Origin of the sequence: Kosakonia sp. N21 (assembly GCF_050587465.1) — a bacterium.
GTDB lineage: Bacteria > Pseudomonadota > Gammaproteobacteria > Enterobacterales > Enterobacteriaceae.
In genome coordinates, this window is the sequence record NZ_JBOBHR010000007.1 from 110,375 (window position 1) to 168,045 (window position 57,671).

Sequence of the window (57,671 nt, forward strand, 5' to 3'; positions counted from 1 at the left end):
AGCCGATACGTGCGTGAATAATGCCAATTTCACGCTGTTTTTCTAATAGCTGCGGCAGATCTTGCCGGGCACTGCCCAGCACGCTGCGTAACCAATGGAACATGCTATGACTGAGGCGTGTACTGACCTGTTCAGTGCTCAGAAACAGCTCGCTTTCATGATGTGAAAGCATGTAGTCATAAAAAACATTAACCAGATGGCGGATCTCTTCATCGCCCAGGCCGGTAAGAATATCGTGAACGGTGGGGGGCGTCTGGTGCAATAAAGCCTGCCATTCGCTAAGCAGTAATGAATGATTACTGTGTCCGGACTGTTCCATGTTTCCGCCAATCATTAATTTTGATGATGTTTGCTGCTGATAGTACGGCGGGAGGCGGGGGGATGGTCAAGAAAAAGAATCTTTCCGGCATGACATCTTCCCGCTTTACACGGTTTTATCATTGCCTGACGTGACCGCTTTTGTTGGAGGGCCACGCCAGGTGCGTCCATTTACAATCAGAAAGCGTAATTCAGGCTAACCGAATAATTTCGCGGTTCGTTGAATGCCACTCCGCCGGAGGGATTGGTGTTGTACTCACGGTCAAACAAGTTTTTGATGTTTCCCTGTACCGCGAGATTTTTGTTGATCTGGTAACGGGCAAAAAGATTGGCCAGCGGATAGCTCCCCTGGTAAACGCGCTCTGTTTGCCCGGATGGATTCGTGGCCTCTTTATAGGTGCGGTTCTGCCAGTTCACGCCACCACCGACGGTCAACTCCGGCAGCATTGGCAGGGTATAGCTGGTAAACAGTTTCAGGCTGGTTTGCGGCATGTACGGGTTTGTGCGATCGCCGGATGCATCCTTCGCCACGTAGCGGGTGGCGCCAAACGTGACCTTCAGGTTATCCGTGACCGCACCGTTGATTTCAAAATCAACACCGCGACTCACCACGCCTTTTGCCGCTTTGTAGGCGTTTTCACTGCTGTTGTTGACATAGGTATTGCTCAGGATCTGACCAAGATTGTCCTGCTCAATGCGGAACACCGACAGGCTCGCGGTGATCCGACTGTCGTCCCAGTCGCCTTTGATACCGGCTTCGTAATCTTTCCCGGTCACCGGTTTCAGATAATTGCCTTGCTGGTCGCGATACGTTTGCGGCTTGAAGATAGAGGTGTAGCTGGTAAACGCGGAGAAGTTCTCGTTGATGTCATAGACCAGCCCACCGTAAGGCGTCAGGTTATTTTTCTTCATATCTGCAGTCGTACCCTGCGCGCTGTACTGGGTATAACGCGCGCCAATGATCATCGACAACGGATCGGTCAGTGAAAAGCGTGCAGCCATATAGCTGGCTTTCTGACGGATGGTATCTTCAGAAGAGAGCGCCCAGGCGGGCCAGTCAGGCTCTGCCACATCGCCATTCCAGTCGTTCCAGTTGCCTATTTCAGCAGGTGAAAGGATGGTGCTTGAGTAGAGGTAGCGGTTACGCTGGCGGCTGTAATCAACTCCCGCCACTAACTGATGCTGACGCCCCAGCAGTTCAAACGGGCCACTGGCATAGGCATCAATGGCGGTCTGAGTGCGTAAACCTTTATACCAGCCTGCGTAGCCATAGCCGCTGCTGTCCAAAATGCCGGTGGTCTGATCTGGATAGCCGGTGACATAAAGTAGCTTACTGTCGAAATCCGACTCAGCATGGGTTCCGTTGACGCGTACCTGCCAGCCGTTGTCGAAGTTGGTGGTCAGGTTGGCGAAGACTTTGCGTGACAGAATGTTGTAATGTGTCCAGTCTGCTGACGGGTTAGCGCTGCGATCATACTGAATACGGCTACCGTTGCTGTACCAGGTTGGCAGACCTCCCCACGTGGGGCCATCGGTGTCGCGCGTCTGGTAGTCATAACCCAGATCCAGCGTCGTATTGTCCGTGATGTCTGCCGCGACAGTAGCATAGAGGAATTTTTTCCTTTTATGATAGCGATCCACCCAACTGTCCTGATCCTGATAACCGGTCACGACGCGGCCACGCACGGTTCCTGACTCATTCAGTGGCCCGGATAAGTCGGCAACATAACGCTGGTTATCCCAGCTTCCATAGCTTGCCGAGAGATTACCTGTAAAGGTTTTGCTGTCGGCTTTCTTACGGATCATGTTAACGGTAGCGCCAGGGTTACCGGTGCCGGTCATTAAACCTGTCGCGCCCCGAACAATATCAATACGCTCGTAAATCGCAGAGTCGCCGTCTGTTTCACCAAAGTTCCATGCGCCGGTCTGCGCGGAGGGAATATCATCGTAGGTATAATTGTCGAGATAGAAACCGCGGGAATAGAAGTCAACGCGCTCTGAGTCATTCTGCGAAGCCGAGATACCGGTGACGTTAGCCAGTGCATCTCCCACATTCTGCAAATTCTGATCTTTGATCCGCTGCTGGGTCAATACGCTGACCGACTGTGGAATATCGCGTTGTGTCAGGTTCATTTTCGTGCCTGCACGCGTGGCCGGTACGGTATAGGATTTCGTCGCCTCGGTTTTTGCCTCATTGTTGCCATCAGCCGTAACGACCAGCGTCTGCTCCGAACGGGTTTTGTCGGAGGTTGTTGCACTGTCAGCCGCATTTGCTGCTGAAATAGCGAATGCATGAGTGATGCAAAGCGTCAGTAATGAGAACGCAAATTTCTTTTTAAATCCCGTTGTGTTGAGTTCGGCGCATAGCTGCTTGCCATATACCCGATTGAAAGACATGCCAATACCTCATCAGATTGTTATGTTTAGACGCGCACTCTTTTGTTTTTACAGCCCTTTTCTTTAAACGATCCGAAAGGGCATTATGTGAACAAAATGAAGTGAGCGTTCGCATGTTAAATGCAAATGAGATTGATTTCCATTGACGTTTGTTCGCGGGTTTTATCGTACGGTGGTCTGATTTACCAGGCGGGCATCAAAAGAAAAGGGGAGCGCTTTGACCGTTTTCAGCTGCTTACTGAAAACCGGATGTTGTGGGTTCAACATGGCGTTGTTCTCGAGTGGAACCACGCAGGAAGGAAGCACCAGTGCAACGCCACTGTTGGCTTCGAGCCAGGCGGTACCGAGATCCATGGTTGAGAGCGGGGCCGGGTTTTCCTGCCAGTCGGGCGGTAACCATTGTTTATCAAGGTATTCAATATCGTTATCGGGTATCTCGATACTGAACAGCCCGTACTGAGTGAGGATGCTGTCGCTGTGCACGTGCACCAACATTTCTAACGCAGCCAGCGAAATGGACGACGCGACGTAAACTGCCGGGTGACCTTTATGATTCCATCTGCCGCCATAGAGATTTGCACCGCTGCCGGTCCAGGCTTCGCTGGCGTAGCGGTGCGTCACAAGGCGATAGAAAATCAAGCAAACACCCCATGTTCCAGGCGACCAATCAGGTCGGTCACTTCCAGTGCGCCGCTTTCTGTGGCGATTAACGAGATCGGCGCAACGTTGCCCAGACCGCGAACCGGCGCTTGCAGCCAGTCATATGCCATCTTTTTGTTGCCGAAAAACTGCACCGCCGCATCCACCACCCTCACCAGACGCGCAATGCGTTCGCTCTCTTCCGGCGTTAGCGTCCGACCGGTACTTTTACGGCGGGCGACATTGCGTTCGTTAATCCCGGTCACGCGCAAAATGTCGGAACGGGACATTTCCGTCCATTCATGAATATTATCGAGGATACTGACCGGCAAACCTTCATTCAGCATCTGAACGAGTTTAAGGCCTCTGTTTGCGGGGAAACCGGCAAAGCGCCAGAGCGCATTTTCAGCCGGTTTTTGATCCGGACTCCAGGTTCGCATTTTTCCTCCTGCATGCGGACATTTGTCATAGCTAAGTATAGACAATTGTCTTGGGTGGTTAAAGTTTAATCTGAGGGGAGAGAGCGGGAAGAGAAAAACAAAAGGCCGGGATTACCCGGCCTTTAGAATATGTGCACTTAACCGTGCTGGCGAAAGATCTTAGCGGCTACGGAAGACAATGCGGCCTTTGCTCAGGTCGTACGGGGTCAGTTCCACAGTCACTTTATCACCCGTCAGAATACGGATATAGTTCTTACGCATTTTACCAGAGATATGCGCAGTGACCACGTGACCGTTTTCCAGTTCTACGCGGAACATCGTATTAGGCAACGTTTCAAGAACGGTGCCCTGCATCTCAATATTGTCTTCTTTGGCCATCTAATCCTCGGGGGTATCACTACCATAATTTTTGAACCGGCAAGATAATGCCGAAGTTCGTCTGTTAAGTAAAGATTTGTGCTGATAAAACGCAGCAAAACGACTTTTGCATATTGCCCTCACGCCACAAGTCACGACGCGCGAAACGCGCATCCGTAAAGGGGAGCGATGAGATAAACGAAGGGCATCCCTGATACGAACCATTCCCGGATGAGGCGGGGCAACAGGCAAAAGCGGCTCTGAGCGTCCATTATAACACCCTGATAAAAAATGTGCCGAAAACATTCGTCAGAGGGATAAAAACAGCGTCCGTGGCACCCAAAAATGGGACGGTAATGGTTGTTTACGCATGTCGGCAAGATGCAGCAGATAATCCCGACGTGGGATCTCCACCGCGCCAAGTGAGGCTGTGTGATTATTCAGTACCTGGCAATCAATTAATTTTCCGCCGCGACGCATAAATTCAGCGCTAAAGACCAGCAGCGCGGTTTTTGATGCATTCTCACGGCGGCTAAACATCGATTCACCGCAGAATAGCGCACCTTGCGAAACGCCATACATACCGCCGACCAGTTCGTCGTCTTCCCAGACTTCAATCGAGTGCGCATGTCCCAGCTCATGAAGTCGGTGGTAAGCCATAACCACGTCTGGCGTGATCCAGGTACCTTCATCGCGATCCTGCGAACATCCGTCAATCACTTGACCGAAGGCGTGATTCAGCGTGACGCGATAAGGGGAGGTTTTGTGAAAACGTTTCATACTACGGCTCACATGAAAAGACTCGGGCCATAGCACGGCGCGTGGGTCCGGTGACCACCAAAGGATGGGATCGCCTGGAGAAAACCACGGAAAAATACCGCGTTGGTAGGCCATCAACAGGCGCGCCGGACTCAGATCGCCGCCCAGCGCCAGAAGCCCATTGGGTTCACGCAACGCCGCTTCGGGCGAAGGAAATGCGATAGAATGACGAGAAAGCTGCACCAGGCGCATGACTTCAGTGCTCCACAACGCGACAAGGGACACAGGTTAATATCGTCATTTTGGCCGTTATACTTTAGCGGTGCCGTAGCAGGAACGGCAAAATGACGAATATCCACTTACAGACGCTGCTTAAACTGGTAGTACCGCCCCTGTTTCGCCATTAACGCTGCGTGATTACCTTGCTCAATTATTTGCCCGTTGTCCATCACAATTATCCGATCGCAACGCGACAAGCCACGCAAGCGATGGGTGACCATCAGCAGGGTTTTCCCTTTCATTACTTCAGCCAGTAATTCAAGGATTTGGCTCTCGGTTGATGCATCCAGGCCCTCTGTGGGTTCATCCAGCAAGACCAGCGGCGCATCATGCAATAACGCACGGGCAATCGCCAGACGACGCAACTCTCCGCCCGACAATTGACGCCCGCCTTCACCCAGCCACGCATTCAGGCCGCTATCGTCGAGCAGTTTTTCCAGCCCGACGCGCGTCAACATTGCCGTTAACTGCTCATCGCTGGCGTGGGGCGCAGCCAGCAACAGGTTGTCACGCAGAGTGGCGCTAAACAGATGCACGCGCTGCGGCACCATACTGATAAGGCTACGTAATACCGGCTCAGAAAAACCCGTTATTGGCTGGTCATTTAAGCGAATCTCACCGTGCTGCGGATCCCATGCGCGGGTGAGCAACTGCAACAGTGTGGATTTGCCGCAGCCGGTGCGCCCGAGGATTGCCACATGTTCCCCGGCAGAAATCGACAGCGTCATGTTGTCCAGTGCCTGTTGTGGTTGGCCGGGGTAGCTAAACGACAGCGCATCAAGCTGGACAGCGACCTGTTCTGGCGCGGCGGTCGTGTTGTGTGGGAACGTCACTTCCGGCTCGCATTCGGTGAGTTGGGTGATGCGTGTTGCCGAGGCGATGACCTGACCGAGATGCTGAAAAGCCCCCGTTACCGGGGCCAGCGCTTCAAAAGCTGCCAGCGCGCAGAAGACGAAGAGTGCGATCAGTGCGCCTGGCTGCGTGTTTTCGCCTACACCACCGGAAGCAAACCACAGCATGGCGATCACCGCCGCACCGCTGATCAGCAGCATCACTGCCTGTGAGACCGCGGTAAGATCGGACTGACGGCGCTGGGCGTCATGCCAGCTCAGCTCGGTATTTTCCAGTTCCTGGCGGTAACGCTGGCTGGCGCCGAACAGCGTCAGCTCCGCTTGTCCCTGCAACCAACTGGTGAGTTGCTGGCGATACTGACCACGCAAGGCGGTGAGATTCTCGCCAGTGGGTTTGCCTGCGCGATAAAACAGCGGCGGCAGCACAAACAACGTCGCCAGCATGATCCCGCCCAGAATCAGCGCCAGCGACACATCCAACACGCTCAGGCCAACCATCACCACGATAATCACCACCAGCGCACCCACCAGCGGTGAAATTACGCGTAAGTACAGGTGATCGAGGGTGTCAACGTCGGCGACCACGCGGTTCAGCAATTCGCCCTGGCGAAAGCGGGCTAAACCGGCAGGGGAGAGCGGTAACAGCTTGCTGAAGGTCGATACGCGCAGATGTTCCAGCACACGGAATGTGGCATCATGGCTGACCAGACGCTCAAAGTAGCGACCGGCGGTACGGGTAATCGCCGCGCCGCGAACGCCAGCGGCGGGGAGCATATAGTTGAAGCTGTAGATCCCGGCGACGCCGACCACCGCAGATGCAGACAGGAACCAGCCAGAGAGCGTCAACAGGCCAATACTGGCGAGCAGCGTAACAATTGCGAGGATCACGCCCAATGTCAGCATCCATTTGTGGCGTTTATACAATGCAAGGTAAGGTAGCAACGCGCGCATTTAAATCTCCTCCTGACGATGAGCAAGAAGGTCGGCAAATGCCCCCTGCGCAGTGGAAAGCGCGGCATACGTGCCTTGCTCGATAATCTGACCATCCTGCATCACCCAAATCGCATCCCAGTCAGCGAGGTTTTCCAGCTGATGTGTCACCATCAGCGTGGATTGCTGGCGAGAGGCGTCATTCAGCGCCTGCATGACGCGCTGCTCGCTGTGGGCATCCAGACTGGCTGAAGGCTCGTCCAGCAATAATAGTTTGCAGGGCGAGAGCAGGGCGCGGGCCACCGCCACACGCTGCGCCTGGCCGACGGAAAGACGGACGGCCTGATCGCCGGGTTGTGTTTCCAGACCGTCCGGCAACATCGGCAGAAACTCGTTAACCCAGGCTTTTTCCAGCACCGTCTGTAACGCCTCTTCACTGGCATCCGGGCGTGAAAGCAGAATATTGTCTCGCAGGGTCGCCGCCGGAAGCTGCGGGTTTTGCCCTACCCAACTTATGACAGCGCGCCAGGCGTCCGGATCCAGATCGCTCAGTTCAATGCCATTGACACGCAGCGAGCCTTCATAGGGCAGAAAGCCCGACAGCACATTAATCAGCGAACTTTTCCCTGAGCCACTGCGCCCAACCAGAACAACGCGCTGCCCGGCGGGTAACGTGAAATTGAGCGGTCCGGCAAGCACTGCGCCTTCCGGTGATTTGAGGATCAGGTTGCTGGCTGTGAGCGTCACCGGCTCATCGGCTTTCAGCGTGATTTCGCCGCGTTGCGGATGGGCTAAAGGCGCTTCCATAAAGGTTTTCAGGCTGTCGGCCGCGCCTATCGCCTGGGCTTTCGCGTGGTAAAACGTACCGAGGTCGCGTAACGGCTGGAAAAATTCCGGCGCCAGCACCAGCGCCAGAAAACCGGCAAACAGCGTGACGCTCGTTCCGTAGTGACCAAAATCGAGTTCGCCGAGATAAGAGAAGCCAAAATAGACGGCGACCACGGCGATCGACAGTGAGGTAAAAAACTCCAGGACGCCAGACGAGAGAAATGCGAGGCGCAACACTTCCATGGTCCGGCTGCGGAAGTCTTGCGACGCATGGCGAATGTTGTCGGTTTCTGCTGCTCCGCGGCCAAAGATACGTAATGTTTCCATTCCGCGCAGACGATCAAGGAAATGACCGCTCAACCGCGCCAGCGCTTTAAAATTGCGACGGTTGGCATCTGCAGCGCCCATGCCGACCATTGCCATAAAGAGCGGAATCAGGGGGGCGGTGCCAAGCAAGATCAGCGCAGCGGCCCAGTTGATGGGGAATAAGGTGATCACAATCAGCAATGGCACGCTGGCCGCCAACGCCATCTGCGGTAAATAGCGGGCATAGAAGTCGTGCATGTCGTCGATTTGCTCAAGGATCAGCGTCGCCCAGCTTCCTGCAGGTTTGCCCTGAATCCAGGCCGGACCTGCCTGTTGCAAGCGATCGAGTACGCGGCGGCGGATCTCAAAGCGAATATGCGTACCGGCATGAAAACCCACGCGTTCGCGCATCCACACCACCCAGCTGCGAAGAATAAAGATCAGCACCAGCAACGTGAAGGGCAGCAGCAAGGCTTCGCGCGGGATATTTTCCATAATCATATGATTAAGGATGCGAGCGAGGATCCATGCCTGCGCCACAATCAGCACGCCGCTAACGACGCCGAGAAGGCGGGACGCCGTCAGCCAGCGACGGGAAATAATACTTTGCTGTTTTAACCAGTGGGTAAGCTCTTGTTGACGGGTTTTATTCATTGCGCGCTTTGCAGGTGAAGTTATCGGATTTTTAGTCTGCGCAATGTTACATCGGGGCAAAAATAAAGGCGACTTATAGTCGCCTTTTTTACCTTTGTTACTGACTTGTAAAGATTATTTACGTTCAGCCAGACCGTCGAGATAACGCTCTGCGTCCAGCGCCGCCATACAGCCTGTACCGGCGGAAGTGATCGCCTGACGATAGATATGGTCCATCACGTCGCCTGCCGCAAAGACGCCAGGAATGCTGGTTTGCGTGGCATTACCGTGAATACCGGACTGCACTTTAATGTAGCCGTTTTCCAGCGCCAGTTGGCCTTCGAAAATCGCCGTGTTCGGGCTGTGGCCGATAGCCACAAACAGACCCGCAACCTCCAGTGATTCGACGTTGTCGGCGTTCTGTGTATCACGCAGACGCAGGCCGCTGACACCCATCTGATCGCCTGTTACTTCTTCCAGCGTGCGGTGGGTATGCAGCACGATGTTGCCGCTTTCCACTTTGTCCATCAGACGTTTAATCAGGATCTTCTCCGCACGGAACGTATCGCGACGGTGGATCAGGTGCACTTCAGAGGCGATATTCGCCAGATACAGCGCTTCTTCAACAGCCGTATTGCCGCCGCCGATCACCGCGACTTTCTGGTTACGGTAGAAGAAACCGTCACAGGTGGCGCAAGCGGAGACGCCGCGGCCTTTGAATGCTTCTTCAGAGGCGAGGCCGAGGTAACGTGCGGACGCGCCGGTAGCAATGATCAATGCATCGCAGGTGTATTCGCCGCTGTCGCCGGTCAGGCGGAATGGTCGATTCTGCAAATCAACGCTGTTGATGTGGTCGAAAATGATTTCAGTGTCGAATTTAGTAGCATGCTCATGCATGCGTTCCATCAGCGATGGCCCGGTCAGATCGTGCGGGTCGCCCGGCCAGTTTTCCACTTCGGTGGTGGTGGTGAGCTGACCGCCTTTTTCCATACCGGTAATTAACACCGGCTGCAGGTTTGCGCGCGCAGCATAGACCGCAGCGGTATAACCGGCAGGGCCTGAACCAAGGATAAGCAGCTTACTGTGTTTGGCCGTACCCATGAGATCCTCATTATTGTTTGGCAGACATTGGGCTGGATTGTAGGGAATTTGCCAGCGTAAAAAAAGAGTGCAGCGATTTTGTTAACGATATGTGTAATAGAAATGACCGATGACAGCACGCCATTTTGCGGCCAAACATAACAATTTCTACTGAGAAAAAGTCAGTTATAAGGTGATTAAATGAGGATTACGGGGCGGTGCTGATGAATATCTGGCATGTTGTACTAAAAAAAGATGTTTTGCTTTGACAATCCCCTGCGCATTTGCGAAAACATCAAAGGAAGAAAAAAAGCAGTGTTTCGCGCGTGACCCAAATTCATGCATGTAAATGCCATTTTTACCGGGCTAGTGAAATCTACGCATGGCGTGGACAGACGCCATCCGTGATATCGATAGCTGCCGTCAGGCAACGGTCTTCTTAATATAGCCCCTGGATTACGCGCCGTGCCAGTTTTAACACACGCGGACGTACCGCGACGGGCAAAGATCCTGAACAGTGAAGTGCACAGGGTCAAGACAGGAGTAGGGAAGGAATACAGAGAGACAATAATAATGGTAGATAGTAAAAAGCGCCCTGGTAAAGATCTCGACCGCATCGACCGTAATATTCTTAACGAATTACAAAAAGATGGGCGTATTTCCAACGTCGAGCTTTCTAAACGAGTGGGACTTTCCCCTACGCCGTGCCTTGAGCGTGTGCGCAGGCTGGAAAGACAAGGGTTTATTCAGGGCTATACAGCGCTGCTGAACCCGCATTATCTGGATGCATCACTTCTGGTTTTTGTTGAGATTACTCTGAATCGTGGCGCGCCGGATGTGTTTGAACAATTTAACTCCGCTGTGCAAAAACTTGAAGAAATTCAAGAGTGTCATCTGGTTTCCGGCGATTTTGACTACCTGTTGAAAACGCGCGTGCCGGATATGTCGGCTTACCGCAAACTGTTAGGGGAAACCCTGCTGCGTCTGCCGGGCGTTAACGACACCCGCACATATGTGGTGATGGAAGAAGTCAAACAGAGCAATCGTCTGGTAATTAAGACGCGCTAACACGGAACAGGTGCAAAATCGCTGTTTTTTGATTACACTCCTGTTAATCCATACAGCAACAGTGCCGGGGAAACCCGGCGCTGTTGTCCGTTTTAGCATCAAGGACCTGGAGAGCCTGTCTTGAGCCAGGAATACACAGAAGACAAAGAAGTCACACTGACCAAGTTAAGCAGCGGGCGTCGACTCCTGGAGGCGTTGCTGATCCTCGTTTCACTTTTTGCCGTTTGGCTAATGGCGGCGCTCCTCAGCTTTAACCCGTCCGACCCGAGCTGGTCGCAAACGGCGTGGCATGAACCTATCCATAATCTGGGCGGTGCGCCAGGCGCATGGCTGGCAGATACGCTGTTTTTCATCTTTGGTGTGATGGCGTACACCATCCCGGTGATCATTACCGGCGGTTGTTGGTTTGCGTATCGCCACCGGGCCAGTGAAGACTACATTGACTATTTCGCCGTCTCGTTGCGCATGATTGGTGCGTTGGCACTGATCCTGACCTCGTGTGGTCTGGCGGCCATCAACGCAGACGATATCTGGTATTTTGCCTCCGGCGGAGTGATTGGCAGTCTGCTGAGCACCACGCTGCAGCCGCTGTTACGCAGCAGTGGCGGTACGCTTGCGCTGCTGTGCATTTGGGCCGCGGGTCTGACCTTGTTCACCGGTTGGTCTTGGGTCACCATCGCCGAGAAGATTGGCAGTGTCATTCTTAACATCCTTACTTTTGCCAGCAATCGCACCCGCCGTGATGACACCTGGGTTGATGACGATGAGTATGAAGATGAGGATGAGGACCACGATGCTCCGCAGCGCGCATCGCATGAATCCCGCCGGACCCGTATTCTGCGTGGCGCGTTGGCGCGCCGTAAACGCATCGCCGAAAAATTCGCCAACCCTATGGGGCGTAAAACTGACGAAGCGTTGTTCTCCGGCAAACGGATGGACGACGATGAGGACGAGATTGCTTACAGTGCGCGCGGTGTTCCCGCAGACGCTGATGATGTGCTGTTTTCCGGGCATCGCGCGACGGAAGCGGAGCAAGAGTTCGATCCGCTGATGAATGGCCGCAGCATCACCGCACCAGTGGCTGCTGCTGCCGCAGCCACCACTGCAGCGCAGGCATATGCCGCCCCTGCTGACCCTTACGTTCATGCGCCGCAGCCGGAAGTGCAATGGCCCTATGCCCAGACCCCGCCGGTGACTGCGGACGCGCCTCAGCAGCCTGCACAGTATGCGCAGGAATATGCGCAGGAATCTCATGATGCGCCGTACCAGCCTGTACAGTACGCGTCGCCGGAATCGGAATGGCAGCAACCCGTCGAGCAAGACACCTGGATCCCGGATGCGCCGGTAACGCCGCAACCGCAGGAAGAGGCGCTCTACGCACAATCTCCACAGCACGATCCATTGCCGTGGCAGAACGAACCACAGATTTCCCCTGCGCCAGAACCGATATTGGAACCTGAACCGGAGCCGATTGTTGAAGAGGTGAAACAGGCGCGTCCGCCGCTTTATTACTTTGAAGAGGTGGAAGAGAAGCGCGCTCGTGAACGCGAGCAGCTTGCCGCCTGGTATCAGCCGATCCCTGAGCCCGCCAGCGCAATGCCCATACCAAAACCGGCCGAACCGATTATACCGGCTGCGCCTGCAACCGATCCGAACCTTGTTGCACCCGTTGCGGCAAGTGTGCAGCAGGCAACCGGCGGTGTTGCCGCGACCGTTGCCGCCGCCGCTCCGGTGTTCAGCCTTGCTGCCGGTGGCGTGCCGCGTCCGCAGGTGAAAGAGGGGATTGGCCCGCAGCTCCCGCGACCAAATCGCGTACGGGTGCCCACGCGCCGCGAACTGGCGTCCTATGGCATCAAGCTGCCTTCGCAGCGTATGGCTGAAGAGCGCGCGCGCGAGGAAGAGGTTCGTCATCATGATGACGACGATGCGGATCTGCAGCAACAGAATGAGCTGGCACGCCAGTTTGCCGCGACGCAGCACGATCGCTACGGTGAAGAGTACCATCATGATACACCGCACTATCATGCACAGCCGCAGCTGAGCGAGGACGAAGCAGAAGAAGCCGAACTCGCTCGTCAGTTTGCCGCTTCTCAGCAGCAGCGTTATTCCGGGGAACAACCTGCGGGTATGCAGGCGTTTATGCCGGAAGACTTTGAATTCTCGCCGATGAAAGCGCTGGTGGATGACGGCCCGAGTGAACCGCTGTTTACACCAGGTGCGATGCCGGATCCGGAACCGCCGGTCCAGCATCATCAGCAACCGGTGCAACAGCCGCATCATCATCAACAACCTGCACAGCATCAGTATCAGCACGCTGCGGCACAGCAGGCGCAGCAACCTGCGCCACAGCCGCAGGAGAGTCTGATCCACCCGCTGTTAATGCGTAATGGCGACAGCCGTCCGGTACAAAAACCGACAACGCCGCTGCCTTCGCTGGATCTTTTGACCCAGCCGCCGACTGAAGTCGAGCCGGTGGACACCTTTGCGCTTGAGCAGATGGCGCGTCTGGTTGAAGCGCGTCTGGCGGATTTCCGCATTAAAGCGGATGTGGTGAACTACTCGCCGGGTCCGGTTATTACCCGTTTTGAACTGAATCTGGCACCGGGCGTGAAAGCGGCGCGTATCTCCAATCTCTCCCGTGACCTGGCGCGTTCACTGTCGACCGTTGCTGTGCGTGTGGTGGAAGTGATCCCCGGCAGGCCCTACGTGGGCCTGGAATTACCGAACAAAAAACGTCAGACCGTGTACCTGCGTGAAGTGCTGGACTGCGTGAAGTTCCGCGAAAGCCCGTCGCCACTGACCGTGGTGCTGGGGAAAGATATTGCGGGCGATCCGGTGATTGCCGATTTGGCGAAGATGCCGCACCTGCTGGTGGCAGGGACTACCGGTTCCGGTAAGTCAGTGGGCGTCAACGCAATGATCCTCAGCATGCTGTATAAAGCGACGCCGGAAGAGGTGCGCTTTATCATGATCGACCCGAAAATGCTGGAGCTTTCCGTTTACGAAGGCATTCCTCATCTGTTGACCGAAGTGGTTACTGATATGAAAGACGCCGCCAACGCCCTGCGCTGGAGTGTCAACGAGATGGAACGTCGCTATAAGCTGATGTCTGCGCTCGGTGTCCGTAACCTGGCGGGTTATAACGAAAAGATTGCCGAAGCTGCGCGGATGGGCCGTCCGATCCCGGATCCGTACTGGAAACCTGGCGATAGCATGGATGTGCAACATCCGGTGCTGGAAAAACTGCCGTATATCGTGGTGCTGGTGGACGAATTTGCTGACCTGATGATGACCGTCGGCAAAAAAGTGGAAGAACTGATTGCGCGTCTGGCGCAGAAAGCCCGTGCCGCCGGTATCCACCTGGTGCTGGCGACCCAGCGTCCTTCCGTTGACGTTATCACCGGTCTGATTAAAGCGAATATCCCTACGCGTATTGCCTTTACCGTGTCGAGCAAAATTGACTCGCGCACCATTCTTGACCAGGGCGGAGCGGAATCCCTGCTCGGTATGGGCGATATGCTCTATTCCGGGCCGAACTCCACCTCTGCGCCCGTGCGCGTGCACGGTGCGTTTGTTCGCGACCAGGAAGTGCATGCGGTGGTTCAGGACTGGAAAGCGCGTGGTCGTCCGCAGTATGTCGATGGCATCACGTCAGACAGCGAAAGCGAGGGTGGCGCAGGCGGTGGTTTTGACGGTGGTGAAGAGCTGGATCCGTTATTCGACCAGGCTGTTAACTTCGTCACCGAAAAACGTAAAGCCTCCATCTCCGGCGTACAGCGTCAGTTCCGCATCGGTTATAACCGTGCAGCGCGCATAATCGAGCAGATGGAAGCGCAGGGGATTGTTAGCGAGCAGGGGCATAACGGTAACCGTGAGGTACTGGCGCCGCCGCCGTTTGATTGATTGCAAAGATGGGTAAATAAGTAGAAATTCAACCTTTTCTTCTGTCACTCCACCCGCACGGCGCTTAGAGTGACAGAAGTATTCTCCCACATCGGGAGTGACGTATTTGAGGAATGACAATGAAAAAAATCGCCATGGTGTGTGCATTGATGAGCAGTCTGTTAGTCAGCAATGCATGGGCGGATGCTTCCAGCGATCTGAAAAGCCGTCTCGATAAAGTCAGCAGTTTCCACGCCAGCTTTACCCAGAAAGTGACGGATGGCAGCGGAGCGGCAGTGCAGGAAGGACAGGGCGATCTGTGGGTAAAACGCCCGAATCTGTTTAACTGGCATATGACACAACCGGATGAAAGTGTACTGGTTTCCGACGGCAAAACCCTGTGGTTCTATAACCCGTTTGTTGAGCAAGCGACAGCGACCTGGCTGAAAGACGCAACCGGCAACACCCCGTTTATGCTGATTGCCCGCAACCAGGCCAGCGACTGGCAGCAGTACAACATTGTGCAAAATGGCGACGACTTTGTGCTGACGCCGAAAGGCAGCAACGGCAATCTGAAACAGTTTACCATCAACGTTGGCCGTGACGGCACCATCCACCAGTTCAGCGCGATTGAACAGGATGACCAGCGCAGCAGCTATCAATTGAAATCACAACAAAACGGCACCGTTGATGCTTCGAAATTCACCTTTACCCCGCCGCAGGGCGTAACGGTTGACGATCAACGTAAGTAAGAGGCGCGCATGAGCAACATGTCGCTCGATTTCTCCGATAATGCGTTTCAACCTCTGGCCGCCCGTATGCGGCCAGAAAATTTAGCGCAGTATATTGGCCAGCAGCACCTTCTGGCGAAAGGCAAACCATTGCCGCGCGCCATTGAAGCCGGGCATCTGCACTCGATGATCCTCTGGGGGCCGCCAGGCACCGGGAAAACGACGCTCGCAGAAGTGATTGCCCGCTACGCCAGTGCGGATGTCGAGCGCATCTCTGCGGTCACCTCCGGGGTGAAAGAGATCCGCGAAGCCATCGAGCGCGCACGTCAGAATCGCAATGCCGGCCGGCGCACCATCCTGTTTGTTGACGAAGTCCACCGCTTTAACAAAAGTCAGCAGGATGCCTTTCTGCCGCATATCGAAGACGGCACAATTACGTTTATTGGCGCAACGACTGAAAACCCCTCTTTTGAACTTAACTCCGCGCTGCTCTCCCGCGCGCGCGTCTATTTGCTTAAATCGCTGACGACAGAAGATATTGAGCAGGTGCTGGCGCAGGCGATGGACGATAACGCCCGTGGGTATGGTGGCCAGGACATTGTGCTGCCCGACGAAACCCGGCGGGCGATTGCTGAGCTGGTCAATGGCGATGCGCGTCGGGCGCTCAATACGCTTGAGATGATGGCCGATATGGCCGAGCTGGACGCCTCCGGCAAACGCGTGCTGAAACCGGAATTGTTGACGGAGATCGCCGGTGAGCGCAGCGCGCGCTTCGACAATAAAGGCGACCGCTTTTACGATCTGATCTCTGCGCTGCACAAATCGGTGCGCGGCAGTGCGCCGGATGCGGCGCTTTATTGGTATGCACGCATTATCACTGCCGGGGGCGATCCGCTGTATGTTGCCCGCCGTTGCCTGGCGATTGCTTCGGAAGACGTGGGGAATGCCGATCCGCGTGCGATGCAGGTGGCGATTTCTGCCTGGGACTGTTTTACCCGTGTGGGTCCGGCAGAAGGCGAGCGCGCCATCGCGCAGGCGATTGTCTACCTTGCCTGCGCGCCGAAAAGCAATGCGGTGTATATCGCATTCAAAGCGGCGCTGGCGGATGCGCGCGAGCGTCCGGATTATGACGTGCCTGTGCACTTACGCAATGCGCCAACCAAACTGATGAAAGAGATGGGCTATGGGCAGGAGTACCGCTATGCCCATGACGAACCCAATGCTTACGCCGCCGGGGAGGAGTATTTCCCGCAGGAATTAGCACAAACGCGTTATTATCATCCCACCAGCAGAGGCCTGGAAGGTAAGATTGGTGAAAAGCTCGCCTGGCTCGCCGAACAGGATCATAAAAGCCCTATAAAACGCTACCGCTAGTGCGGGCGTTGCGGTAAGGTTACTGCTGTACATCAACGACCGCAGGCTGCGGTCGCTCTCTTTTTATTTCAATTCGATAAGCACAGGAAAAGCATGCTCGATCCCAATCTGCTGCGTACCGAGCCAGACGCAGTCGCTGAAAAACTGGCACGCCGGGGCTTTAAGCTGGATGTAGATAAATTACGCGCGCTTGAAGAGCGTCGTAAAGTCCTTCAGGTCAAGACAGAAAACCTGCAGGCAGAGCGTAACTCACGATCGAAATCCATTGGCCAGGCGAAGGCACGCGGGGAAGATATCGAGCCATTACGCCTGGAAGTGAACAAGCTGGGTGAAGAGCTGGATGCTGCAAAAGCGGAGCTGGACACCCTGCTGAGCGATATCCGTAATATTGCGCTGACTATCCCGAACATCCCTGATGATTGCGTTCCTGCGGGCCGTGATGAGAACGACAACGTTGAAATCAGCCGTTGGGGCACACCGCGTCAGTTCGATTTTGAGATCCGCGATCATGTTACGCTGGGCGAAATGCACAACGGTCTGGACTTTGCCGCTGCGGTAAAACTGACCGGTGCCCGTTTTGTGGTGATGAAAGGGCAGATTGCCCGCATGCACCGCGCTCTGGCGCAGTTCATGATCGACCTGCACACCGAAGAACATGGTTACGCGGAAAACTATGTGCCGTACATGGTGAACCAGGACACGCTGTACGGTACGGGTCAGTTGCCAAAATTCGCTGGCGATCTGTTCCATACCCGTCCGCTGGAAGAAGAAGCGGACAGCAGCAACTATGCGCTGATCCCGACCGCTGAAGTGCCGCTGACCAACCTCGTGCGCGACGAAATCATCGACGAAGATGATCTGCCGATCAAAATGACCGCACACACGCCGTGCTTCCGTTCTGAAGCCGGTTCTTACGGTCGTGATACCCGTGGGCTGATCCGTATGCACCAGTTCGACAAAGTTGAGATGGTGCAGATTGTCCGCCCGGAAGACTCCATGGCGGCGCTGGAAGAGATGACCGGTCACGCAGAGAAAGTGCTGCAGTTGCTGGGTCTTCCATACCGTAAAATTCTGCTGTGCACCGGTGATATGGGCTTTGGTGCCTGCAAAACCTACGATCTTGAAGTCTGGGTGCCGGCGCAGAACACCTACCGTGAAATCTCTTCCTGCTCCAACGTGTGGGACTTCCAGGCCCGCCGCATGCAGGCGCGCTGCCGCAGCAAGTCGGACAAGAAAACCCGTCTGGTGCACACGCTGAACGGTTCCGGCCTGGCTGTTGGCCGTACGCTGGTTGCGGTGCTGGAAAACTACCAGCAGGCTGATGGACGTATCGAAGTCCCGGAAGTGCTGCGTCCGTACATGAAAGGCCTTGAGTTTATCGGCTAATCGCTGTTACCGACGTTCCTGAAAAGCGCCTGCGGGCGCTTTTTTACTGCCTTTTTTCAGCGACTTCAGCTGAAAAATCACCATGAATTTTTTCGACTGACAATTCCGCCTTATTCCTGGAATAGTCTTTCATAATCAACCGACTGAAACGGTTTTTTATCATGTAATCACGACACTGGATAAGTTTTATCAATCGTCGTGGTGCAAAACGTGTCTGCCCTGAAAAACAGCGGATTGACAATGTTTTTGCCAGTGGCATGATGCGCACGACTTCTGAACTTCCTCACGGTTTTTATCCATGTCCACCTATACCCGGCCAGTGCTGTTATTGCTCTGTGGCCTGATGCTGTTGACGCTGGCGATTGCAACGCTGAATACGCTTGTACCGCTTTGGCTTGCCCATGAAGATCTGCCTACCTGGCAGGTGGGGATGGTGGGCTCCTCATACTTCACCGGTAACCTGTTGGGTACGCTGCTGACGGGGCGTTTGATCCGCCGTCTGGGGTTTAACCGTAGCTATTACATTGCGTCGCTGATCTTTGCCGCCGGGTGTATCGGGCTGGGGCTGATGGTGGGCTTCTGGAGCTGGATGGCCTGGCGTTTTATCGCCGGTGTGGGCTGCGCGATGATTTGGGTGGTGGTTGAAAGCGGGCTGATGTGCAGCGGCACGTCACGCAACCGCGGTCGACTGCTGGCGGCATATATGATGGTTTACTACGTGGGTACAGTGCTGGGTCAGGTGATGGTCAGCAAATTGCCGACGGAACTGATGAGTGTGCTGCCCTGGACCACCGGGCTGGTGCTGGCAGCAATTTTGCCTCTGTTGTTCACCCGTATTGTGAATCAACACAATGAAGAGCAGGGTGCCACGTCGGTATGGCCGATGTTACGCCTGCGGCAGGCGCGCCTGGGCGTAAATGGCTGCATTATCTCCGGGATTATCCTTGGATCGCTGTACGGCCTGATGCCGCTCTATCTTTCGCATCAGGGGATTAGCGATTCAGGGATCGGCTTCTGGATGGCATTACTGGTCAGCGCCGGTATTGTCGGGCAGTGGCCTGTTGGCCGCCTGGCGGATCGTTTTGGCCGTTTGCTGGTGCTGCGCGTGCAGGTGTTTGTGGTGATCGTTGGCTGTTTCGCCATGTTAAGCAATGCGGCAATGGCTCCCGCGCTGTTTGTGCTCGGCACGGCGGGTTTTACGCTCTATCCTGTGGCAATGGCCTGGGCCTGCGAAAAAGTCGAACACCACCAACTGGTCGCAATGAATCAGGCGTTGCTGCTGAGCTATACCATTGGCAGCCTGCTTGGCCCGACGCTGACCGCGATGCTGATGCAGAGTTATTCAGACAGCCTGTTGTTCATCATGATCGCGGGTGTGTCGTTTATCTATCTGGTAATGCTGATGCGCAAAGCGGGCCATCATCCGACGCCGGTGGCGCATGCCTGATTGGCAGCGATAAAAAAGCCGCGACACAACGTTGCGGCTTTTTTGGCGTTAATCGCGATCAGTACATCACTTTGTGGCCGTACTGCTCCAGTATGCCTTTGACGCGTTCCATGGTCTCTTTCTTCGGCGGCTTCACGCCGTCCAGCTTGTACTCTTCACCCATCGCCACCCATTTATGTTTACCCAGTTCGTGATAGGGCAGCAGTTCGATTTTCTCAACATTGCCCATATCGCGGGTAAACTCGCCCAGGCGGTGGGCGGAGTCATCATCATCAGACCAGCCTGGCACCACGACGTAACGGATCCACACGTTGATATTTTTCTTCGACAGATATTGTGCGAACTCGAGCGTACGATGGTTAGAGACGCCAACCAGGTTCTGATGGATCTCATCGTTCATTTGCTTCAGGTCGAGCATCACCAGGTCGGTCACTTCCAGCAGTTCGTCAATCACCGGATCGTAACGGCGAACAAAGCCATTGGTGTCCAGGCAAGTATGAATGCCTTCTTTCTTGCAGGCGCGGAACCAGTCACGGACAAATTCCGCCTGCAGGATGGCTTCGCCGCCGGATGCGGTTACGCCGCCTCCGGACGCATTCATAAAGTGACGGTAGGTAACAACATCGCTCATCAGATCCTCAACGGTGATTTCTTTCCCACCGTGCGTATCCCAGGTATCGCGATTATGGCAGTAGAGGCAGCGCATCAGGCAGCCCTGGAAGAAGGTAATAAAGCGGATGCCCGGGCCGTCGACCGTGCCGCAGGATTCAAAGGAGTGAATGCGACCAATAACTGACATTGCGGTGTTTCTCCAGATATGGCCCATCCGGGGCCTGTGTCTGCGCAGTTTGATTCCTTCTGCGCTAAGTCTGTTTTGGCAGGCATCCAGTGAGCAGAGATGGCTGGCAAAGCATACTTCAGGTGTTAAAAAGGCCCCACTTGCGTGGAGCCTTCAGTATACGCTTTTTACTTCGCGATTTCAGTCAATACCATTACATGGTCTGAGTGAAAGTACGGGTAATAACGTCCTGCTGCTGTTCTTTCGTCAGGGAGTTAAAACGTACTGCGTAACCAGACACACGGATGGTCAACTGCGGATATTTTTCCGGGTTTTCCATCGCGTCGAGCAGCATTTCGCGGTTCATCACGTTCACGTTCAGGTGCTGACCACCTTCGATGGACGCTTCATGGTGGAAATAACCATCCATCAGGCCAGCCAGGTTGGTTTTACGCACTTCGTCGTCTTTACCCAGCGCATTCGGAACGATAGAGAAGGTGTAAGAGATACCATCTTTAGCGTAAGCAAACGGCAGTTTAGCAACGGAAGTCAGAGAGGCGACAGCACCTTTCTGGTCACGGCCGTGCATCGGGTTAGCACCCGGTCCGAACGGCGCGCCTGCACGACGACCGTCTGGGGTATTACCGGTTTTCTTACCATACACAACGTTAGAGGTGATGGTCAGAACAGACTGAGTCGGGATAGCGTTGCGGTAAGTGGTCAGTTTCTGAATTTTCTTCATGAAACGTTCAACCAGGTCAACAGCCATGTCATCAACGCGAGCGTCGTTGTTACCAAACTGCGGGTATTCACCTTCGATTTCGAAGTCGACAGCCAGACCGTTTTCATCACGAATCGGTTTAACTTTCGCGTATTTGATAGCAGACAGGGAGTCAGCTGCTACAGACAGACCAGCGATACCACAAGCCATGGTACGGATAACGTCGCGATCGTGCAGCGCCATCAGAGAAGCTTCGTAGCTGTATTTGTCATGCATGTAGTGGATAACGTTCAGCGCAGTGACATACTGTTTAGCCAGCCAGTCCATGAAGTGATCCATACGATCCATGACTTCATCAAACTTCAGCACGTCGCCTTTGATTGGTTCAGTTTTCGGACCAACCTGCATTTTCAGTTTTTCATCAACGCCGCCGTTGATTGCATACAGCATGGTTTTCGCCAGGTTAGCACGAGCACCAAAGAACTGCATTTGTTTACCCACAATCATCGGGCTCACGCAGCAAGCAATTGCGTAGTCATCGTTGTTGAAGTCCGGACGCATCAGATCGTCGTTCTCATATTGCAGAGAAGAGGTGTCGATGGAGACTTTAGCAGCGAATTTTTTGAAGTTCAGCGGCAGTTTTTCAGACCACAGAACAGTGATGTTCGGCTCCGGAGACGGCCCCATGGTGTACAGGGTGTTCAGGAAACGGAAGCTGTTTTTGGAAACCAGAGTACGGCCGTCAACGCCCATACCGCCGATAGATTCAGTTGCCCAAATCGGGTCGCCAGAGAACAGTTCATCATACTCAGGGGTACGCAGGAAGCGAACCATACGCAGTTTCATGACCAGGTGGTCAATCATTTCCTGAGCGTCTTGTTCAGTGATTTTGCCTGCTTTCAGGTCACGTTCGATGTACACGTCCAGGAAGGTGGATACGCGACCGAAGGACATTGCAGCGCCGTTCTGAGACTTAACAGCGGCCAGGTAGCCGAAGTAGGTCCACTGGATAGCTTCCTGAGCGTTGGTCGCCGGAGCAGAGATATCGCAACCGTATTTAGCGGCCATCTCTTTGATCTGACCCAGTGCGCGATGCTGTTCAGCGATCTCTTCACGCAGACGGATAGTCGCTTCCAGGTTTACGCCGTTTTCCATGTCAGACTGCAGGGACAGGAACTGGGCATATTTGTCTTTCAGCAGGAAGTCGATACCGTACAGCGCAATGCGACGGTAGTCACCGATGATACGACCACGGCCGTAGGCATCCGGCAGACCGGTCAGAACGCCAGATTTACGGCAGTTCAGGATGTCTTTGGTGTAAACATCGAATACGCCCTGGTTATGGGTTTTGCGGTATTCGGTGAAGATTTTTTTCAGAGCAGGGTCCAGCTCGCGGTTGTACGCTTTGCAAGAACCTTCAACCATTTTGATCCCGCCAAACGGGATGATGGCGCGTTTCAGCGGAGCTTCAGTTTGCAGACCAACGATTTTCTCCAGCGCTTTGTTGATGTAGCCAGCATCGTGAGAAGTGATGGTAGAGGCAACGGAGGTGTCGAAATCAACTGGCGCATGGGTGCGGTTTTCCAGTTTAACGCCTTCCATTACTTTGTCCCACAGCTTGGTGGTCGCATCAGTTGCGCCAGCCAGGAAGGACTCGTCGCCTTCGTACGGGGTGTAGTTTTTCTGGATAAAGTCGCGTACGTTTACTGCATTCTGCCAATCGCCTTTCGCAAAACCTTCCCAGGCTGTGGCTAATTTTTCATTAAGCTCGGACATGTAACACCTACCTTCTTAAGTGGATTTTTTATTTACTGCCTGAAACAACCATTAATGATGATCGTTGCCACGCAGGTAAATGACCCAGTATGTCAACCCGACTAATAACCCTCCACCTATGATATTCCCGATTGTTACAGGGATCAGGTTATCGGTGATGAAATTCGCAATAGTCAGATGAGAAAAACTTTCCGGGCTGGAACCAACTGCGGTCCAGAACTCCGGGCTCGCAAAGTTGCGGATTACGATACCCATCGGGATCATAAACATGTTTGCAATGCTGTGCTCAAAACCGCTGGCGACAAACATCGCAACCGGCAGCAACATAATCATCGCTTTATCCATCAGGCTGCGGCCGGAATAACTCATCCACACGGCCAGACAGACCATCAGGTTCGCCAGAATACCCAGCGCAACCGCTTCAACAAATGTATGGTGCAGCTTGTGGTCGGCAGTTTGCAGGACGTTCAGGCCCCAACCGCCATTGGCGACCATATACTCGCCAGACAACCACATTAACAGCACAAACAGCAGTGCACCCACCAGGTTACCGACATAGACGTTCACCCAGTTACGGGCCAGTTGCCCCCAGGTGATGCGCCCACTGGCTTTCGCCACCACAATCAGTACGGTGGATGTAAAAAGATCGGCACCGCAGATGATGCAAAGGATCAACCCCAGTGAGAAGCAGATACCACCAATCAGTTTAGCAATACCGAACGGTATCGTCGCTGTACCGGTGGTAGCAGTGATATAGAAAACAAAAGCAATGGAGATAAACACACCTGCGGTGATCGCCAGGTAGAAAGTCTTAAGCGGATGTTTAGTCGCTTTATAGACACCAGCTTCTTCGGCAACTTTCGCCATCTCTGCTGGAAGAATAAGATCAAAAGGGTTGTCAGCTTTCACACTAACTCTCTCTTTATTAAGTCGGCGACGAGATACTAACAAAGCATTATAGAAGAGAATTTGATATGGATCATATCTCGCCTGGCTTATAGGACCGCAAAGCGCGTGGTTTTTCTACGAATGCGGAGTAACTTGTTGATTATCAAAATAAAAATAAAGTTTAAAAGTTGCAAAAAGAGTTGAATTTTTTTATGACGCCTCCCAAAAAACAGTTAATTAAAATGGAGTAATTGCCATAAGAAGTAACAATGTTAGATTGGAAGGATATTAATATTTACCCATATTTAACCTAAATATTACAACTGGCCATCATTGCCAAAAAATAAATAAAACGGAGCAATGAAATTGCCCCGTAATATAGCGTAGACCCGTCATTAAGCCTACAGATTGTCGCACTACTTGTCGTTATTTCGACCAGAACGCTGTTTTCGCGCGTTGTAATTTTTCGTAAGCCGCTAACAAAGCCTGGTGCGCCGGGAAAGCCTTCAGCGTACCGTCAGCAGGTTGCAGGTCATAAAACGGCGCTTCACCGCTCAGCGCCGCACTGGCGGCTTCTACAGCTTGCGCACCGTACATGCGCACAAACGCGTTCAGGTATTGCAGCGGTTGCCGCTCCTCTTCCTGAGCCAGCAATAACAAGGTTTGCAGGCAACGGTAATAGTTTGCTCGCTCAGCACTGAAGATGGAGGCGTTAAATTCCATCGTCCATTCGGTCCAGGCCAGTGCCTGATCCAGATCGCCGCCAGCCAGCGCCAGCATTGCTTTCAGCTCGCCAATACGCAGGGTGTACCAGCCATTATCTTTCCCGGTAGCCAGGCCCAGCAGTTCGCGCACACGGGTAAAGTCGTCATGGCCTTCATCATCCAGTTGCGCGATAAGATTGAGGTAATCTTCTTTATCCCACTCACTGCCAGGCAGGGAGAGGATAGTGTCGCGCAGATGGCTGCCCATGGTGTTGTTGGCCAGCCACAGATCTTCCGCCGGGTAGATATCCGACATGCCCGGCACCAGGATACGGCAGGCGTAAACCCCCAGATGCTCGTAGTCAGCGATGTACACTTCTTTATCTTCCGCCTTGAAGATGGCCATCAGGGTGGCGAACTCTTCTTCAGTGGTGCCGGCGAAGCTCCAGTCAACGAACGGATAATCCGCATCCTGTTTAAACAGATCCCATGAAATAAGGCCGCTGGAGTCGATAAAGTGGGTTTCGAGGTTGGCGTGCTCAGCCACTTCTTCATCATCAAAGGTCGGTGGGGTGAACACATCGAGATCTTTCAGGCCACGGCCTTGCAGAAGTTCGGTAACGGTACGCTCCAGCGCGACGCCGAAATCAGGATGCGCGCCAAAAGAGGCAAAGCAGGTGCCGTTGGCCGGGTTAAACAGCACTACGCAGATTACCGGGTATTTACCGCCGAGCGAGCCGTCATAAGCGAAAATCGGGAAGCCTTCCGCTTCCAGTTTTGCAATGGCTTCAACAACGCCCGGGTAGCGTGCCAGCACCTCTTGCGGGATTTCCGGCAGGCTAATGCTCTCCGCAATAATGCGGTTTTTAATATGACGCTCAAACACTTCCGACAACCCCTGAACACGGGCTTCATTACGCGTGTTGCCGGCTGACATACCGTTAGACACATACAGGTTGCCAACGATATTCATGGGAATATAGACCGTCTGCTCATCGGACTGGCGGGTAAACGGCAGGGCGCAGATCCCGCGATCATCGTTACCGGATTGCAAATCAACCAGCATGCCTGCGGCCAGTGCATTTTCCGGATCGTAGTAGGCGCGCAGGCGCGCATCGAGAATACCTTCCGGCAGGCTGTCATCTTCCGGCAGCGGGAACCATTTTTCATTAGGATAATGAACGAACGGCCCCTGCGCGATGGTGTCGCCGAGCCAAAAGTCTGCAAAGAAGTAGTTTGTGGACAGACGTTCGAAATACTCGCCCAGCGCAGAGGCCAGCGCCGCTTTTTTGGTGGCGCCTTTGCCGTTGGTGAAACACAGCGCGCACTCTTTATCGCGAATATGCACAGACCAGACGTTGGGTACCGGGTTCAGCCAGGAGGCCTCTTCAATGTTAAAACCGAGATCGGTGAGCTTTTGCTGAAAGCGAGCGATGGAGTCTTCCAGCGCGGCATCTTTGCCGGGAATAAATGTTTGAGTCATGACGGTCACTTTTTTCGTACGTAAAGCGCGCAATGATACGGGTTTTACGTGACTGACGCTATCTTCCCCATTAGTCCGGTGAAAATAAAACTTCTGACTATGCTTATGGAAAGTAACTGACTGTACAGGCATGAAAAAATGAAAGCGTTCGACCTGCACCGGATGGCGCTCGACAAGGTACCCCTTGATTTTCTGTGGGAAGTCGCGCTGCGTAGCCTCTATACCTTTGTTTTAGTCTTCTTATTTCTCAAAATCACCGGTCGGCGCGGCGTACGGCAGATGTCGTTATTTGAAGTCCTCATCATTCTGACGCTGGGTTCCGCTGCGGGTGATGTGGCCTTCTACGACGATGTACCCATGCTGCCCGTACTCGTGGTGTTTATTACGCTGGGCATGCTCTACCGCCTGGTGATGTGGTTGATGTCGCACAGTGAAAAACTGGAAGATTTGCTGGAAGGCAAACCGGTAGTGATCGTCAAAGACGGCGAGCTGGCATGGGAGAAATTACACGAGGAGAACCTGACCGAATTTGAATTCTTTATGGAATTACGTACCAACGGTGTTGACCAGTTAGGGCAGGTCCGCCTGGCAATTATGGAAACGAATGGGCAACTTAGCGTGTACTACTTTACCGATGAAGAGGTTAAACCCGGCCTGTGTATTCTGCCGGAAGGCTGTAGCGAACGCTTTAAAAAGGCCCCTGAAGAGGGAGACTATGTTTGCGTGCGCTGCAGCAAAATTGTCCCGCTTCGGGCGGGTGAAGAGAAAATCTGCCCGCGCTGTGCAAATCCGGAATGGTCGAAGGCCAGTCGGGCAATTCGCGTCACATAACAGGGTTTTTATCGGGTCTCCGTAAGCAATGCAAAACAATCTGCTATGTGATTTGGCGCACAACTTCCCTCCCGCGCCTATTACCCGTTGCGGCGCGTGGCGCTGAATGATAAAACCGATGTCACAGGAATAACTTATTGCTTTATAGCGTGGTGAGGGGAAATGACTCAGGTCTTCAATTTTAGTTCTGGCCCGGCAGTGTTACCGGCGGATGTGCTCAAACAGGCGCAACAGGAACTGTGCGACTGGCAAGGGCTTGGTACATCGGTGATGGAAATTAGCCACCGTGGTAAAGAGTTTATCCATGTGGCGGAAGAAGCAGAAAAGGATTTTCGCGACCTGCTGAACATCCCCTCCAACTATAAGGTTCTGTTCTGTCACGGCGGTGGCCGCGGTCAGTTTGCCGGCGTTCCCCTGAACCTGCTGGGTGAGAAAACCACTGCGGATTATGTGGATGCTGGTTACTGGGCGGCAAGCGCAGTAAAAGAAGCGAAAAAATACTGCGTACCGAGCGTGATCGACGCGAAAATCACTGTTGATGGTTTGCGTGCGGTAAAACCGATGCGCGACTGGCAACTGAGCGCTAACGCTGCTTACCTGCATTACTGCCCGAACGAAACGATTGACGGTATCGCCATTGACGAAACGCCGGATTTTGGCGACGTCGTTGTCGCTGCGGATTTCTCCTCAACGATTCTGTCGCGCCAGATTGATGTTAGCCGTTTCGGCGTGATCTACGCTGGCGCGCAGAAAAACATCGGCCCGGCAGGGTTGACGCTGGTGATTGTACGTGAAGATCTGCTGGGTAACGCGCACGCGTCCTGCCCGTCCATTCTTGATTATACCGTGCTGAACGAAAACGACTCCATGTTCAACACGCCGCCGACTTTTGCCTGGTATCTCTCAGGTCTGGTGTTTAAATGGCTGAAAAAACAGGGCGGCGTAGCTGCAATGGATAAAATCAATCAGCAAAAAGCTGACCTGCTTTATGGCGTGATTGATAACAGTGACTTCTACCGTAACGATGTTGCAAAAGCGAACCGTTCCCGCATGAATGTGCCTTTCCAGCTGGCAGACAGTGCGCTGGATAAAGTCTTCCTCGAAGAGTCAATCGCCGCGGGTTTGCACGCGCTGAAAGGCCACCGCGTTGTGGGAGGCATGCGTGCTTCTATTTATAACGCGATGCCTCTGGCGGGTGTTCAGGCGCTGACTGATTTTATGGTCGATTTCGAACGTCGCCACGGTTAATCATCGACCTGTTTTAACGTACCCCCGTAGTTGAACTGCGGGGGTTTTATTCTGTTTGTTGAGAGTGAAGTTTCATGGAATCCCTGACGTTACAACCCATCGCGCGGGTGGATGGCACCATCAATCTGCCTGGTTCAAAGAGTGTCTCAAACCGCGCTTTGTTGCTTGCTGCATTCGCCCATGGCACGACCGTTCTGACTAACCTGCTGGACAGTGACGATGTGCGCCATATGCTGAATGCCCTCAGCGCGCTGGGAGTTCATTACACTTTATCCGCCGATCGCACCCGTTGCGAAGTGACCGGTGTCGGCGGTCCGCTGCATTCTGCGGAAAAGCTTGAATTGTTCCTTGGCAACGCCGGAACTGCCATGCGCCCGCTGGCGGCAGCGCTGTGCCTTGGGAACAATGAGTTAGTGCTGACCGGCGAACCGCGCATGAAAGAGCGTCCAATCGGCCATCTGGTCGATGCCTTGCGTCAGGGCGGCGCGCAGATTGATTATCTTGAGCAGGAAAATTATCCTCCGCTGCGCCTGCGCGGTGGTTTTACCGGCGGTGATGTGAGTGTTGACGGCAGCGTTTCCAGCCAGTTCTTAACCGCACTGCTGATGACTGCGCCGCTGGCTCCACAAGATACGATCATCACCATTAAAGGCGATTTGGTTTCCAAACCCTATATCGACATCACATTGCATCTGATGAAGACCTTCGGTGTTGACGTTGAAAACCAGCAGTACCAGCGTTTTGTGGTGCGTGGTGGACAGCGCTATCAGTCACCGGGTCACTACCTGGTGGAAGGGGATGCCTCATCTGCCTCTTATTTCCTCGCCGCGGCGGCAATAAAAGGCGGCACGGTTAAAGTAACCGGCATTGGCCGTAACAGCGTGCAGGGTGATATCCGCTTTGCCGATGTGCTGGAAAAAATGGGCGCGACGATTGTCTGGGGTGATGATTACATTGCCTGTACGCATGGTGAGCTGAACGCTATCGACATGGATATGAACCATATTCCGGATGCGGCAATGACCATTGCCACGACGGCGCTGTTTGCTAACGGGACGACGACGTTGCGCAACATCTATAACTGGCGTGTGAAAGAGACAGACCGTTTGTTTGCGATGGCAACAGAGCTGCGTAAAGTGGGTGCCGAAGTCGAAGAGGGCGAAGACTATATTCGCGTTACGCCGCCAGCAAAATTGCAGTTTGCGGAAATTGGCACCTATAACGACCACCGTATGGCGATGTGCTTCTCGCTGGTGGCGCTGTCGGATACGCCCGTTACGATCCTCGACCCGAAATGCACAGCGAAAACTTTCCCGGACTACTTCGAACAGTTAGCCCGCATTAGTACCCCTGCCTGATAACATTTATCAGCCCTGCGCAGGCATCGCAGGGCTGACTTACCCGCTATTGTTGAGGGTGTCGACAACCTTCTGCTCCATGTTACTATCTGCCCGGGAATATTCCCGATGATTCAATTAGATAAACATGGACTGTCTATGAAAAAAACAATGATTTTCAGCTGCCTGATGGCGGCAACTCTGGTCTCTGGTTGTAAAAACATGGGTGGTATCAACGCAGAAGCGTTAACCAAATCCGGTATGTCAGCATACAAAGCGGCAACGCTCAGCGATGCCGACGTGAAGGCGCTCTCAGAGAAGTCTTGCGCGGAGATGGATAAACAGAACACCCTTGCCCCGGCATCCAGTACCTATGCGAAGCGTCTCGACAAAATTGCAAAAGCGCTGGGTAACAATATCGATGGCACGCCAGTAACCTATAAAGTTTATATGACGAAAGAGGTTAACGCGTGGGCAATGGCGAACGGTTGCATTCGCGTGTACAGCGGTCTCATGGATATGATGACGGATAATGAAGTCGAAGCTGTACTGGGTCATGAAATGGGGCACGTTGCCCTGGGTCATAGCCGCAAAGCAATGCAGACGGCGTATGCGACACTGGCTGCCCGTGATGCCATCTCCGCCAGCAGTGCGGCAGGTGCACAACTCTCCCAGTCCCAGCTCGGCGACCTGGCTGAGAATATGGTGAATTCCGCATTCTCCCGCACTCAGGAATCCGCCGCGGACGATTTCTCTTACGATTTGCTGAAAAAACGTAACATCAGCCGTCAGGGATTAGTCACCAGTTTTGAGAAACTGGCGAAGCTGGATGCGGGTTCGGAGAAATCGATGTTTGATTCCCATCCGCCGTCAACTGAGCGCGCGCAGCATATCCGCGAGCGCATTGCCGCAGATAAAAAGTAACGTCATTTCTGTCTGTGCCGGGCTGATGTAAATCAGCCCGCTTCCCGCACAATTCTTCTACACTCAGCTCCATATATTCCGTTATTCGCACGCGGGAGTAACGATCGTGCGCATTGCCGCGTATAATGCGCGGCGTTTATGTAACGGTATGCCCTGATTAAGGAGATAAAGATGACGGCAATTGCCCCGGTAATTACCATTGATGGGCCGAGCGGTGCGGGAAAAGGCACCCTTTGCAAGGCAATGGCGGAAGCGTTGCAATGGCATCTGTTGGACTCTGGCGCCATTTATCGTGTGCTGGCGTTGGCCGCGCTACATCACCATGTTGATGTGACCTCCGAAGAGGTGCTGGTTCCTCTGGCGGCGCATCTGGATGTGCGTTTTGTCTCGACCAACGGCAATCTGGAAGTGATTCTGGAAGGCGAAGATGTGAGTGGTGAAATTCGCACTCAGGACGTGGCGAATGCGGCATCGCAAGTGGCGGCTTTCCCGCGCGTGCGCGAGGCGTTATTACGTCGCCAGCGCGCGTTTCGCGAAGCGCCGGGCCTGATCGCGGACGGGCGTGATATGGGCACCGTTGTTTTCCCCGATGCGCCAGTGAAAATTTTCCTTGACGCCTCCTCTGAAGAGCGTGCGCACCGCCGTATGCTGCAGTTGCAGGAGAAGGGCTTTAGTGTTAACTTTGAACGCCTTTTGGCCGAGATCAAAGAACGTGACGATCGCGATCGTAATCGCCCTGTTGCGCCGTTAGTGCCTGCTGCCGATGCTTTAGTACTGGATTCAACCCGTTTAAGTATTGAGCAAGTGATTGAGAAAGCGCTACAATATGCTCGCCAAAAATTGGCCCTCGCATAATTGCGACCGAATTTGCAGTACCCCCGTTGCAATGGAATGACAGCGGGTATGTTAAACAACCCCATCCGGCACGGAGCCAGGTGGACGTTAAATATGAAACCTGAAGATTAAACATGACTGAATCTTTTGCTCAACTGTTTGAAGAATCCTTAAAAGAAATCGAAACCCGCCCGGGTTCCATCGTTCGTGGTGTTGTTGTTGCTATCGACAAAGATGTAGTACTGGTTGACGCCGGTCTGAAATCTGAGTCCGCCATTCCGGCTGAGCAGTTCAAAAACGCCCAGGGCGAGCTGGAAATCCAGGTTGGTGACGAAGTTGACGTTGCTCTGGATGCAGTAGAAGACGGCTTCGGTGAAACCCTGCTGTCCCGTGAAAAAGCTAAACGTCACGAAGCTTGGATCACGCTGGAAAAAGCTTACGAAGACGCTGAAACTGTTACCGGTGTTATCAACGGCAAAGTTAAAGGTGGCTTCACTGTTGAGCTGAACGGTATTCGTGCGTTCCTGCCAGGTTCTCTGGTAGACGTTCGTCCGGTCCGTGACACTCTGCACCTGGAAGGCAAAGAGCTTGAATTCAAAGTAATCAAGCTTGACCAGAAGCGTAACAACGTTGTTGTTTCCCGTCGTGCGGTTATCGAATCCGAGAACAGCGCAGAACGCGATCAGCTGCTGGAAAACCTGCAGGAAGGCATGGAAGTTAAAGGTATCGTTAAGAACCTCACTGACTACGGTGCATTCGTTGATCTGGGCGGCGTAGACGGCCTGCTGCACATCACTGATATGGCATGGAAACGCGTTAAGCATCCGAGCGAAATCGTAAACGTTGGCGACGAAATCACTGTTAAAGTGCTGAAATTCGACCGCGAACGTACTCGTGTATCTCTGGGCCTGAAACAGCTGGGCGAAGATCCGTGGGTAGCTATCGCTAAACGTTACCCGGAAGGCACCAAGCTGACTGGTCGCGTTACCAACCTGACCGACTACGGCTGCTTCGTTGAAATCGAAGAAGGCGTTGAAGGCCTGGTTCACGTTTCCGAAATGGATTGGACCAACAAAAACATCCACCCGTCCAAAGTTGTTAACGTTGGCGACGTAGTGGAAGTGATGGTTCTGGATATCGACGAAGAACGTCGTCGTATCTCCCTGGGCCTGAAACAGTGCAAATCCAACCCGTGGCAGCAGTTCGCTGAAACCCACAACAAGGGCGACCGCGTTGAAGGTAAAATCAAGTCTATCACTGACTTCGGTATCTTCATCGGCCTGGACGGCGGTATCGACGGCCTGGTTCACCTGTCTGACATCTCCTGGAACGTTGCAGGCGAAGAAGCAGTTCGTGAATACAAAAAAGGCGACGAAATCGCAGCCGTTGTTCTGCAGGTTGACGCAGAGCGTGAGCGTATCTCTCTGGGCGTTAAACAGCTCGCAGAAGATCCGTTCAACAACTACGTTGCACTGAACAAGAAAGGCGCAATCGTAAACGGTAAAGTCACTGCAGTTGACGCTAAAGGCGCAACCGTAGAACTGGCTGACGGCGTTGAAGGTTACCTGCGCGCTTCTGAAGCTTCCCGTGACCGCGTTGAAGACGCAACTCTGGTTCTGAATGTTGGCGACGATGTTGAAGCTAAATTCACCGGCGTTGACCGTAAGAACCGCGTAGTTAGCCTGTCTGTTCGTGCGAAAGACGAAGCTGATGAGAAAGATGCAATCGCTTCTGTTAACAACAAACAGGAAGAAGGCAACTTCTCTAACGCTATGGCTGAAGCTTTCAAAGCAGCGAAAGGCGAGTAAGTTACTCCCAACTTTGCGGACTGTAGTGACGAAGTTAACGCACTGCAGTTCGCAGGATGACGAGTCACTTGACAGATTGCAGGATTCGTCCTGTAATCAATGACAAAGGGCGGCTACGGCCGCCCTTGTTAAAGCTATTAAGCGAATTTTTGCCTTGAAGGAAACCGGAGGAATCATGACCAAGTCAGAATTGATCGAAAGACTTGCAAGCCAGCAATCGCATATCCCGGCAAAAGCCGTGGAAGATGCCGTAAAAGAGATGCTGGAGCATATGGCCTCTACTCTTGCCCAGGGTGAGCGCATTGAGATCCGCGGTTTCGGCAGTTTTTCTCTGCACTATCGTGCACCTCGCACCGGGCGTAACCCCAAAACAGGCGACAAAGTGGATCTGGAAGGAAAATATGTTCCCCACTTTAAACCGGGTAAAGAATTACGCGACCGCGCCAATATTTATGAATAAGGTTTAGCGAAACGCTAAAACTTAAACAGCAAAAAAGCACCTTCGGGGTGCTTTTTTGTTTTGTGCCAGTCTGAATTTTTCGGGACTTTGCTCGTAATGCTTATTGCGTAAGATGTAACGCGGTAAAAACTTACCAGCCTGTGCCGCAAACGGTTCATCACTCTCCAGACACGGCAACTGCAACGCCGCATACTTCCTGTGCAACAAGGAGGTGTGCATGACCTTACCTGCGCTCAGCGCCTGTATTATGGCCGGCATTTTGCCACTGCTGTGGCTGCCCGCTTTACCGGATATCCGTCTTGTCTGGTGCGTACTGGCTTTTGGCTGTCTGCTTGCGTACAGCCAAAAGCCGGTGCTGCGTTACTGCGGGTTTACGCTTCTGTTTTTTGTATGGGGGATCCTCTCAGCACAGCAAATCCTCTGGCCGACCCGACATCTGGCAGGTGGTAACCGCCATGTTGAGGTGATGCTTACCGAAACCGATAATATGACCCGCCACCAGGGGAAAATTCTCCGCCTGGACGGCGTGCGCCTTTATCCTGCACCCGGCATTACCTTTTACGGGGAGTATCTTCCCCAGCAGACCTGCAGCGGGCAACGTTGGGCGATGACGATTCGCGCTCGCCCGATACATGGGCAGCTCAATGATGGTGGTTTTGACTCCCAACGTTATGCTCTGGCATCTCATCAATCTTTAAGCGGGCGGATTATTCATGCCCGAATACTGGATGCAGGTTGCAGCTGGCGTGCCGGGTATCTGCAGTCGCTGAGGGAGCAGTTGACGGCATACACCTGGCAGCAGGTCATACTGGCTTTGGGAATGGGTGAGCGCTCAGCGCTGAGCCGTGACGTGAAAAACGTAATGCGACAAACCGGCACGGCGCATCTGATGGCGATCTCCGGGTTGCATATCGCTCTTGCGTCTATGCTGGTGTGGCTTATCGTACGCGGTGTGCAGTTTTTCCTTCCCGCCCGGTGGATTGGTTGGCGGTTGCCGTTGCTCTTAAGCGTGGGCGGCGCGATTGGCTATGCATGGCTAACGGGGTTGCAGCCTCCGGCTCTACGCACGGCGGTGGCGCTCAGTGCCTGGGCTATGTTAAGGCTTTCCGGGCGTCTGTGGTCGCCCTGGCAAGTATGGCTGTGCTGTGTGGCAGCCATTTTATTTACCGATCCCCTTGCCGTTCTCTCAGACAGCCTTTGGCTGTCTGCTTTTGCAGTGGCTGCGCTGCTGTTTTGGTATCAGTGGCTCCCCACTCCTGGCGCACATCCGCGCTGGTGGGTGAGAGGCTGTATTAACCTCCTCTATTTGCAGGCGGGTATGACAGTGCTGCTTCTGCCGATCCAGTTGTCGATATTCCACGGCATCAGCCTCAGCGCTCTGGTCGCGAACCTGGGGGCTATCCCGCTGGTCACTTTCGTTGCCGTACCCTTCATTCTGTTAGGTATGCTGCTGCATCTGACCGGGTCTTCAATAATGGAGACTGTTTGTTGGTCTGTCGCGGATAACACGCTGGAAATACTCTTCAGCTTTTTACGTTGGCTCCCCCCTGGTTGGTTAAACGTTGATATGCGCTGGCAGTGGCTGGCATGGGCGCCCTGGTGTGCGTTGATGGCCTGGCGTTTTAACCTGTGGCGCACAACGCCCGCTGTTTGCGTGGCATGTCTGGTGATGTTGGCTTTTCCATTCTGGCGAAGTGAGCGGGGTGGGGGATGGTCGGTACACATGCTTGATGTCGGGCACGGGCTTGCCATGGTCATTGAGCGTGATGGCAAAGCGATCCTTTATGACACAGGAGCAGCCTGGCCTGGCGGCGACAGCGGGCAGCAGTTAATTATCCCGTGGCTGCGCTGGCATGCGCTGGTGCCGGAAGGCGTTATTCTGAGTCATGAACATTTGGATCACCGGGGAGGGCTGAACAGCTTACTGAATACCTGGCCGGGGATGTGGGTGCGAAGCCCGTTAGGTTGGGCGGGGCATCATCCTTGTTTCCGTGGTGAAAAGTGGCAGTGGCAAGGGTTAAATTTCAGTGTTCACTGGCCCCTGCAAGGCTCAACGACACAAGGCAATAACCGATCATGTGTGGTCAGGGTAGATGATGGCCAGAACAGTATTTTGCTGACGGGTGATATTGAGGCGCAGGGGGAGATGGCGATGCTGAGTCGTTATTGGGAACATCTTGCTTCCACGCTGGTGCAGGTACCCCATCATGGGAGCAATACCTCATCAACGCTGCCTTTTATTCAACGTGTCGCCAGTGAAGCTGCACTGGCGTCGGCATCTCGCTATAACGCCTGGCGATTGCCCTCGGCAAAAGTGACGACACGCTACCGCCAGCAAGGCTATCGTTGGTTCGATACGGCCCATCAGGGGCAGATAACGCTCTCTTTCTCATCGCAGGGCTGGGAAATCCATAGCTTACGAGATCAACTTTTACCTCGTTGGTATCATCAGTGGTTTGGCGTCCCCAGCGATAACAGGTAGAATATGCGGCTATTTCAACAAGTGCTGGTTTTTTGAATGCAGAACGATAAAGATCTCTCCACGTGGCAGACTTTCCGCCGACTTTGGCCAACCATTGCGCCTTTTAAAGCGGGTCTGATCGTGTCGGGGATAGCGTTAATCCTCAACGCAGCCAGCGATACTTTTATGCTATCGCTGCTCAAACCGTTACTGGATGATGGTTTTGGTAAAACGGACCGTTCAGTGCTGCTGTGGATGCCGCTGGTGGTTATCGGGCTGATGATCCTGCGTGGTATCACCAGTTATATCTCCAGCTACTGCATTTCCTGGGTTTCCGGAAAAGTGGTAATGACCATGCGCCGTCGTTTATTCGGCCACATGATGGGGATGCCTGTTTCCTTCTTTGACAAACAGTCCACGGGGACGCTGCTGTCGCGAATCACTTACGATTCTGAACAGGTGGCGTCCTCTTCCTCCAGTGCGTTGATCACGGTGGTGCGCGAAGGCGCGTCGATCATCGGCCTGTTTATTATGATGTTTTGGTATAGCTGGCAGTTGTCGGTGATCCTGATTGTGCTGGCGCCTATTGTGTCGCTCGCTATTCGCGTGGTGTCTAAACGCTTTCGCAACATCAGTAAAAACATGCAAAACACCATGGGGCAGGTGACCACCAGTGCGGAGCAAATGCTGAAAGGGCATAAAGAAGTGCTGATGTTTGGTGGCCAGCAAGTGGAAACCAGTCGTTTCGACAAAGTCAGCAACAAGATGCGTCTGCAGGGGATGAAAATGGTGTCAGCCTCATCCATTTCAGACCCGATCATTCAACTTATTGCCTCTCTTGCTCTGGCATTTGTGCTGTATGCAGCGAGCTTCCCAAGCGTGATGGATACGCTGACAGCCGGTACGATCACCGTGGTTTTCTCTTCGATGATTGCGCTGATGCGTCCGCTAAAATCGCTGACCAACGTCAATGCCCAATTTCAGCGCGGTATGGCTGCCTGCCAGACTTTGTTCGCGATCCTTGATAGCGAGCAGGAAAAAGATGAAGGCACCCTGGTGATTGAACGCGCCCGTGGAGATATTGAATTCCGCAATGTTACCTTCACATATCCGGGACGGGAAACGCCCGCGCTGCGTAATATCAATCTGACGATCCCTGCGGGGAAAACCGTTGCCCTGGTGGGGCGCTCTGGCTCCGGTAAATCGACGATGGCCAGCCTGATCACGCGTTTTTACGATATCGACGAAGGCCAAATCCTGATGGATGGCCACGATCTGCGTGAGTATAAACTGGCCTCACTGCGCGATCAGGTTGCGCTGGTATCGCAAAATGTCCATTTGTTTAACGACACCGTTGCTAACAACATTGCCTATGCGCGTACCGAAGAGTACAGCCGTGAAGAGGTTGAGCAGGCTGCGAAGATGGCCTATGCCCTCGACTTTATCAATAAAATGGATCAAGGCCTGGACACGGTCATCGGTGAAAACGGCGTATTGCTCTCCGGCGGTCAGCGTCAGCGTATCGCCATTGCCCGCGCGCTGTTGCGAGATAGCCCAATCCTGATCCTCGATGAAGCGACCTCCGCGCTGGATACCGAGTCTGAACGCGCTATTCAGGCGGCGTTAAACGAGCTGCAAAAAAACCGTACTTCTATGGTGATTGCTCACCGTCTTTCGACCATTGAGCAAGCTGATGAGATTGTGGTGGTAGAGGATGGTCGCATCGTTGAACGCGGTAGTCATACCGAGTTGCTGGCGCACCGCGGTGTGTATGCTCAGCTTCACAAGATGCAGTTTGGCGAATGATAGCGCGCATCTGGTCCGGTGAATCTCCGCTGTGGCTGTTGCTGTTGCCGTTCTCCTGGCTCTATGGCCTGGTGAGCGGTGTTATTCGTCTTGCCTATCGTCTGGGTCTGAAGAAAGCCTGGCGCGCGCCTGTCCCGGTGGTTGTTGTGGGTAATCTGACCGCCGGCGGCAATGGTAAAACACCGGTGGTCATCTGGCTGGTGGAGCAGTTACAGCAGCGCGGTATCCGTGTTGGCGTGGTTTCGCGTGGCTATGGCGGCAAAGCGGATCGTTATCCCCTGTTATTGACCTCAACCACCCCCACGGCGCAAGCCGGGGACGAGCCGGTATTGATTTATCAGCGCACGGGAGCGCCGGTTGCTGTCTCGCCTGTGCGGACCGAGGCTGTTAAAGCGATTCTGGCACAGCATCCGGTGCAACTTATTGTCACGGATGATGGTTTGCAGCACTACAGGCTTGCCCGTGATATGGAAATCGTGGTCATTGATGGCGTCAGGCGCTTTGGCAATGGCTGGTGGTTGCCAGCCGGACCGATGCGCGAGCGCGCTTCACGTCTGAAAACAGTCAATGCCGTCATCACCAATGGTGGTGTGGCAAAGCGCGACGAAATCCCGATGCGTCTGCGGCCCGGGATGGCTATCAACCTGCATACCGGCGAGCGCCGCGAAGTTCGCGATCTGAAGCATGTGGTGGCGATGGCGGGCATTGGCCATCCCCCTCGTTTTTTTACTACCCTTGCTGAAAGTGGCGTAACGCTGGAAAAGACGGTAGCACTGGCCGATCATCAGGCGCTCACCCATAATGATGTCCACGCACTGGTGAAACCCGGTCAGTCGTTAGTCATGACTGAGAAAGATGCCGTTAAGTGCCGCGCTTTTGCCGAAGACAACTGGTGGTATTTGCCTGTAGACGCACAACTGGAAGGCGAACGGGCGGAGAAATTACTGCAGGAATTGATCACTCTGGCGCGCTGACGACTGTTGCATCGGCTGCGCCCTGTTGACTTAACAGGAACTCCCATGTCTGTGCCGCACCTTTCATTGACCGCCGCCCGTCACCTGCATCTCGCCGCCCAGGGGCTCTTACGTAAACCCTCACGGCGCGCCAGACCTGCAGATATCCTCACCACCATTCAGCGTATGTCGCTGTTGCAAATTGATACCATCAATATTGTTGCCCGCAGCCCTTATCTGGTCCTGTTCAGCCGCCTGGGGCATTATCCGCCGCAGTGGCTGGATGAAGCCCTGAAAAACGGCGAGCTGATGGAGTACTGGGCGCATGAAGCCTGTTTTTTACCGCGTGAGGATTTTGCGCTGATGCGCCACCGCATGTTGTCGCCGGATAACATGGGGTGGAAATACCGCCAGGCATGGATGGAAGAGCATGCGGACGAAATTGCGCAGCTTATTGCGCATATCCAGCAAAATGGCCCGGTGCGTTCAGTGGATTTCGAACATCCACGCAAAGGCACCAGCGGTTGGTGGGAGTGGAAACCGCATAAACGCCATCTCGAAGGATTATTTACCGCCGGGAAAGTGATGGTGGTTGAGCGCCGGAATTTTCAGCGTGTTTATGATTTAACCCATCGGGTTATGCCGCACTGGGATGATACGCGAGATCTGTTACCGCAGGCCGACGCTGAATTTCGCATGCTGGAAAACAGCGCGCGCAGTCTGGGGCTGTTTCGCGCTCAGTGGCTGGCGGATTACTATCGCCTGCGTCAACCCGCCTTACCTGTACTGCTGGAGCGTTTACAGGCCGCGCAAAAGATCTACCCGGTCAATGTTGAGAACATTGGCCCGGCATGGTTGCATGCTTCACTGCTGCCACTGCTGGAGCAGGCCGAGGCCGATAAACTGCGGGCCACGCACAGCGCGGTGCTTTCGCCGTTTGACCCGGTGGTGTGGGATCGCAAGCGTGCAGAACAGTTGTTTGATTTCAGCTATCGGCTGGAGTGCTATACCCCGGCGCCAAAACGGCAATTCGGCTATTTTGTTCTGCCGCTGCTGCATCGTGGTCGGCTTGTCGGGCGTATGGATGCCAAAATGCACCGCAAAGAAGGGGTACTGGAGGTTATTGCACTCTATCTTGAAGCGGGCGTGAAACCCGGCGACGCACTGGAAAAGGGGCTGCAAGCTGCAATAACCGATTTTGCCCGTTGGCAGGGCGCGCAGCGGGTTACCTTTTCTCGTCTGCCGGAAGGGCTGTTTTTGGCATTGCGCGCTGGTCTGGAAACAGGCGCGGTGTAAGAATTGAATATGTTAAGCTTAACCCGTTAATTGTCGGTGCATCAGGAGGAAAAATGGATCACCGTTTACTTGAAATCATCGCCTGCCCGGTTTGTAACGGCAAACTTTACTACACCCAGGATAAGCAGGAGCTGATCTGCAAAGTGGATAGCCTTGCCTTTCCTGTCCGGGAAGGTATTCCAGTACTGCTGGAAAACGAAGCGCGTTCGTTAACTGCCGAAGAGAGCCGTCCATGAGTTTTGTGGTGATAATTCCTGCTCGTTATGCTTCAACACGCCTGCCGGGTAAACCCTTAGTGGATATTAATGGTAAACCGATGGTGGTGCATGTGCTGGAGCGCGCCCGTGAATCGGGGGCTGAACGCATCATCGTGGCTACGGATAACGAAGCGGTAAAACATGCAGTGGAAGCTGTGGGCGGTGAAGTGTGTATGACCCGTGCCGATCACCAGTCCGGGACTGAGCGTCTGGCAGAAGTGGTGGAAAAATGCGGTTTCAGCGATGACACCGTGATTGTCAACGTGCAGGGCGATGAGCCGATGATCCCACCGGCTATTATCCGCCAGGTTGCAGAGAACCTGGCCGCGCGCGAGGTCGGCATGGCGACATTGGCCGTGCCGATTCACAGTGCGGAAGAGGCGTTCAATCCGAATGCGGTGAAAGTGGTGATGGATGCCGAAGGTTATGCGCTCTATTTTTCCCGCGCCACCATTCCCTGGGATCGTGATCGCTTTGCGCTTTCCCGCGAAACGATTGGCGACACCTTCCTGCGTCATATTGGCATTTACGGCTATCGCGCCGGTTTTATTCGCCGTTATGTCAGCTGGCAAACCAGCCCGCTTGAGCAGATTGAGATGCTGGAGCAACTGCGTGTGCTCTGGTATGGCGAGAAAATACATGTCGCGGTGGCAAGCGTTGTTCCCGGCACTGGTGTTGATACACAAGACGATCTGGAGCGCGTTCGCGCGGAACTGCATTAATCTCCTCATCCCCTTCATTCGGAGGGGATTTCTCTTCAAGCCGCTAAATTCTTAAACTGTTTTGATCTCATCAGGGTGACATCTCGCGCCCTGGCGCTCATTATAAAAGCAGTAGTCTTGATGAGGGCATCTGCTATGGAACAACTGCGCGCCGAACTAAGTCATCTGCTGGGAGAAAAATTGAGTCGTATGGAGTGCGTCAGCGAAAAACCTGACTCGGCACTCTGGTCCTTATATGACAGTAAGGGCAACCCGATGCCATTACTGGCGAGAAGCTTCTCCACGCCGGGTCTTGCGCGACAGTTGGCCTGGAAAATTTCAATGCTTGCACGCAGCGGTACGGTGCGGATGCCGGTGGTCTACGGCGTCATGACCCATGAAGAGCATCCGGGGCCGGATGTGCTGCTGATTGAGCGTCTGCGTGGTGTTCCCGTTGAAGCGCCTGCCCGTACGCCGGAACGCTGGGAGCAACTGAAAGATCAGATTGTCGAAGGGCTGCTCGCCTGGCATCGGCAGGACAGTCACGGCTGCGTAGGAACGGTCGATAGCACGCAGGAAAATATCTGGCCATCCTGGTATCGCCAGCGCGTAGAAGTGCTGTGGACCACCCTGAATCAGTATCACAATACCGGGCTGACAATGCAGGATAAACGCGTGCTGTTTCGCACCCGGGAGTGCCTGCCTGCGTTGTTTGAAGGGTTTAACGATAATTGTGTGCTGGTGCACGGTAGCTTTAATCTGCGTAGCATGCTGAAAGATGCCCGTAGCGATCAGTTACTGGCGATGGTCGGGCCGGGCATTATGCTGTGGGCGCCGCGTGAATATGAACTGTTCCGTCTGGCCGATGGCGCGCAGGCGGAAGGTCTGCTCTGGCACTACTTACAGCGTGCGCCAGTGGCAGAGTCGTTCCTCTGGCGACGCTGGCTGTATCTGTTATGGGACGAAGTGGCGCAACTGGTAAATACCGGGCAATTCAGCCGCACCAACTTCGAACTGGCCTCTAAATCACTGCTCCCTTGGCTCTCCTGAGCTGCCTTTCAGCCACTGCCAGACTCTTCCCAGCGTTTCATATCCCACCCGGTCGCTGTGCAGCAGCCAGACCGGGGAGGGGATAACCCGTTCCCAGGGATTAAGCGGTGAGGTGACCGCCAGCTGGTTGGCAGGGGCGGGAAGAGGATGCAGCCCGACATGCTGGAAAAAGATCATTGCCCGTGGCAGATGCGATGCGGAGGTGACCAGCAGGAAAGGCGCATCGCCAATCGCTGCTTTGACCGCCGCCGCTTCCTCTTCCGTATCTTTCGGTTCATCGAGCGTGATGATGTCGCTACGTGGCACGCCCAGGCTTTCCGCCACGCGCGCACCGGCTTCGGCAGTGCTGACCGGGTTGGTTTTAGCCGCCGCGCCGGTAAAGATAAGTTTCGCGCCAGGGTTCGCCAGCCACAGGCGGATCCCTTCATTGAGCCGCGGTAAGCTGTTGCTGATCAGATTAGAACTGGGGGCCCAGTCGTCGTTCCAGGTATAGCCACCGCCGAGGATCACGATATATTTTACCGGCTGTGTGCCGCGCCAGGTGGGGTATTTATCTTCGATAGGTTTTAATAGCCCATCGGCGACAGGCTGCAGGCTTAGCAGCAGCAACACCACCCAGCCAAGGGTGACAACCGCTTTGCCGGTTTTTTGCCAGCGGCTGAACCACACCAGCGCGAGACCCAAGCCGATCAGTAAAAGCAAGAAAGGCAGGGGCAGCATCAGGCCACCGATGTATTTTTTGAGGGTAAAAAGCACCGTATCCGTCTCCTTTTTGAGCATACAGCAGGTGATTTCAGCGGATCTTACATCAGGTGGGTTCATTATCGTTACGGCTGTGACAAAATAGCGGTTTTGTCGCAAGCGTGGAGCGGTCATGAAGGATCGAAATTTCGACGACATCGCGGAGAAATTCTCACGCAATATCTATGGCACCACCAAAGGCCAGTTGCGTCAGGCAATCCTCTGGCAGGATCTTGATGTATTGCTGGCGTCAATGGGACCAGGCACATTACACGTGCTGGATGCTGGCGGCGGAGAAGGGCAAACGGCGATCCGTATGGCGCAGCGCGACCATCAGGTGACGCTGTGCGATGTGTCAAAAGAGATGATTGCACGCGCGCAGGCTGCGGCAGACGAGAAAGGTGTGAGCGGTAACATGCATTTCGTACAATGCGCCGCTCAGGACATTGCGCAGCATTTGGAATCGCCGGTTGATCTGATATTGTTCCATGCTGTGCTTGAATGGGTCGCGGAACCCGTCAGCGTATTGCAGACCTTATGGTCGGTGCTGCGCCCTGGCGGTGCGTTGTCGTTGATGTTCTATAACGCCGGCGGGCTATTGATGCACAATATGGTGGCAGGGAATTTTGATTACGTGCGGGCCGGTATGCCGAAACGTAAAAAACGGACTCTCTCCCCGGACCATCCGCGCGTTCCAGCGGACGTCTACGGCTGGCTTGAACAGATTGGCTGGCAGATAACCGGTAAAACCGGTGTACGTGTTTTTCACGATTACCTTCGCGAGAAACACCAGCAGCACGACTGTTTCGATGCATTGCTTGAACTGGAAACGCGCTATTGCCGCCAGGAGCCGTACATCAGTCTCGGCCGCTATATTCACGTGACCGCGCTTAGGCCGCAAATCGATGGAAGGACAAACGATGAGTGAATTTTCCCAGACAGTCCCCGAACTGGTTGCCTGGGCCAGAAAGAATGATTTCTCCATCTCGCTACCGGTCGACAGGCTCTCTTTTTTGCTGGCTGTCGCCACGCTTAACGGCGAGCGTCTGGACGGTGAAATGAGCGAAGGCGAGCTGGTGGATGCCTTTCGTTATGTGAGTGATGCATTTGAACAAACCAGTGAAACCATCATTCAGCGTGCCAACAACGCCATTAACGATATGGTGCGTCAGCGTTTATTAAACCGTTTCACCAGTGAGTTAACGGAAGGCAATGCGATCTACCGTTTGACGCCGTTGGGTATCGGGATCACGGACTACTACATCCGTCAGCGCGAGTTTTCTACGCTGCGCCTCTCGATGCAGTTGTCGATCGTGGCGGGGGAGTTAAAACGCGCTGCCGACGCGGCGGACGAGGGCGGTGATGAGTTTCACTGGCACCGTAACGTCTATGCGCCGTTAAAATATTCGGTGGCGGAGATCTTCGACAGTATCGATCTCACCCAGCGCGTGATGGATGAGCAGCAGCAGCAGGTGAAAGATGACATTGCCCAGTTGCTGAACAAAGACTGGCGTGCGGCGATTTCCAGTTGCGAAATGTTGCTGTCGGAAACCTCCGGCACCCTGCGTGAGTTGCAGGACACGCTGGAAGCCGCCGGAGACAAATTGCAGGCCAATTTGCTGCGCATCCAGGATGCGACCATGGCGCACAGCGATTTGGAGTTCCTCGACCAGCTGGTGTTCAACCTGCAAAGCAAGCTGGACCGCATTGTGAGCTGGGGCCAACAGGCGATTGACCTGTGGATCGGCTATGACCGTCACGTGCATAAATTTATCCGTACCGCCATTGATATGGATAAAAACCGCGTCTTTGCCCAACGTCTGCGCCAGTCAGTACAGTCTTATTTCGACGCCCCATGGGCACTGACTTACGCCAATGCTGACCGCTTACTCGATATGCGCGATGAAGAGATGGCGCTGCGCGACGAAGAAGTCACCGGCGAACTTCCACCGGATCTGGAGTTCGAAGAGTTTAACGAAATACGCGAGCAGCTTGCGGCGATGATCGAGCAGCAACTGGCAATTTATAAGACCAAAGGGGTGCCGTTGGATCTTGGCCTGGTGGCCCGCGAGTATCTGGCGCAGTATCCACGCGTTCGTCATTTCGACATTGCGCGCATTGTGGTTGATCAGGCGGTACGTCTCGGCGTAGCGCAAGCAGATTTCACCGGCCTGCCGCCGAAATGGCAGCCGATTAATGATTACGGAGCCAAGGTACAGGCGCATGTCATCGACAAATATTGAACAAGTGATGCCGGTTAAACTGGCGCAGGCATTGGCTAACTCGCTGTTTCCGGCGCTGGACAGCGCACTACGCTCGGGCAGACATATTGGTCTCGACGAGCTGGATAATCACGCCTTTTTAATGGATTTCCAGGAGTACCTGGAAGAGTTTTATGCCCGCTACAACGTTGAGTTGATCCGCGCGCCGGAAGGTTTCTTCTACCTGCGCCCGCGTTCAACCACGCTTATCCCGCGTTCGGTGCTTTCCGAACTGGATATGATGGTCGGCAAAATCCTCTGCTACCTCTATCTCAGCCCGGAACGTCTGGCCAATGAAGGGATCTTCACCCAGCAGGAACTGTATGACGAGCTGCTGTCGCTGGCGGACGAACCGAAACTGTTGAAGCTGGTTAACAACCGCTCAACCGGTTCTGACCTGGACCGGCAAAAACTGCAGGAAAAGGTGCGCTCCTCGTTAAACCGTCTGCGCCGCCTTGGCATGATCTGGTTTATGGGTAATGACAGCAGCAAGTTTCGCATCACTGAATCGGTGTTCCGCTTTGGCGCGGATGTCCGTTCAGGCGATGATCCGCGCGAGGCGCAACTGCGCATGATCCGCGACGGTGAAGCGATGCCTGTCGAAAACCACCTGCAGCTCAATGATGAGCCTGAAGACAATCAGCCGGATAGCTCGGAGGAAGAGTAATGATCGATCGCGGTAAGTTTCGTTCGCTAACGCTGATTAACTGGAACGGTTTTTTTGCCCGCACCTTTGACCTGGATGAGCTGGTAACCACCCTCTCCGGGGGGAACGGCGCCGGGAAATCCACCACTATGGCGGCGTTTGTCACCGCACTGATCCCGGATCTGACGCTGCTGCATTTCCGTAACACCACCGAAGCCGGGGCCACGTCGGGCTCCCGCGATAAGGGTTTGCACGGGAAGTTAAAAGCGGGTGTCTGTTATTCGGTGCTCGATGTGATCAACTCCCGTCATCAGCGTGTGCTGGTGGGGGTGCGTCTGCAGCAGGTTGCTGGTCGCGATCGCAAAGTGGACATCAAACCGTTTGCCATTCAGGGCCTGCCGACAGCCGTGCTGCCGACCCAGTTATTGACGGAAACCCTGAACGAACGCCAGGCGCGAGTTTTGTCGCTGCAGGAAGTGAAAGACAAACTGGATGCGATGGAAGGCGTACAGTTTAAGCAGTTCAACTCCATCACCGACTACCATGCGCTGATGTTCGATCTGGGCATTGTCGCGCGGCGTCTGCGTTCTGCTTCGGATCGCAGTAAGTTCTATCGCCTGATTGAGGCCTCGCTGTACGGCGGGATCTCCAGCGCCATTACCCGCTCTCTGCGTGATTACCTGTTACCGGAAAACAGCGGCGTTCGTAAGGCGTTCCAGGACATGGAAGCCGCGCTGCGCGAAAACCGCATGACGCTGGAAGCGATCCGTGTGACCCAGTCGGATCGCGATCTGTTTAAGCATTTAATCAGTGAAGCCACCAACTATGTGGCGGCGGATTATATGCGCCACGCTAACGAACGTCGGGTGCATCTGGACAAGGCACTGGAGTTCCGTCGTGAACTGTTTACCTCGCGTCAGCAACTGGCGGCGGAACAATACAAGCATGTTGATATGGCGCGCGAGCTCTCTGAGCACGCCGGATCGGAAGGGGATCTGGAAGCGGATTATCAGGCCGCCAGCGATCACCTGAATCTGGTGCAGACCGCACTGCGTCAGCAGGAAAAAATTGAACGTTATGAAGCGGATCTGGATGAGCTGAGCATTCGTCTCGAAGAGCAGCATGAAGTGGTGGCGGAAGCCGCTGAGCGCCAGGAAGAGAACGAAGCCCGTGCCGATGCGGCGGAACTGGAAGTGGATGAGCTGAAAAGCCAGCTTGCCGACTACCAGCAGGCGCTGGACGTGCAGCAAACCCGCGCTATCCAGTACAACCAGGCTCTGCAAGCGTTACAGCGTGCGAAAGAGCTGTGCCGTCTGCCGGATCTGACGGCGGAAACCGCCGATGAGTGGCTGGAAACCTTCCAGGCGAAAGAGCTGGAAGCCACGGAAAAACTGCTGTCACTGGATCAAAAACTGAGCGTTGCCCAGACGGCGCACAGCCAGTTTGAGCAAGCGTATCAACTGGTGGCGGCAATCAATGGCCCGCTGGCCCGTGATGAAGCCTGGGATGTCGCCCGCGACTTATTGCGCGATGGCGTTAACCAGCGCCATTTAGCAGAGCAGGTTCAGCCGCTGCGTATGCGACTGAATGAGCTGGAGCAGCGTCTGCGCGAGCAGCAGGACGCTGAACGTTTGCTGGCGGAGTTCTGCAAACGTCAGGGCAAGCAGTACGACGCCGAAGAGTTAGAGGCGCTGCATCAGCAACTGGAAGCGCAAATCGCGGCACTGTCCGATAACGTTGCTGCTGCGGGTGAACAGCGCATGGCGATGCGTCAGGAACTGGAGCAACTGCAATCACGCATTCAGTCACTGACTAAACGCGCCCCTGTCTGGCTGGCAGCGCAGAGCAGCCTGACGCAACTGAGTGAGCAGAGCGGCGAGCAGTTTGAATCCGGTCAGGATGTGACTGAATACCTGCAACAACTGCTGGAGCGTGAGCGCGAAGCTATCGTTGAACGTGACGAAGTCGGCGCGCGCAAACGCGCAGTGGATGACGAAATTGAACGTTTAAGCCAGCCTGGCGGCGCGGAAGACGGGCGTCTGAATGCGCTGGCGGAACGCTTTGGCGGTGTGCTGCTGTCGGAAATTTACGATGATGTCAGCATTGACGATGCGCCGTACTACTCTGCGCTGTACGGTCCGTCGCGCCATGCCATTGTGGTGCCTGATCTGTCGCAGATCGCCGAAATGCTGGAAGGTCTGGATGATTGCCCGGAAGATCTCTATCTGATTGAAGGGGATCCGCAGTCCTTTGATGACAGCGTGTTTAGCGTTGATGAGCTGGAAAAAGCGGTGGTTGTGAAGATCGCCGATCGCCAGTGGCGCTACTCCCGTTTCCCGTCGCTGCCGCTGTTTGGCCGCGCGGCCCGCGAAAGCCGTATTGAAAGCCTGCACGCCGAACGTGAAGAACTGGCGGAGCGTTTTGCCACCCTCTCTTTCGATGTGCAAAAAACGCAGCGTCTGCATCAGGCGTTCAGTCGCTTTATTGGCAGCCATCTGGCGGTGGCGTTCGAAGACGATCCGGAAGCGGAGATCCGCACGCTCAACAGCCGCCGCGGCGAGCTGGAGCGCGCCATCAGCGCCCATGAAAACGACAACCAGCAAAGTCGCGTACAGTTTGATCTGGCGAAAGAGGGCGTGGCGCAGCTTAACCGCTTGTTGCCACGCATCAACTTGCTGACTGACGACACGCTGGCGGATCGCGTGGATGAGATCCAGGAGCGTCTGGATGAGGCGCAGGAAGCCGCCCGCTTTATTCAGCAGTTTGGCAACCAGCTGGCAAAACTGGAACCGATGGTGTCGGTGCTGCAAAGCGATCCGGAGCAGTTTGAACAGTTAAAAGAAGATTACGCTGCCTCCCAGCAGGTGCAGCGTGATGCACGTCAGCAGGCGTTTGTGCTGGCGGAAGTGGTTCAACGTCGCGCCCATTTCAGCTATTCCGATGCGGCTGAAATGTTTAACGGCAACAACGATCTCAACGAAAAACTGCGTCAGCGCCTGGAGCAGGCGGAAGCGGAACGTACCAAAGCCCGTGAAGCGATGCGTAGCCATGCAGCGCAGTACAGTCAGTACAACCAGGTGCTGGCTTCGCTGAAGAGTTCGTTTGATACCAAAAAAGAGCTGCTTAACGATCTGCAAAAAGAGTTGCAGGACATCGGCGTCCGCGCGGATGGCGGCGCGGAAGAGCGGGCGCGTATTCGCCGCGACGAACTGCATGCGCAACTCTCCACCAACCGTGCCCGTCGTAATCAACTGGAAAAAGCGATCACTTTTTGTGAAGCGGAGATGGATAACCTGACCCGCAGACTGCGCAAGCTGGAACGTGATTATCATGAGATGCGCGAGCAGGTGGTGACCGCAAAAGCGGGCTGGTGTGCGGTGATGCGCATGGTGAAAGACAATGGCGTGGAACGTCGTTTGCACCGCCGTGAGCTGGCTTATCTCTCTGCTGACGAATTGCGTTCGATGTCGGATAAGGCGTTGGGGGCATTGCGTCTGGCGGTGTCAGACAATGAGCATCTTCGCGACGTGCTGCGTATGTCGGAAGATCCGAAACGTCCGGAGCGCAAGATCCAGTTCTTTGTCGCCGTGTATCAGCATCTGCGCGAGCGTATCCGTCAGGATATTATTCGTACTGACGATCCGGTTGAAGCCATTGAACAGATGGAGATCGAACTCAGCCGTCTGACGGAAGAGCTGACCTCCCGCGAACAGAAACTGGCAATCAGCTCCCGTAGCGTGGCGAACATTATTCGTAAAACCATCCAGCGCGAGCAGAACCGTATTCGTATGCTGAACCAGGGACTGCAAAGCGTCTCCTTCGGCCAGGTTAACAGCGTACGCCTGAATGTGAATGTGCGGGAAAGCCATGCCACGTTGCTGACGGTGCTCTCTGAGCAACACGAGCAGCATCAGGATCTGTTTAACAGCAGCCGCCTGACCTTCTCGGAAGCGCTGGCGAAACTGTATCAGCGTTTGAACCCGCAAATCGATATGGGCCAGCGTACGCCGCAGACCATTGGTGAAGAGCTGCTGGACTACCGCAACTATCTGGAGATGGAAGTGGAAGTTAACCGTGGCTCCGATGGCTGGCTGCGTGCGGAATCCGGCGCACTCTCCACCGGGGAGGCTATCGGTACCGGGATGTCGATTCTGGTGATGGTCGTGCAGAGCTGGGAAGATGAAGCCCGTCGCTTGCGCGGCAAAGATATTTCGCCGTGTCGTCTGCTGTTCCTCGATGAAGCGGCGCGTCTCGACGCCCGTTCCATTGCGACGTTGTTCGAGCTGTGCGAACGTCTGGAGATGCAGTTGATCATTGCCGCGCCGGAAAATATCAGCCCGGAAAAAGGCACTACGTATAAACTGGTGCGTAAAGTCTTCCAGAATCATGAACATGTGCATGTGGTCGGTCTGCGCGGCTTCGCGGCGCAACTACCGGAAACATTGCCGGGTACCGCAGACGCCTCATAGCGTTTGTGATGAATTCAAAGGGCGGCATATATGTCGCCCTTTTTTATTTTTGAACGCTATGCCTGCCGGTTTTTTATCTTTAAACTTCTTTACACCAGGTCAGGCAAATGGTTTTTGCTGTTTATATACTGATAGAAAGCTGACGAATTTGTCATGCGCAATGTGAGAGAAACAGGGGGCAAGGGATGTTGCTTGAGAAGTTGTATGGTCGTCGAATGTCGGCGCTGAGTTTGTGTCTGGCATTTGCATTCGCTCCGCTGTTTAGTGTGCAGGCCGATGAGCCTGAAGTGATACCTGTTGATAGTTCAGCCACGCAGGGCGATCAACCGACAGTCCTTGCACAACCGCTGGAACAGTCGCCTGCGACGGCAATGATGGCAGGCGTCGCGCCTTATCCTGCCGGTGTTTCCGTCGCTGCGGTACGCGCGCAGTTGCAGTCGCAGTTACCCGCGAACTGGACGCCGCTCTATATGAATCAGCTCGCTGCGCTCTATGCTGCGCGGGGGCAAAAACCCATGTGGGACAACCGCGATGCGGTGCAGGCGTTTCAGCAACAACTGGCGGAAGTGGCGATTGCCGGTTTTCAGCCGCAATTTACCACCTGGGTTGAGCTGTTAACCGATCCTGGGGTGTCCGGTCTGGCGCGCGATATCGTGCTGTCGGATGCGATGCTGGGGTATCTGCATTTTGTTGAAGGTATTCAGGCTAAGGGCCAGCGCTGGCTCTACAGCGACAAACCCTACACGCTGGCGACGCCGGCTCTCTCCGTTATCAATCAGTGGCAGCTGGCGCTGGATAAGGGCACGCTGCCCGGTTTCATCACTAGCCTTGCTCCACATCACCCGCAATATACGGCAATGCACCAGTCGCTGTTGTCGCTGGTGGCCGATGCGCGCCCGTGGCCGCAATTAAAAGATACCGCGTCCCTGCGCCCCGGTCAGTGGAGCAACGACATCGTTGCGCTGCGCGAAATTTTGCAGCGTACCGGTATGCTGGATGGCGGCCCCAACATTGCGCTGCCGGGAGATGATGCCGCTGTTAGCCCGTCGGCTCAGCCGGTGAAAAAAACGCATGCAGCGGCTGCAGCGCGTGGTCCTTACGATCGTCAACTGGTCGAAGCGGTAAAACGCTTTCAGTCCTGGCAGGGGCTGCATGCGGACGGGGTGATCGGTCAGTCAACGCGTGACTGGCTTAACGTCAGCCCGGCGCAACGTGCAGCTGTGCTGGCGCTGAATATTCAACGCCTCCGCTTGCTGCCTGGTAATCTCGCGACCGGAATTATGGTGAATATTCCGGAATATTCGCTGGTTTATTACCTGAACGGTAACCAGGTTCTGGCATCGAGGGTGATTGTCGGCCGACCCGATCGTAAGACGCCGATGATGAGCAGCGCGCTGAATAATGTCGTGGTCAACCCACCGTGGAATGTTCCGCCAACGCTGGCGCGAAAAGACATTCTGCCGAAAGTGTGGAATGACCCAGGCTACCTTGAACGCCATGGCTATACTGTGCTGCGTGGCTGGAACAGCAAAGAAGCGATCGATCCTTCTATGGTGGATTGGGCGACGATTACGCCATCAAACCTGCCTTTCCGGTTCCAGCAGGCACCTGGTGCGCAGAATTCGCTGGGTCGCTATAAGTTCAATATGCCGAGCTCTGACGCCATCTATTTGCACGATACACCGAACCATAACCTGTTCCAGAAAGAGGCGCGGGCATTGAGTTCAGGCTGTGTGCGCGTGAATAAAGCGTCTGAATTGGCGAATATGCTGCTGCAGGATGCGGGCTGGAATGACACGCGCATTTCCGATGCGTTAAAGCAGGGGGATACCCGTTACGTTAATATCCGTCAGGATATTCCGGTCAATTTCTATTATTTGACGGCGTTTGTCGGGGCTGATGGCCGCACGCAGTATCGTACAGATATTTACAATTATGATCTGACGGCGCGATCCGGCGCACAAATCCTGCCAAAAGCGGAGCAATTAATCAGGTAAATGAAGCAGTTCGTAAAATAACGTTGTCGTAAGAAAAGGTGAAAAACGGGTCAGGTAAGCTACAGAGCCCGTATTTGCTGGGATGAGGCAACCTTGACGTGGACTTTGATGCCCGGTAAGGTGCCTCTCGTGCGCATAAAAGTGCATAAATTACGTTCAATTTTATGTTGCCTGAAGACCTGATTATCATGGATAAATTTGACGCTAATCGTCGCAAACTGCTTGCGTTAGGTGGAGTCGCTCTCGGCGCATCCTTCCTGCCGACGCAGGCATTTGCCACCCTTTCTACTCCGCGCCCGCGTATTCTGACGCTTAATAATCTTCATACCGGAGAATCTATTAAAGCCGAGTTTTTCGACGGCAGGGGCTATATTCAGGATGAATTAGCAAAACTTAACCACTTTTTCCGTGATTACCGCGCGAATAAGATCAAAAGCATCGATCCTGGTCTGTTTGACCAGCTATATCGTCTGCAGGGGCTGTTAGGAACACGCAAACCTGTGCAACTCGTTTCTGGTTATCGTTCTGTTGATACCAATAATGAACTTCGCGAGCACAGCCGTGGAGTAGCGAAAAAAAGTTATCACACCAAAGGCCAGGCCATGGATTTCCATATCGAAGGGATTTCTCTGAGCAATATTCGCAAAGCTGCGTTATCTCTGCGCGCGGGTGGTGTAGGATATTACCCCAGCAGCAATTTTGTGCATATTGATACCGGGCCGCTTCGGCACTGGTAAACCTCAGGCCTGAGCTACAGGAGCAGCATGAACTATCGTATTATTCCGGTTACCGCATTCTCCCAGAACTGTTCGCTTGTCTGGTGTGAACAAACCCAACTCGCCGCCGTGGTCGATCCCGGCGGTGATGCTGAGCGTATTATTCAGGAAGTGGATGCTTCCGGCCTGACGCTCACGCAAATCCTGCTGACGCATGGTCATCTCGATCACGTTGGCGCGGCGGCTGAAGTGGCGCAGCATTATGGTGTGCCCATTATAGGCCCGGAAAAACAAGATGAGTTCTGGCTGCAAGGCTTACCGGCGCAGAGCCGGATGTTCGGCCTTGATGATTGTCAGCCGCTGACGCCGGATCGCTGGCTGGATGAAGGCGATACGGTCAGCGTGGGCAAAGTGAGTTTACAGGTATTGCACTGCCCGGGGCATACGCCGGGTCACGTGGTGTTCTTCGATGCGCAATCGCGTTTGCTGATTTCCGGCGACGTGGTGTTTAAAGGCGGCGTAGGGCGCAGCGATTTCCCGCAGGGCAACCATGCGCAACTGATTGACTCCATCAAACGCAAACTGTTGCCGCTTGGCGATGACGTGACCTTTATCCCCGGTCATGGCCCCCTGTCGACGCTGGGTGATGAACGGCTGCATAACCCGTTCTTGCAGGATGAGCTTCCTGTCTGGTAAATAAAAAAGGGTCGCCGTGGCGACCCTTTTTTTCAGCGCTGATTACAGCACTGCAACGATGGCTTCACACAACGGCGCCATATTGTCCGGCGTCATGCCCGCGACGTTAATACGCCCGGATGCCACAGCGTAAATACCAAACTCTTCACGCAGACGCAGCACCTGATCTTTGGTCAGGCCGCTGAATGAGAACATGCCATTCTGTTTCGTGATAAAGCTGAAATCACGATCCGCGCCTTTTTCCTGCAGCGTATTCACAAACAGCAGACGCATACGCTGGATACGCTGGCGCATATCGGTCAGCTCCTGTTCCCAGATTGCGCGCAGGGCTTCATTGCTGAGGATCGTCGCCACCACGGAAGCGCCATGCGCTGGTGGGTTAGAGTAGTTCGCACGAATGACCGATTTCATCTGGCTGAAGGCGCGGTCGGCGCTTTCTGCATCGGCACAGACCAGCGTACAGGCACCGACACGCTCATTGTACAGACCAAAGTTTTTCGAGAACGAACTGGCAACCAGCAACTCTTTATGCAGCGCAGCAAATGCGCGCAACCCTTCTGCGTCTTCTTCCAGACCGCGGGCAAATCCCTGGTAAGCAAAGTCAAACAGAGGCAGCCAGCCTTTTTCAACGGACAGCTTCGCCAGCGTCTCCCACTGTTCAAGCGTTGGATCAATACCGGTCGGGTTATGGCAGCAGCCGTGGAACAGCACCACGTCGCCCGCTTGTGCGTTATTCAGGCTGGCCAGCAGACCGTCGAAGTCCAGCGCGTGATTCTGCGCGTCGTAGTAAGTGTATTCGCACACTTCCAGACCGGCAGAGTTGAAGACGCCTTTATGGTTCGGCCAGCTTGGGTTGCTTACCCATATGCGTTTTGCAGAGGTATTTTTGGCGAGGAAATCCGCCGCTACGCGCAGACCACCTGTACCACCTGGGGTTTGTGCTGTGCGTGCACGTTTGTCGTTGATAATCGCGCTGCCTTTGCCGAACAGCAGTTCCTGGGTGCAACGGCCAAATTCAGGAATACCGTCGATGCCGAGGTAATTTTTGGTGGTCTCATTTTCCAGCAGATAAAGTTCCGCTTTTTTTACGCTGGTCAGCACCGGGGTCTTGCCGGTTTCATCTTTATAGACGCCGATCCCTAAGTTGATTTTATTGGGGCGTTCATCGGCGCGAAACAGATCGGCCAGACCCAGAATAGGATCGGCAGGAGCGGCGGTTATATTCTCAAACATGACGAGGTTCCATTTTGATGACAGAAGGGAGATCCGCTATCAGGTTAACGGGAGATACGGGAATTGCCAACCGTTTGCGATAAAAAGCGCGATACTTTTCAAAAGTCATCACTCTTTATATCGCAGACATAAAAAAACAGGGCCGTAGCCCTGTTTGATATGCATATAACAGTCGAGGGGTGACTGATTAGAACTGGTAAACGATACCAACGGCAACGGTGTCGTCAGAGTTGATGCCCAGTTTGTTGTCTTTGTCGATCTGGTTGATCTGGTAATCAACATAGGTAGACATGTTTTTGTTGAAGTAGTAAGTTGCGCCCACTTCGATGTAGTTGATGAAATCTTCGCTACCAACACCTGCCACATCTTTCGCTTTAGATTTGTAGTAAGCGATGGACGGACGCAGACCGAAGTCGAACTGGTACTGGGCTACAATAGAGAAGTCCTGAGTTTTGTTCAGGTAACCGCTAGTAGAATCGTCGTCACCCGGAAGTGTGGTGCTCAGGCGGGTAGCATTACGGGTTTCACCGTACAGAGCTGCCAGGTAGATGTTGTTCGCATCATATTTCAGACCAGTTGCCCACTGCTCAGCTTTTTCGCCAGAAGTGCCGTAATTGGTGTTAGCCTGCTGATTATTGGTGCGGTCAGCTGCGCCGTAAGCACCAACGATGCCGAAGCCCTGGAAGTCATAACTTACAGAAGTCGCCCAGCCATCGCCGTTGGAACGAGTTACGTTACCAGCGCGATCGTTTTTACCCAGATACTGAACGCCAAAGTTCAGACCATCAACCAGGCCGAAGAAGTTGGTGTTACGGTAAGTCGCCAGACCACCGTTACGGCCAGAGAAGAAGTTATCGCTGTTGCTGGTATCGCCACCGAATTCCGGCAGCATATCGGTCACGCTGATAGCATCGTATACCAGACCGAGGTTACGACCGTAGTCGAAAGAACCTGCGTCGCCAAATTTCAGACCAGCAAATGCCAGACGGGTTTTGTTGTCAGTCTGAGCATCTGAGCCTTCAGAGTTGTTGCCCTGGAAGTTGTATTCCCAACGGCCGTAACCAGTCAACTGATCGTTGATTTTGGTTTCGCCTTTGAAGCCCAGACGAGCGTAGGTTTTGTCGCCGTCGTTATCAGTGTTGTCAGAGAAGTAATGCAGACCTACAGCTTTACCGTAGATATCAACTTTGTTGCCATCTTTGTTATAGATTTCTGCAGCGTTAGCTGCACCCGCTACCAGCAGGGCAGGGATAACCACTGCCAGGATATTGCGCTTCATCATTATTTATTACCCTCATTGGTTTTTTTTAACACCTGCCACTGCCGCCAATAAATTCCGTCAATAAACATTTACGGAACTATTGATGAGAGTTTGGTGTCTTTCTGTGTCTGAAAGGCATCTTTCCAAACATGTCAGCGTTTCGCCACCCTGAAAGTGCTACAAATGTCTTAAAGCGGTAACAAAAAGAAATATTGTGTAAGAATTTATTAATTTTAGGGAACTTTGTGAACCACTTCATAATTCCGAACTGACTGCTGCTAAAAGCAGCATCTTCATTCCTATTTATATGAATTACTTATATTTAATTGAGATAACGGCTTTTCTTATCCCGGAATCCCTCTCATCCTGTATTTTCTTATAACTTGATTTAGCCATCCAGATGGCTGCTCTGTTTTTAACCAAACGTGCGAAATCACATGGAGGTAAAAATGGGCAACAACATCGGTGTTGATTTTTTGTACAGAGTGGTTCTAACCCAATTTGGTGCAGAAAATGAACGGGAAGGTAAGGAAGTGAGTAAAAATGTGTCTGCGTTGTGAACACTGGTTGATGCGGCAGAGATAAAGAAAAGGCCAGCGCTCAGGCTGGCCTTCATGTTCTTATCAGATCGATCAGAATGTCGCGCTGCGCGGTGTGCGCGGGAACGGGATCACGTCACGGACGTTCTGTACGCCGGTAACGTAGGCTATCAGGCGCTCAAAACCGAGACCGAAGCCGGCGTGCGGCACCGTGCCATAACGGCGCAGGTCGCGATACCACCAGTAGTCTTCTTTGTTCAGTCCCATCTCAGCCATACGGGCATCCAGAACATCCAGACGTTCTTCACGCTGAGAACCGCCGATGATTTCACCGATGCCCGGCGCCAGCACGTCCATCGCCGCCACGGTTTTCCCGTCATCGTTAAGGCGCATGTAGAACGCTTTGATATCTTTCGGGTAGTTTTTCACGACGACTGGCGCTTTAAAATGCTTCTCAGCCAGATAGCGTTCATGTTCAGAAGCCAGATCAACACCCCAGTACACCGGGTTTTCAAACGTCTCACCGCATTTCTCCAGAATGGCTACCGCATCGGTGTAATCCACCTGGGCGAAATCTGCTGCGATAAAGCGCTGCAGACGGCCAATGGCATCTTTGTCGACGCGTTCTTCGAAGAACTTCAGGTCATCCATACGCTCATCGAGGACGGCTTTAAAAGCATATTTCAGCATCGCTTCGGCCAGACGGGCGTTATCATCGAGATCGGCAAAAGCGATTTCCGGCTCCAGCATCCAGAACTCCGCCAGATGGCGGCTGGTGTTGGAGTTTTCCGCACGGAAGGTCGGACCGAAGGTATAGACTTTCGACAGTGCGCAGGCGTAGGTTTCGGCGTTCAACTGACCGGAAACGGTCAGGAAGGCCTCTTTGCCAAAGAAATCTTTGTCAAAGTCCACTTTACCTTCCGCTGTGCGCGGCAGGTTTTCCATATCCAGTGTGGAAACGCGGAACATTTCGCCAGCGCCTTCGGTATCGGAGGCGGTAATCAGCGGCGCGGAGACCCAGAAGAAACCCTGCTCATCAAAGAAACGATGCAGCGCTTGCGCCAGCGTATGACGAACGCGTGCGACGGCAC

The 57,671-nt window shown here is 54.0% G+C and carries 44 protein-coding genes (2 of these 44 running past the window's edge); 27 read left to right on the forward strand and 17 right to left on the reverse strand.

Annotated elements, in window-relative coordinates:
- From ACQ3G7_RS17715 to trxB, 9 genes are all read right to left on the reverse strand, one after another.
- A protein-coding gene (locus tag ACQ3G7_RS17715) for a diguanylate cyclase (RefSeq protein WP_430890783.1) crosses the window boundary here: on the reverse strand, nucleotides 1–319 show its start. Its footprint begins 1,070 nt before the window's first position; only the first 319 of its 1,389 coding nucleotides appear in the window; its start codon is at nucleotides 317–319; the stop codon falls past the left edge of the window.
- 176 nt (nucleotides 320–495) lie between these two features.
- Nucleotides 496–2,715, reverse strand: coding sequence for a ferric-rhodotorulic acid/ferric-coprogen receptor FhuE (gene fhuE / locus ACQ3G7_RS17720; protein ID WP_430890785.1), 2,220 nt, complete (start codon nucleotides 2,713–2,715; stop codon nucleotides 496–498).
- A gap of 162 nt (nucleotides 2,716–2,877) precedes the next feature.
- Nucleotides 2,878–3,354 (reverse strand): RES family NAD+ phosphorylase, encoded by a 477-nt coding sequence (locus ACQ3G7_RS17725; RefSeq protein WP_430890787.1) that lies wholly within the window; start codon nucleotides 3,352–3,354, stop codon nucleotides 2,878–2,880.
- Nucleotides 3,351–3,794, reverse strand: coding sequence for an Xre family toxin-antitoxin system antitoxin (locus ACQ3G7_RS17730; RefSeq protein ID WP_088237186.1), 444 nt, complete (start codon nucleotides 3,792–3,794; stop codon nucleotides 3,351–3,353). Before ACQ3G7_RS17730 ends, ACQ3G7_RS17725 begins: the two co-directional genes overlap by 4 nt.
- A 159-nt stretch (nucleotides 3,795–3,953) precedes the next feature.
- Nucleotides 3,954–4,172: a translation initiation factor IF-1 gene (gene infA / locus ACQ3G7_RS17735; protein ID WP_001040187.1), complete on the reverse strand. Its 219-nt coding sequence runs from the start codon at nucleotides 4,170–4,172 to the stop codon at nucleotides 3,954–3,956.
- Nucleotides 4,173–4,460: 288 nt separating this feature from the next.
- Complete coding sequence (aat, locus tag ACQ3G7_RS17740; protein ID WP_430891012.1) at nucleotides 4,461–5,162, reverse strand: leucyl/phenylalanyl-tRNA--protein transferase; 702 nt, start codon at nucleotides 5,160–5,162, stop codon at nucleotides 4,461–4,463.
- Between the two features lie 107 nt (nucleotides 5,163–5,269).
- On the reverse strand, nucleotides 5,270–6,991 hold the full coding sequence (gene cydC, locus ACQ3G7_RS17745) for a heme ABC transporter ATP-binding protein/permease CydC (RefSeq protein ID WP_430890813.1): 1,722 nt from the start codon (nucleotides 6,989–6,991) through the stop codon (nucleotides 5,270–5,272).
- Nucleotides 6,992–8,758, reverse strand: coding sequence for a heme ABC transporter permease/ATP-binding protein CydD (gene cydD, locus ACQ3G7_RS17750; protein WP_430890815.1), 1,767 nt, complete (start codon nucleotides 8,756–8,758; stop codon nucleotides 6,992–6,994).
- Between the two features lie 114 nt (nucleotides 8,759–8,872).
- Nucleotides 8,873–9,838 carry a thioredoxin-disulfide reductase gene (gene trxB / locus ACQ3G7_RS17755; protein WP_088237190.1) on the reverse strand — a complete coding sequence of 322 codons (966 nt, stop codon included), beginning with the start codon at nucleotides 9,836–9,838 and terminating at the stop codon, nucleotides 8,873–8,875.
- A gap of 552 nt (nucleotides 9,839–10,390) precedes the next feature.
- Here trxB and lrp point away from each other — a divergent pair.
- From lrp to ACQ3G7_RS17785, 6 genes are all read left to right on the forward strand, one after another.
- Entirely contained in the window at nucleotides 10,391–10,885 is a 495-nt protein-coding gene (gene lrp / locus ACQ3G7_RS17760) for a leucine-responsive transcriptional regulator Lrp (protein WP_002439523.1), read from the forward strand.
- Nucleotides 10,886–11,005: 120 nt separating this feature from the next.
- On the forward strand, nucleotides 11,006–14,788 hold the full coding sequence (locus tag ACQ3G7_RS17765) for a DNA translocase FtsK 4TM domain-containing protein (RefSeq protein WP_430890818.1): 3,783 nt from the start codon (nucleotides 11,006–11,008) through the stop codon (nucleotides 14,786–14,788).
- 119 nt (nucleotides 14,789–14,907) lie between these two features.
- On the forward strand, nucleotides 14,908–15,519 hold the full coding sequence (gene lolA / locus ACQ3G7_RS17770) for an outer membrane lipoprotein periplasmic chaperone LolA (RefSeq protein WP_430890820.1): 612 nt from the start codon (nucleotides 14,908–14,910) through the stop codon (nucleotides 15,517–15,519).
- A 9-nt stretch (nucleotides 15,520–15,528) separates the two neighbouring features.
- Complete coding sequence (rarA, locus tag ACQ3G7_RS17775; protein WP_430890822.1) at nucleotides 15,529–16,872, forward strand: replication-associated recombination protein RarA; 1,344 nt, start codon at nucleotides 15,529–15,531, stop codon at nucleotides 16,870–16,872.
- Between the two features lie 93 nt (nucleotides 16,873–16,965).
- Nucleotides 16,966–18,258 carry a serine--tRNA ligase gene (gene serS / locus ACQ3G7_RS17780; RefSeq protein WP_430890824.1) on the forward strand — a complete coding sequence of 431 codons (1,293 nt, stop codon included), beginning with the start codon at nucleotides 16,966–16,968 and terminating at the stop codon, nucleotides 18,256–18,258.
- Nucleotides 18,259–18,556: 298 nt separating this feature from the next.
- Nucleotides 18,557–19,705: an MFS transporter gene (locus tag ACQ3G7_RS17785; protein WP_430890826.1), complete on the forward strand. Its 1,149-nt coding sequence runs from the start codon at nucleotides 18,557–18,559 to the stop codon at nucleotides 19,703–19,705.
- 58 nt (nucleotides 19,706–19,763) lie between these two features.
- Here ACQ3G7_RS17785 and pflA read toward each other — a convergent pair whose 3' ends face one another.
- From pflA to ycaO, 4 genes are all read right to left on the reverse strand, one after another.
- On the reverse strand, nucleotides 19,764–20,504 hold the full coding sequence (pflA, locus tag ACQ3G7_RS17790) for a pyruvate formate lyase 1-activating protein (RefSeq protein ID WP_061494671.1): 741 nt from the start codon (nucleotides 20,502–20,504) through the stop codon (nucleotides 19,764–19,766).
- 193 nt (nucleotides 20,505–20,697) lie between these two features.
- Nucleotides 20,698–22,980 carry a formate C-acetyltransferase gene (gene pflB / locus ACQ3G7_RS17795; protein ID WP_430890828.1) on the reverse strand — a complete coding sequence of 761 codons (2,283 nt, stop codon included), beginning with the start codon at nucleotides 22,978–22,980 and terminating at the stop codon, nucleotides 20,698–20,700.
- A gap of 51 nt (nucleotides 22,981–23,031) precedes the next feature.
- Nucleotides 23,032–23,889, reverse strand: coding sequence for a formate transporter FocA (focA, locus tag ACQ3G7_RS17800; RefSeq protein ID WP_430890830.1), 858 nt, complete (start codon nucleotides 23,887–23,889; stop codon nucleotides 23,032–23,034).
- Between the two features lie 405 nt (nucleotides 23,890–24,294).
- Complete coding sequence (gene ycaO / locus ACQ3G7_RS17805; protein WP_430890832.1) at nucleotides 24,295–26,055, reverse strand: 30S ribosomal protein S12 methylthiotransferase accessory factor YcaO; 1,761 nt, start codon at nucleotides 26,053–26,055, stop codon at nucleotides 24,295–24,297.
- Nucleotides 26,056–26,193: 138 nt separating this feature from the next.
- Here ycaO and ACQ3G7_RS17810 point away from each other — a divergent pair, with 138 nt between their 5' ends.
- The 14 genes from ACQ3G7_RS17810 (at nucleotide 26,194) to ACQ3G7_RS17875 (ending at nucleotide 42,021) form a co-directional block, all read left to right on the forward strand.
- A complete protein-coding gene (locus tag ACQ3G7_RS17810; protein ID WP_430890834.1) occupies nucleotides 26,194–26,886 on the forward strand; it encodes a DUF421 domain-containing protein in 693 nt (230 codons plus the stop codon).
- A 162-nt stretch (nucleotides 26,887–27,048) separates the two neighbouring features.
- The gene (gene serC, locus ACQ3G7_RS17815; RefSeq protein WP_430890836.1) at nucleotides 27,049–28,134 is read left to right on the forward strand and encodes a 3-phosphoserine/phosphohydroxythreonine transaminase; all 1,086 of its coding nucleotides are present in this window, start codon (nucleotides 27,049–27,051) and stop codon (nucleotides 28,132–28,134) included.
- 74 nt (nucleotides 28,135–28,208) lie between these two features.
- A complete protein-coding gene (aroA, locus tag ACQ3G7_RS17820; protein ID WP_430890838.1) occupies nucleotides 28,209–29,492 on the forward strand; it encodes a 3-phosphoshikimate 1-carboxyvinyltransferase in 1,284 nt (427 codons plus the stop codon).
- Between the two features lie 138 nt (nucleotides 29,493–29,630).
- The gene (loiP, locus tag ACQ3G7_RS17825; RefSeq protein WP_263097288.1) at nucleotides 29,631–30,395 is read left to right on the forward strand and encodes a metalloprotease LoiP; all 765 of its coding nucleotides are present in this window, start codon (nucleotides 29,631–29,633) and stop codon (nucleotides 30,393–30,395) included.
- Nucleotides 30,396–30,566: 171 nt separating this feature from the next.
- Nucleotides 30,567–31,250 carry a (d)CMP kinase gene (gene cmk / locus ACQ3G7_RS17830; protein WP_061494677.1) on the forward strand — a complete coding sequence of 228 codons (684 nt, stop codon included), beginning with the start codon at nucleotides 30,567–30,569 and terminating at the stop codon, nucleotides 31,248–31,250.
- Between the two features lie 113 nt (nucleotides 31,251–31,363).
- Complete coding sequence (gene rpsA, locus ACQ3G7_RS17835; RefSeq protein WP_017456188.1) at nucleotides 31,364–33,037, forward strand: 30S ribosomal protein S1; 1,674 nt, start codon at nucleotides 31,364–31,366, stop codon at nucleotides 33,035–33,037.
- Nucleotides 33,038–33,212: 175 nt separating this feature from the next.
- On the forward strand, nucleotides 33,213–33,497 hold the full coding sequence (ihfB, locus tag ACQ3G7_RS17840) for an integration host factor subunit beta (RefSeq protein WP_007374142.1): 285 nt from the start codon (nucleotides 33,213–33,215) through the stop codon (nucleotides 33,495–33,497).
- A 217-nt stretch (nucleotides 33,498–33,714) separates the two neighbouring features.
- Nucleotides 33,715–35,979 (forward strand): ComEC family protein, encoded by a 2,265-nt coding sequence (locus tag ACQ3G7_RS17845; protein ID WP_430890841.1) that lies wholly within the window; start codon nucleotides 33,715–33,717, stop codon nucleotides 35,977–35,979.
- A 36-nt stretch (nucleotides 35,980–36,015) separates the two neighbouring features.
- A complete protein-coding gene (msbA, locus tag ACQ3G7_RS17850; RefSeq protein WP_263097285.1) occupies nucleotides 36,016–37,764 on the forward strand; it encodes a lipid A ABC transporter ATP-binding protein/permease MsbA in 1,749 nt (582 codons plus the stop codon).
- Complete coding sequence (gene lpxK / locus ACQ3G7_RS17855; protein WP_430890844.1) at nucleotides 37,761–38,738, forward strand: tetraacyldisaccharide 4'-kinase; 978 nt, start codon at nucleotides 37,761–37,763, stop codon at nucleotides 38,736–38,738. The genes msbA and lpxK overlap by 4 nt, the downstream gene beginning before the upstream one ends.
- Before the next feature lie 45 nt (nucleotides 38,739–38,783).
- Entirely contained in the window at nucleotides 38,784–40,013 is a 1,230-nt protein-coding gene (locus tag ACQ3G7_RS17860) for a winged helix-turn-helix domain-containing protein (protein WP_430890846.1), read from the forward strand.
- Nucleotides 40,014–40,066: 53 nt separating this feature from the next.
- Nucleotides 40,067–40,249: a protein YcaR gene (gene ycaR / locus ACQ3G7_RS17865; protein WP_263097281.1), complete on the forward strand. Its 183-nt coding sequence runs from the start codon at nucleotides 40,067–40,069 to the stop codon at nucleotides 40,247–40,249.
- On the forward strand, nucleotides 40,246–40,992 hold the full coding sequence (gene kdsB / locus ACQ3G7_RS17870; RefSeq protein WP_430890848.1) for a 3-deoxy-manno-octulosonate cytidylyltransferase: 747 nt from the start codon (nucleotides 40,246–40,248) through the stop codon (nucleotides 40,990–40,992). Before ycaR ends, kdsB begins: the two co-directional genes overlap by 4 nt.
- Nucleotides 40,993–41,127: 135 nt before the next feature.
- Nucleotides 41,128–42,021: a YcbJ family phosphotransferase gene (locus tag ACQ3G7_RS17875; RefSeq protein ID WP_430890850.1), complete on the forward strand. Its 894-nt coding sequence runs from the start codon at nucleotides 41,128–41,130 to the stop codon at nucleotides 42,019–42,021.
- Here the strand turns inward: ACQ3G7_RS17875 and elyC are convergent.
- Nucleotides 41,998–42,777 (reverse strand): envelope biogenesis factor ElyC, encoded by a 780-nt coding sequence (gene elyC, locus ACQ3G7_RS17880; RefSeq protein WP_430890852.1) that lies wholly within the window; start codon nucleotides 42,775–42,777, stop codon nucleotides 41,998–42,000. The genes ACQ3G7_RS17875 and elyC overlap by 24 nt on opposite strands.
- Before the next feature lie 118 nt (nucleotides 42,778–42,895).
- On the opposite strand from elyC, the gene cmoM reads away from it, so the two are divergent.
- From cmoM to ACQ3G7_RS17915, 7 genes are all read left to right on the forward strand, one after another.
- Complete coding sequence (gene cmoM, locus ACQ3G7_RS17885; RefSeq protein WP_430890854.1) at nucleotides 42,896–43,690, forward strand: tRNA uridine 5-oxyacetic acid(34) methyltransferase CmoM; 795 nt, start codon at nucleotides 42,896–42,898, stop codon at nucleotides 43,688–43,690.
- Complete coding sequence (mukF, locus tag ACQ3G7_RS17890; protein ID WP_134318371.1) at nucleotides 43,683–45,005, forward strand: chromosome partition protein MukF; 1,323 nt, start codon at nucleotides 43,683–43,685, stop codon at nucleotides 45,003–45,005. The genes cmoM and mukF overlap by 8 nt, the downstream gene beginning before the upstream one ends.
- Nucleotides 44,986–45,690: a chromosome partition protein MukE gene (gene mukE, locus ACQ3G7_RS17895; RefSeq protein ID WP_061494688.1), complete on the forward strand. Its 705-nt coding sequence runs from the start codon at nucleotides 44,986–44,988 to the stop codon at nucleotides 45,688–45,690. Before mukF ends, mukE begins: the two co-directional genes overlap by 20 nt.
- Complete coding sequence (gene mukB / locus ACQ3G7_RS17900; protein WP_263097275.1) at nucleotides 45,690–50,138, forward strand: chromosome partition protein MukB; 4,449 nt, start codon at nucleotides 45,690–45,692, stop codon at nucleotides 50,136–50,138. The genes mukE and mukB overlap by 1 nt, the downstream gene beginning before the upstream one ends.
- A 185-nt stretch (nucleotides 50,139–50,323) precedes the next feature.
- Nucleotides 50,324–52,135, forward strand: coding sequence for a L,D-transpeptidase (ldtD, locus tag ACQ3G7_RS17905; RefSeq protein ID WP_430890856.1), 1,812 nt, complete (start codon nucleotides 50,324–50,326; stop codon nucleotides 52,133–52,135).
- A gap of 188 nt (nucleotides 52,136–52,323) precedes the next feature.
- Nucleotides 52,324–52,872, forward strand: a complete 549-nt coding sequence (mepK, locus tag ACQ3G7_RS17910; protein ID WP_263097273.1) for a peptidoglycan L,D-endopeptidase MepK — start codon at nucleotides 52,324–52,326, stop codon at nucleotides 52,870–52,872.
- Between the two features lie 27 nt (nucleotides 52,873–52,899).
- Nucleotides 52,900–53,547, forward strand: coding sequence for an MBL fold metallo-hydrolase (locus ACQ3G7_RS17915; protein ID WP_134318369.1), 648 nt, complete (start codon nucleotides 52,900–52,902; stop codon nucleotides 53,545–53,547).
- Between the two features lie 42 nt (nucleotides 53,548–53,589).
- Here ACQ3G7_RS17915 and ACQ3G7_RS17920 read toward each other — a convergent pair whose 3' ends face one another.
- The 3 genes from ACQ3G7_RS17920 to asnS form a co-directional block, all read right to left on the reverse strand.
- Nucleotides 53,590–54,780 carry an amino acid aminotransferase gene (locus ACQ3G7_RS17920; protein WP_430890859.1) on the reverse strand — a complete coding sequence of 397 codons (1,191 nt, stop codon included), beginning with the start codon at nucleotides 54,778–54,780 and terminating at the stop codon, nucleotides 53,590–53,592.
- 187 nt (nucleotides 54,781–54,967) lie between these two features.
- Nucleotides 54,968–56,062, reverse strand: coding sequence for a porin OmpF (gene ompF, locus ACQ3G7_RS17925; RefSeq protein ID WP_430890861.1), 1,095 nt, complete (start codon nucleotides 56,060–56,062; stop codon nucleotides 54,968–54,970).
- A gap of 611 nt (nucleotides 56,063–56,673) precedes the next feature.
- Nucleotides 56,674–57,671 carry the 3' portion of an asparagine--tRNA ligase gene (asnS, locus tag ACQ3G7_RS17930; protein WP_430890863.1) on the reverse strand. 403 nt of this gene lie beyond the right edge of the window, so the window shows 998 of its 1,401 coding nt (coding positions 404–1,401); its start codon lies off the right edge, out of view; its stop codon occupies nucleotides 56,674–56,676.

What these genes read in the sequence shown, in the direction of transcription:
- fhuE (WP_430890785.1), bottom strand. Translation starts at nt 2,715, where the DNA reads ATGTCTTTCAATCGGGTATATGGCAAGCAGCTATGCGCCGAACTCAAC.
- ACQ3G7_RS17730 (WP_088237186.1), bottom strand. Translation starts at nt 3,794, where the DNA reads ATGCGAACCTGGAGTCCGGATCAAAAACCGGCTGAAAATGCGCTCTGG.
- infA (WP_001040187.1), bottom strand. Translation starts at nt 4,172, where the DNA reads ATGGCCAAAGAAGACAATATTGAGATGCAGGGCACCGTTCTTGAAACG.
- aat (WP_430891012.1), bottom strand. Translation starts at nt 5,162, where the DNA reads ATGCGCCTGGTGCAGCTTTCTCGTCATTCTATCGCATTTCCTTCGCCC.
- cydC (WP_430890813.1), bottom strand. Translation starts at nt 6,991, where the DNA reads ATGCGCGCGTTGCTACCTTACCTTGCATTGTATAAACGCCACAAATGG.
- cydD (WP_430890815.1), bottom strand. Translation starts at nt 8,758, where the DNA reads ATGAATAAAACCCGTCAACAAGAGCTTACCCACTGGTTAAAACAGCAA.
- trxB (WP_088237190.1), bottom strand. Translation starts at nt 9,838, where the DNA reads ATGGGTACGGCCAAACACAGTAAGCTGCTTATCCTTGGTTCAGGCCCT.
- lrp (WP_002439523.1), top strand. Translation starts at nt 10,391, where the DNA reads ATGGTAGATAGTAAAAAGCGCCCTGGTAAAGATCTCGACCGCATCGAC.
- lolA (WP_430890820.1), top strand. Translation starts at nt 14,908, where the DNA reads ATGAAAAAAATCGCCATGGTGTGTGCATTGATGAGCAGTCTGTTAGTC.
- rarA (WP_430890822.1), top strand. Translation starts at nt 15,529, where the DNA reads ATGAGCAACATGTCGCTCGATTTCTCCGATAATGCGTTTCAACCTCTG.
- serS (WP_430890824.1), top strand. Translation starts at nt 16,966, where the DNA reads ATGCTCGATCCCAATCTGCTGCGTACCGAGCCAGACGCAGTCGCTGAA.
- ACQ3G7_RS17785 (WP_430890826.1), top strand. Translation starts at nt 18,557, where the DNA reads ATGTCCACCTATACCCGGCCAGTGCTGTTATTGCTCTGTGGCCTGATG.
- pflA (WP_061494671.1), bottom strand. Translation starts at nt 20,504, where the DNA reads ATGTCAGTTATTGGTCGCATTCACTCCTTTGAATCCTGCGGCACGGTC.
- pflB (WP_430890828.1), bottom strand. Translation starts at nt 22,980, where the DNA reads ATGTCCGAGCTTAATGAAAAATTAGCCACAGCCTGGGAAGGTTTTGCG.
- ycaO (WP_430890832.1), bottom strand. Translation starts at nt 26,055, where the DNA reads ATGACTCAAACATTTATTCCCGGCAAAGATGCCGCGCTGGAAGACTCC.
- ACQ3G7_RS17810 (WP_430890834.1), top strand. Translation starts at nt 26,194, where the DNA reads ATGAAAGCGTTCGACCTGCACCGGATGGCGCTCGACAAGGTACCCCTT.
- serC (WP_430890836.1), top strand. Translation starts at nt 27,049, where the DNA reads ATGACTCAGGTCTTCAATTTTAGTTCTGGCCCGGCAGTGTTACCGGCG.
- aroA (WP_430890838.1), top strand. Translation starts at nt 28,209, where the DNA reads ATGGAATCCCTGACGTTACAACCCATCGCGCGGGTGGATGGCACCATC.
- loiP (WP_263097288.1), top strand. Translation starts at nt 29,631, where the DNA reads ATGAAAAAAACAATGATTTTCAGCTGCCTGATGGCGGCAACTCTGGTC.
- cmk (WP_061494677.1), top strand. Translation starts at nt 30,567, where the DNA reads ATGACGGCAATTGCCCCGGTAATTACCATTGATGGGCCGAGCGGTGCG.
- rpsA (WP_017456188.1), top strand. Translation starts at nt 31,364, where the DNA reads ATGACTGAATCTTTTGCTCAACTGTTTGAAGAATCCTTAAAAGAAATC.
- ihfB (WP_007374142.1), top strand. Translation starts at nt 33,213, where the DNA reads ATGACCAAGTCAGAATTGATCGAAAGACTTGCAAGCCAGCAATCGCAT.
- ACQ3G7_RS17845 (WP_430890841.1), top strand. Translation starts at nt 33,715, where the DNA reads ATGACCTTACCTGCGCTCAGCGCCTGTATTATGGCCGGCATTTTGCCA.
- msbA (WP_263097285.1), top strand. Translation starts at nt 36,016, where the DNA reads ATGCAGAACGATAAAGATCTCTCCACGTGGCAGACTTTCCGCCGACTT.
- lpxK (WP_430890844.1), top strand. Translation starts at nt 37,761, where the DNA reads ATGATAGCGCGCATCTGGTCCGGTGAATCTCCGCTGTGGCTGTTGCTG.
- ACQ3G7_RS17860 (WP_430890846.1), top strand. Translation starts at nt 38,784, where the DNA reads ATGTCTGTGCCGCACCTTTCATTGACCGCCGCCCGTCACCTGCATCTC.
- ycaR (WP_263097281.1), top strand. Translation starts at nt 40,067, where the DNA reads ATGGATCACCGTTTACTTGAAATCATCGCCTGCCCGGTTTGTAACGGC.
- kdsB (WP_430890848.1), top strand. Translation starts at nt 40,246, where the DNA reads ATGAGTTTTGTGGTGATAATTCCTGCTCGTTATGCTTCAACACGCCTG.
- ACQ3G7_RS17875 (WP_430890850.1), top strand. Translation starts at nt 41,128, where the DNA reads ATGGAACAACTGCGCGCCGAACTAAGTCATCTGCTGGGAGAAAAATTG.
- cmoM (WP_430890854.1), top strand. Translation starts at nt 42,896, where the DNA reads ATGAAGGATCGAAATTTCGACGACATCGCGGAGAAATTCTCACGCAAT.
- mukF (WP_134318371.1), top strand. Translation starts at nt 43,683, where the DNA reads ATGAGTGAATTTTCCCAGACAGTCCCCGAACTGGTTGCCTGGGCCAGA.
- mukE (WP_061494688.1), top strand. Translation starts at nt 44,986, where the DNA reads ATGTCATCGACAAATATTGAACAAGTGATGCCGGTTAAACTGGCGCAG.
- mukB (WP_263097275.1), top strand. Translation starts at nt 45,690, where the DNA reads ATGATCGATCGCGGTAAGTTTCGTTCGCTAACGCTGATTAACTGGAAC.
- ldtD (WP_430890856.1), top strand. Translation starts at nt 50,324, where the DNA reads ATGTTGCTTGAGAAGTTGTATGGTCGTCGAATGTCGGCGCTGAGTTTG.
- mepK (WP_263097273.1), top strand. Translation starts at nt 52,324, where the DNA reads ATGGATAAATTTGACGCTAATCGTCGCAAACTGCTTGCGTTAGGTGGA.
- ACQ3G7_RS17915 (WP_134318369.1), top strand. Translation starts at nt 52,900, where the DNA reads ATGAACTATCGTATTATTCCGGTTACCGCATTCTCCCAGAACTGTTCG.
- ACQ3G7_RS17920 (WP_430890859.1), bottom strand. Translation starts at nt 54,780, where the DNA reads ATGTTTGAGAATATAACCGCCGCTCCTGCCGATCCTATTCTGGGTCTG.
- ompF (WP_430890861.1), bottom strand. Translation starts at nt 56,062, where the DNA reads ATGATGAAGCGCAATATCCTGGCAGTGGTTATCCCTGCCCTGCTGGTA.